This window comes from Streptomyces sp. NPDC005302 (assembly GCF_040607345.1).
Classification (GTDB): Bacteria; Actinomycetota; Actinomycetes; order Streptomycetales; family Streptomycetaceae; genus Streptomyces.
The window spans coordinates 227,028-283,056 of record NZ_JBEXGN010000006.1 but is presented as its reverse complement, the minus strand read 5'-3'; the positions used below and the strand labels follow the sequence as shown (position 1 = coordinate 283,056).

Sequence of the window (56,029 nt, the reverse complement as noted above, 5' to 3'; positions counted from 1 at the left end):
GCGATGGACTCCGCGCTCCACCACGAGGTCATCGCCGTGGACAGCCAGTACGGCATCTCCGGCTCGGGGAAGTACCAGCTCAACATCACGGGACGCGGCAAGGTCGCGCTGATGACCTCCGGGATGCCCCTGATGATGCAGGTGACCCCGGACCGCTACGTGAACTGCGACGCCGACGCGATCGTCGCGTGGTCCACGAGCCTGCGCGTCCAGATGCAGGCCCAGACCCACTCCTCCGGCGTGTGGCGGCGCCGCGGCAACACCGGTGAGGGCTGGGAGCTCAGCTTCATGGGCAACGGCTACGTACTGGTCCAGCCCAGCGAACTGCTGCCGCCGCAGAACGCGGCGATCGGCCAGGGGCTGCGCGCCCAGTACGGCATGGGCCAGCAGGGTGTCCAGGCGCAGAACCAGGGCAACGCCTGGAGCTGACCGCGGACGGTCCGGCCCGCAGCAGCGGCACGGAACGAGACGAACGGCGTAAGGGGCGACCGCCTGAGTGGTCGCCCCTTACGCCGTTCGTCGACGTCCGTCCCTCCCGCGGTACCTCCGGTCGGCCCGGCAGGCCCCGTCAGGGCGAGGGCTCACAGCCGGGCGCGGGCCGCCTCCACAAGGCGTACGACCGACGCGTCGGCCACCTCGGAGACCTCGTCGTACGAGAACCAGCGCAGGTCGAGGGACTCGTCACTGATGGCCTCGACCGCGTCGGACGGGGCGAGGGCGACGTACTGCACGTCCAGATGCCAGTGGCACGGAGCCGGGATGGCGTGCCGGTCCAGCGTCGCGGGGCCACCCGGTGCCAGGGTCAGCCCCCGGATGCCCGCCTCCTCGGTCGCCTCGCGCAGGGCGGCGGCCGCCAGCGTCGCGTCGCCCGGCTCGCAGTGGCCGCCCATCTGCAGCCACATCCGGAGCTTGCGGTGCAGCGTCAGCAGAACGCGGCCCCGCTCGGGGTCGATGACCAGGGCGCTCGCCGTGATGTGCCCGGCGTGACACGACTTCCACGTGCCGTCCGGGTGCTCGGCCAGATGGTCCAGGTAGACCTGTCGGAGCTCGTCCTGGCCCTCGTGACTCTTCAGTACGAGGACCGCGTCGTCGTGCAGGCTCACTCGGTGCCGTCGCCCTTTGCCTCGCCCTTTGCCTCGCCCTTTTCGTCGCCCTTGGAGTCGTCGTTCTCGGCGTCGGCGGTCTCCGAGGAGGAGTCCTTCGTCAGATTCGGCTTGCCGGCCGAACCGCTCGCGGCCTCGCCGAGCATCTTGTCGAGCTCGGAGAAGTCCATGTGCTCGCGGTGCACGAAGCCGTCCGGGTCGTCCAGGTCGGAGGCGGTGGGCAGCATGTCCGGGTGGGCCCACAGGCCGTCCCGGCCGTCCACACCGCGCGCGTCGGTGAGCGAGGCCCACAGGCGCGAGGCGTCCCGCAGCCGGCGCGGACGCAGCTCCAGGCCGATCAGAGTGGCGAACGTCTGCTCGGCGGGACCGCCCGTGGCGCGGCGGCGGCGCAGCGTCTCGCGCAACGCGTCGGCCGACGACAGGCGCGGCTTGGCGGCCGCGTGCACGACCGCGTCGACCCAGCCCTCGACGAGCGCGAGCGCCGTCTCCAGACGGGCGAGCGCGGCCTTCTGCTCCGGCGTGTCCTCCGGCTGGAACATGCCCTGCTGCAGCGCCTGCTGCAGCTCCTCCGGGTTCTGCGGGTCGAACTGGCCGACCACGTCCTCCAGCTTCGCGGTGTCGACCTTGATCCCGCGCGCGTAGCCCTCGACAGCGCCGAACAGGTGAGAGCGCAGCCACGGCACGTGCGCGAAGAGGCGCTGGTGGGCGGCCTCGCGCAGCGCGAGATAGAGCCGCACCTCCTCCTGGGGGACGCTCAGGTCCTTGCCGAAGGAGGCGATGTTCAGCGGGAGCAGCGCGGCCTTGCCGACCGGGCCGAGCGGCAGGCCGATGTCGGTCGAGCCGACGACCTCGCCCGCCAGGACGCCCACGGCCTGCCCGATCTGCGTGCCGAACATGGCACCGCCCATGGAGCGCATCATGCCGATGAGCGGGCCCGCCATGGCCTGCATCTCCTCGGGCAGGACATCGCCCATGGCCGCGCCGACGCGCTCGGCGACCGGGTCGACCAGCTCCTTCCACACGGGGAGGGTCGCCTCGACCCACTCGGCGCGGCTCCAGGCCAGCGCGGAGCCCGCGCCGGACGGCAGCGACGTCGCGTCGTCGAGCCACAGGTCGGCCAGACGCACCGCCTCCTCGACGGCGAGCCGCTCGGCGGGGCCGACGCTCGCGTCCTTGGTGCCGTCAGAAGTCCCCTGGGAGACCGTCTGGCGGGCGATCTGCTTCGCCATGTCCCAATTCACCGGGCCGCCCTCGTACGAGAGCATCTGGCCCAGCTGCTGGAACGCGGCGCCGAGATCATTGGGGTTCATCGAGCCGAACATGGCTGCGAGGGGATTGTCGGCTCCGGGACCACCGGCACCTGGCCCGAAACCGAAAGGTCCCTGGCCACCGCCGCCCTGCTGGTCCTTCTTCTTGCCCTCGTCGCCGTTCTCCGGCTCCTCCGGCGGAAGGCCGAATCCGAATGGGGTGTCACTCACGGGATTCCTCGGCTGGTAAGGCCGCCGGGTTCGTTCCGACGGCGGCTGCCCACAACACCACCCAGCGTAGACACCTGAACCCGATCGGGCCTCGGTGCTTCGCCGACTCGTCGCCTGCGGCAGGATGGATGCCACCTGGTAGGGGCGCGTCACGCGCGTCCGTTACTGAAGACAACCGCTGGAGACGCCCGGTGAGTTCCCCAGATCCACAGGTTCGCGCAGCGCGAAACCGCTCAACCAGCCCGGCCGCACGCGGCCCCGTCGTCGCGGTCACCGGTGCCGCGGCGGGTGTGGGCGCCATGCTCACGGAACGGCTGGCCGCCAGCGAGGAGATCAAGCAGGTCGTCGCCATCGACGAGCGGCGCGGCGAGTGCGCCGACGCCCAGTGGCACATCCTGGACGTCCGGGACCCGGCGATCGCCGAGAAGCTGCGCGGCGCGGACGTCGTGGTGCACCTGGCGCTCGACCTCGACCTGGAGACGGACGCGGCGGCCCGGACGGCCTACAACGTCCGGGGGACGCAGACCGTGCTCACCGCCGCCGCGGCGGCCGGTGTCCACCGTGTCGTCCTGTGCACGTCGGCGATGGTCTACGGGGCGCTGCCCGACAACGAACTGCCGCTCGCCGAGGACGCCGAACTGCGGGCGACCGCCGAGGCCACGGGCGTCGGAGACCTCCTGGAGATCGAGCGGCTCGCCCGTCGCGCGCCCCGGGCGCACCCCGGTCTGAACGTGACGGTCGTACGGCCCGGCGTGCTGGTCGGCGGCGGTACCGACACCGCGCTGACCAGGTACTTCGAGTCGCCGCGACTGCTGGTCGTGGCGGGGTCGCGGCCCGCCTGGCAGTTCTGCCACGTCGAGGACCTGTGCAGTGCCCTGGAGTACGCGGTCGTCGAGAAGGTGGAGGGCGAGCTGGCCGTCGGGTGCGACGGCTGGCTGGAGCAGGAGGAGGTGGAGGAGCTGAGCGGGATCCGGCGGATGGAGCTGCCGTCCGCGGTCGCGCTGGGCGCCGCCGCCCGGCTCCACCGGATCGGCCTCACCCCTTCGCCCGCGGGCGACCTGGCCTACACGATGTACCCCTGGGTGGTGAGCGGGAGCCGGCTGCACGACGCCGGGTGGCGGCCCCGGTGGACCAACGAGGAGGTCCTCGCCGAGCTGCTGGAGGAGGTCGCCGGGCGGCACACCGTGGCCGGGCGGCGACTGGGCCGCAAGGACGCCACGGCGGCGGGCGCGGCGGGCGCGACGGTGGCGCTGCTCGGCGCGGCGGCTGTCGTCCGCCGCGCGCGAAAGGCCCGACGCCGGATGTGAGCCCGGGCGTGTCGCGGCCTTCTGGCTCCCTCCGGAAGGCCTGCGCACACACTGCGTGCCGTCTGTGCGGTGCCCGTCCGGTAGGTCCGGTCTGTAGGAGGCTCCAACCCGGCACGCGCGCGTGCCGGGTGAAAGGTCTATTCCGCCCTGTCGGCGGGGTGCGGCACGATGGAGTCATGGCACCTACCAATGACCATCCCGGCGAGCAGGGCGCGCAGGATCCGATCCGGCTGCTGGCGATCCGTGACGAGCCGCTCTCCCTGGACGAGGTCTTCCGCGCCGTCGGGGACGACGCCGCCGGGGGGACCGCGCTCTTCGTGGGAACGGTGCGCAACCACGACGGCGGTGCCGACGTGGACTCCCTCGGGTACTCCGGTCACCCCAGCGCCGAGGCGGAGATGCGGCGGGTCGCCGAGAAGGTCGTCGCCGACTACCCGGTGCGGGCGCTGGCCGCCGTTCACCGGGTGGGCGATCTGCGGGTCGGGGACCTCGCGGTCGTCGTCGCCGTGGCGTGTCCGCACCGGAGCGAGGCGTTCGAGGCCTGCCGCAAGCTCATCGACGACCTCAAGCACGAGGTACCGATCTGGAAGCACCAGACGTTCTCCGACGGGTCGCAGGAATGGGTCGGCGCCTGCTGATCGACACCTCCGGTCGCATGACGGGTCCTCCGGTTGCGTAACCGGGGCCCTGCCGTGAGCGTTAACCGTGCGGATGGTTAATCTGCTGATCAGTCAGTTGCGGTCGCTCATGGGGTTGGGAGGTCGACATGGCGGCGCTCGCCTGGTTGCTGATTCCGCTTATGGCTGCGATCGGTGCCGGAGTGTGGGGCGTTTGGGCCGGCCGGAATCGCAAGGCCGCGGGAGACGGCGTCGAGCTCGCTGGATACACGCGCTTCCGTGAGGCCATGGAGCGGTCGGACGTCGAGGCGAAGGCACCCTCCGACGTGCTCTGAGAGCCCCGGTCCGCCGGGGCCTCGGCGGCTCGGTGAGCGGATCCCGGCGGCACTCCGTACGGGCGGCCCCGACGGTGCGCCGACAGGTGTGTCCCGTACTGTCGTTCCATGCCACGCCGCACCGCGACGATGCTCGCCTCCACTCTGATCCTGATCGCGCTCCTGTGCGCGGGAGTGTTCATCAAAGTGCCCTACGCGGAGATGTCACCGGGTCCCACGGTGAACACGCTGGGCGACCACGACGGCGAGCCGGTGCTGCAGATCTCCGGGCGAAAGACGTACCCGACGACCGGTCACCTGAACATGACCACGGTCCGGGTGACGAGCGCCGACTACAACATGAACCTCGTCGAGGCCGTCTACGGCTGGCTGGCCCACGACAACAAGGTCGTGCCGCACGACACCCTCTACCCGGACGGCAAGACCGAGCAGCAGTCGACGCAGGAGAACGCCGAGGAGTTCAGCCAGTCGCAGGAGAGCGCCAAGGTGGCCGCGCTCAACGAGCTGGGCATCCCGGTGAAGTCCTGGGTGATCGTCGCGACCGTCCTCAAGGGCTCCCCGGCCGAGGGCCGGCTGCACGCCGGTGACGTCATCAAGTCCGTCGACGGCACCGTGGTGAAGGCGCCCGACGACGTCGCCAAGCTGGTCACCAAGCACAAGCCCGGTGACAAGGTGGTGTTCACGATCGTGCCGGCCAAGGAGCAGGCGGCCGCCGAGAAGGAGCACACGACGGCGACCACGACCAAGAACGTGACGATCACCACGACCCACTCCGATGACAAGGGCGGTGACCGTGCCATCGTCGGGATCTCGGCCGGGACCGACCACACGTACCCCTTCACCATCGACATCAAGCTCGCCGACGTCGGGGGCCCGAGCGCCGGTCTGATGTTCGCGCTCGGCATCGTGGACAAGCTCACCCCGGGGAACCTCACCGGCGGCAAGTTCGTGGCAGGCACCGGGACCATCGAGGACGACGGCAAGGTCGGACCCATCGGCGGCATCGAGTTGAAGACCGTCGGCGCGCGCGACAAGGGCGCCAAGTACTTCCTGACGCCGAAGGACAACTGCGCCGCCGCGGCCAAGGACACCCCGAGCGGGCTCACGCTCGTCAAGGTCGGCACCATCGACGACGCGATGAACGCCCTGAAGGACATCAGCGCGGGCCGGACCTCCGACCTGCCGAAGTGCACCACCAAGGGCTGACGGACACCGCCCGCCGCACAGCAGCACTCCGACGAGAGGGGGCGCCCGGAAACTTCCGGGCGCCCCCTCTCGTCGTCGGTCCGCGGGTCAGTCGGCGAACGTCGTCGACAGCGCGTCCGCGAGGCCGGGCACGAGACCCGCGCCCGTGAGGACCTCCGTCGACGCGTCCTTCTCGCGTAGCCGCAGGGCGGAGTCGCGGGTTCCGTCACGCAGTACGCCGACCGTCATCCGGACCTCCTGGCGGTCCGGGTGCGCGGCGACCCACTGGGTGAGCTTCTTGCCGCTGAGGCCTTCCGGGACGGACGCCTCGGCGGACGGCGGCAGCATCAGCCGCTCCACGGTGAGCGCGCAGCCCACCACGGCGTCGGGCCAGGCGATGGTGCCGAGGAACTCGTCCAGCGGCTTGCCGGCAGGGATCTCGTCCTGCTCGATGGGGGTCAGACCGGCGGTCGCCTGCTCGTCCTCCAGGCCGAGCTGCCGGGCGAGGCCGGGTTCCTGGGTCCGCAGCCGTGCGGTGTCTACGAGGGCGAAGAGGCGGGCGGGCTGGTCCCAGCCGAGGCCGGAGGCGTACTCGTCGATCTCGAGTACGGCCCGGGTGAGGGGGCTCGCTGCCATGGGAGTGTTGGACATGGTCACAATCCTGCCTCGTTCGTACCCGGAAACGGGAACCGAGTAAAGCGTGAGTAAGTTGCATAGATGAGGCTCCTCGATCACGGAGCCTTACGGACGGCTCTCCAAGTCGGGGGGCCTGACGGATCAACAGCGACTTCGAGGTGCGCACCTTGGCTTTCCAGATGCCGGACCGCGGCGGAGGCCCGACGGGGCCACGGATGAGAGTGGGCCGGCCGTCCCGGCGTGTCCGGACCCTGCTCATGACACTGGGCGTACTGGCCGTTCTGGCCATGGCCTTCGTCATGTTCGCGGGGTTCTGGACGGACTGGCTCTGGTACAGATCGGTTCACTACTCGTCGGTCTTCACCACCACCCTGTGGACCAAGATCGGGCTCTTCTTCGTCTTCGGCCTGCTCATGGCGGCCGCGGTCGGCTTCAACATCTGGCTGGCGCACCGGCTGCGCCCGCCGCTGAGCGCCATGTCGATGGAGCAACAGAGCCTCGACCGCTACCGCATGGGCATCGCGCCCTACAAGCGGTGGCTGCTGGTCGGCATCGTCTCCGTGGTGGGGCTGATCGCCGGCGCGTCCGCCTCGGGCCAGTGGCGCACGTGGCTGATGTGGGTGAACGGAGTGCCCTTCCACCAGAAGGACCCCCAGTTCCACCTCGACGTGTCGTTCTACGCCTTCGACCTGCCCTGGTACCGCTTCCTGCTCGGCTTCGGCTTCGCCGCCGCCGTGCTCTCCCTGATCGCCGCCGCGCTCACGCACTACCTGTACGGCGGCCTGCGGGTCACCAGCCCGGGCGCGCGTGCCACGGCCGCGGCGACGGGGCATCTCTCGGTGCTCCTCGGCATCTTCGTGGCCCTGAAGGCGGTCGCCTACTGGCTCGACCGGTACGGCCTCGCGGTGAAGTCCAGTGACTTCAAGGCGACGGGCAACTGGACGGGCCTGCGGTACGTCGACGCCAACGCCTATCTGCCGGCCAAGACGATCCTGTTCTGCATCGCCGTCATCTGCGCGCTGCTCTTCTTCGCCACCCTGTGGCGGCGCACCTGGCAGCTGCCCGTCATCGGCTTCGGCCTGATGGTGCTGTCGGCGATCCTCATCGGCGGGCTGTACCCGGCGATCGTGCAGAAGTTCCAGGTCCAGCCGAACGAGCAGGCCAAGGAAGCGCCGTACGTCGAGAAGAACCTCAAGGCGACCCGCGAGGCGTACGGGATCGACGGCACCGACGTGAAGGACTACCCGGGGTCGAGCGACACCAAGGACAAGGCCAAGCTCCGGGACGACGCCGACACGGCGGCCAGCATCCGGCTCATGGACCCGAACGTCGTGTCGCCCACGTTCCAGCAGCTCCAGCAGGTGCGGAACTACTACGGCTTCCCGTCGAACCTGGACGTCGACCGGTACAGCAAGGACGGCAAGGACCAGGACACCGTCATCGGTCTCCGCGAGCTGAACCTCGCGGGCATCCCGAAGAACAACTGGATCAACGACCACTTCCGTTACACCCACGGATACGGTGTCGTCGCGGCCAAGGGCACTACGGCCGACAGCGAGGGCCGGCCGGTCTTCACCGAGTACAACCTGCCGTCGAGGGGTGACCTCGGCGAGTACCAGCAGCAGGTCTACTACGGCGAGAAGACCACGCAGTACTCGATCGTCGGCGGTCCCCAGAAGGAGATCGACTACTCCGACGACAGCGGTGAGAAGACCACCAGCTACAAGGGCAAGAGCGGCATCAGCCTCTCCAGCCCGGTCAACCGCGCCGCGTACGCGGTGGCGTTCGGCGAGCCGCAGATCCTCTACTCGGGCGCGATCGGCGAGGGTTCCCGGATCCTCTACAACCGCACGCCCAAGGAGCGCGTGGAGGCGGTGGCTCCCTGGCTGACCATCGACGGCGACGCCTATCCGGCCGTCGTCAACCACAAGATCCAGTGGATCGTCGACGCGTACACCACCACCAACGGCTATCCGTACGCCTCCCGCACCACCCTCGGCGACACCACGGCGGACTCGCTGACGGCGGCCAACAACCAGCGGGCGGTGGTGGCCCAGCAGAACCAGGTCAACTACATCCGCAACTCGGTGAAGGCGACCGTCGACGCGTACACCGGCGAGGTCAAGCTCTACCAGTGGGACACCAAGGATCCGGTCCTGAAGACCTGGATGAAGGCGTTCCCGGACACGGTGAAGTCGAAGCAGTCGATCTCGCCGGACCTGATGGCCCATCTGCGGTACCCGCAGGACCTGTTCAAGGTCCAGCGTGAACTGCTCACCCGCTACCACGTGAAGGACGCGCAGACGTTCCTCAGCGGCAGCGAGGTGTGGCAGGTCCCGGACGATCCGAGCAACAACTCGGGCAGCGCGGTGCCGCCGTACTACCTCAGCATGAAGCTGCCGGGGGAGTCGTCACAGGCGTTCTCGCTCACGACGACGATGACGCCGAACGGCCGGGACAACCTCGCCGCGTTCATGTCCGTCGACGCCGAGGCGGGCACACCGGACTACGGCAAGATCAACATCCTGAAACTGCCGACGGGCAAAACCGTCGACGGGCCTAAACGGGTGCAGAGCCAGTTCAACTCCGAACCGTCCATCGCCGAGTCCATCAGCCTCCTCGAACGCGGCGACTCCAAGGTGGAGTACGGCAACCTCCTGACGGTGCCCCTCGACGGCGGCCTCCTCTACGTGGAACCCGTGTACGTCCGCGGCGGCGATCTCAAGTACCCGCTGCTGCGCAAGGTGTTGGTCACCTACGGAGGCAGCACGGCCTTCGAGAGCACGCTGGACCAGGCGCTCAACAAGGTCTTCGGGGCCGAGAGTTCGACCCAGCCACCACCGGACGAGAACACCACGAAACCGCCGACGTCGAGCAACCCGACCGTGCAGGCCGCTCTGGACGACGCCCAGAAGGCCTTCGACCAGGGCCAGGAAGCCCTCAAGAAGGGCGACTGGCAGGCGTACGGGGAGGCGCAGAAGGATCTGCAGGACGCGCTGAAGAAGGCCGAGGACGCCCAGAACAAGGCGGACAAGGCCGGCAGCGGCGGCTCCGGTGCCGACAAGGGCACGGACAAGAGCGGCGACAAGAAGAGCAGTCCGAGCAGCAGCCCCAGCAGCAGTCCGAGCAGCGACAAGAGCTCCTGAAGTAGCTGGTCAGGGCCCATCCCGCGCCGTGGTACGGTTGCAACACAACGGCGCGGGGTGGAGCAGCTCGGTAGCTCGCTGGGCTCATAACCCAGAGGTCGCAGGTTCAAATCCTGTCCCCGCTACTGAAGTCGAAGGCCCGGATCCAGTTCATGGATCCGGGCCTTCGGCGTGTGTGACGCCACGCCGGGGCGCACCCGGTGACCTGCCGACTCCCAGGAAGTCCTGCGCCATACGTGGGGAGTTGAGGGATCTGTGTTTCACTTGTCTCTCTGTGGGCATGTCGACAAAACGCTGAAGTGACCTCACTGGCTGCGGTATACCAGGTGTACCCAGGTTGCAGGTGGTGCGACGATGGACGTTATGGGGGACAAGGCAACTCTGTTGGATACAGGGCGGTTTGCGCAGCCTGCCGACTTTGAGCAGCCTGCGGATCTCACGCAGCCTTCCGACCGGGACGAAACCGGCCAGGCTGCCGAGGAGGCGCGCCAGTGGTCGGCGGCCGAGGCCGGCGACGTCGAGGCGATGAGCGTCCTCGGGGCCACGCTGCTGCGCCGGGGCGATCTCGACGCGGCCGAGCCGCAGTTGCGCGCGGCCACCGCGGCGGGCGACCGGGCCGCGGCCAACAACCTGGGTGTCCTCCTCTACCAGCGCGGGTACGCCGACGAGGCCGCCGGATGGTGGCGGATCGCCGCCGTCGCGGGCAGCGCCGCCGCGGCGCACGCGCTCGGCCGCCACCACCGCGAACGCGGTGACGAGCCGGCCGCCGAGTACTGGCTGCGCCAGTCCGCGGAACAGGGTCACGCCTTGGGGGCGTACGCGCTCGCCGACCTGCTGGAGCACCGCGGCGACGTGGGCGCCGAGCATTGGCTGCGGTCCGCCGCGGAGCGCGGGCACCGCGAGGCCGCCTACCGGCTGGCACGCTCGCTCGACCGCAAGGCCCTGGAATCGGGCAAGGCCGTGGCGGACAACGGTGTCATCGGCGCCGCGGGCGAGGACGCCGAGCAGTGGTACCGGCAGGCCGCGGCGCGCGGGCACCGGCGGGCCGCTCTGCATCTCGGGGCCATCCTGGAGAAGCGGGGCCATCTCAAGGAGGCCGGGCGCTGGTACCTGACGTCCGCGAAGGACGGCGAGGCGCGGGCCGCCTGTGCCCTCGGATTCCTGCTGCGCGACGCCGGGGACACCGAGAGCGCCGCCGTGTGGTGGCTGCGGGCCGCCCAGGACGGCGACGGGAACGCCGCCAACGCGCTGGGCGCCCTGCACGCCGAGCGCGGGGAGACCCAGACCGCCGAGCGCTGGTACCGCGCCGCGATGGACGCGGGTGACGTGAACGGCGCGTACAACCTCGCGCTGCTCTGCGTGGAGCAGGGCCGGACCGCGCAGGCCGAGCAGTGGTACCGCAGGGCCGCCTACGCCGGTCACCGCGAGGCGGCGAACGCGCTGGCGATCCTGCTGCTGCAGGTCGGTGACGCGGCCGGGGCCGAGCCCTGGTTCTCCAAGGCCGCCGAGGCCGGCAGCGTGGACGCCGCCTTCAACCTCGGCATCCTGCACGCCGGACGCGCGACCGACAGCGACGACGCCGCCGCCCTGCGGTGGTACGAGCGGGCGGCCGCCGCGGGACACACGGAGGCCGCGCTCCAGGTCGCCATCGCGCGGCTGCGGGAGGGCGACGAGCGGGCGGCCGAGCGGCACCTGCGCTGCGCGGCGGGAGGGGGCAGCGCCGAGGCCGCGTACCGGCTCGCCGCCGTGCTCGACGCCCGTCGGCCGCCTGAGCCCGCACACGAACTGGGCGAGCCCGCGCAGGAGAAGAGCGAGTGCGAGGAGTGGTACGAGCGAGCGGCGTCCCAGGGTCACCGGCGCGCGCAGGTGCGGGTCGGGATGCTGGCCGCGGCGCGGGGCGACGTCGTGGAGGCGGCCCGCTGGTACCGCGAGGCCGCCGAGGCGGGCTCGCGCAACGGCGCCTTCAACCTCGGCCTGCTGCTGGCCCGTGAGGGCAGCGAGCCGGAGGCGGCACTCTGGTGGACGCGGGCGGCCGACGCCGGCCACGGACGGGCGGCGCTCCGGCTGGCCCTGGTGTACGCGCGCCGCGGGGAACTCGCGGAGGGCCAGCGCTGGGCCGACCGCGCGGTGTCCCTGGGCCCGGCGGAGGTCGCCGAGCGCGCGGCCCGGCTGCGGGACGCGCTGCGGGAGGAACTGTCCGCGTGAGCGGCGGTGCCCGAGGCGTCTCCGCAGGGTCCCGCCGCAGGCTCGGAGATCGGGTTGCCGCGGCGCCGTAGGGGTCTCTCCTGTGCCGCAGGGACCTGGTCCCGGGGGCGTGCATCCGCCCTCCGACTGGCCTCATTCCCTTGCGGCGCCCGGCCCCCGTTGTCCTCCGGACAACTGATTTGCGCTGGTCCGCAGCGGTGACGTACTGTTCAGTTCATCGACGCGGGGTGGAGCAGCTCGGTAGCTCGCTGGGCTCATAACCCAGAGGTCGCAGGTTCAAATCCTGTCCCCGCTACTGAAGGCCGAGGGCCGGAATCCGAAAGGGTTCCGGCCCTCGGTGTTTTCGCGATCCCTACCACTTTCCCCGGAGCCGGCGGTCTGGCCCGTCTGTGGCCGAAGGACAGCCGAAAGCCCCGGCGCGCCTGGCGTGCCGGGGCTTTCCTGTGGCTCTGTGTGGGCCGCGTTACGCCGCCGCGCAGTTCGGGCAGACGCCGCGGTACGTCATCTCGACGCCCGAGACCGTGAAGCCGAAGCGCTCGGTGTCCGGAAGGTCGCCGAGCGGGTCGCCGCTCGGGTGGACGTCACGGATCGCGCCGCACTGGGCGCAGACCAGGTGGTGGTGCGGCCGGTGCGCGTTCGGGTCGTACCGCTTCGCGCGCTTGTCGGTGGCGACCTCCAGCACCTCGCCCAGGGAGACCAGCTCGCCCAGCGTGTTGTAGACGGTCGCCCGGGAGATCTCGGGCAGCTTGGCCACGGCCCGGGCGTGCACCTCGTCGGCCGTCAGATGGACGTGGTCGCCGTCGAGCACCTCGGCCACGACACGCCGCTGCGATGTCATCCGCCAGCCGCGTCCGCGCAGTCGTTCCAACAGGTCACTCATACAGATCAGCGTAACAGCAGGTGAACCAGATCCCGAATGGGTGTGACTTTGGAAGAAGGTTTGACTTAGACAATGTCTATCGTAGGATCAAGTTCGAGATTGGCCAGGGAGTCGAACTGGCCTGGGTGACGCTGGAGGCGCGCATGACGCAAGGACCGCTGACGACGGAGGCCGGAGCGCCGGTCGCCGACAACCAGAACAGTGAGACCGCGGGCGTCGGCGGGCCCGTGCTCGTCCAGGACCAGCTTCTGCTGGAGAAGCTCGCGCACTTCAACCGTGAGCGGATTCCGGAGCGCGTCGTCCACGCACGCGGCGCGGGTGCGTACGGCACGTTCACGCTGACCCGTGACGTCTCGCGGTGGACGCGGGCGGCGTTCCTCTCCGAGGTGGGCAAGCGGACCGAGACGTTCCTGCGTTTCTCGACGGTGGCCGGGAACCTCGGCTCGGCGGACGCCGCGCGTGACCCCCGCGGCTTCGCGCTGAAGTTCTACACCGAGGAGGGCAACTACGACCTCGTCGGCAACAACACCCCGGTGTTCTTCATCAAGGACGCCATCAAGTTCCCGGACTTCATCCACACGCAGAAGCGGGACCCGTACACGGGCTCGCAGGAGGCCGACAACGTGTGGGACTTCTGGGGCCTGAGCCCGGAGAGCACCCACCAGGTGACCTGGCTCTTCGGCGACCGCGGCATCCCCGCCTCCTACCGCCACCTGAACGGCTACGGCTCGCACACGTACCAGTGGAACAACGCGGCCGGCGAGGTCTTCTGGGTCAAGTACCACTTCAAGACCGACCAGGGCGTCAGGAACCTCACCACCGAGGAGGCCGTCCGCCTGTCCGGCGTCGACCCCGACTCCCATCAGCGCGACCTGCGCGAGGCCATCGAGCGCGGTGACTTCCCGTCCTGGACCGTGCAGGTGCAGATCATGCCCGCGGCCGAGGCGGCGACGTACCGCTTCAACCCGTTCGACCTCACCAAGGTGTGGCCGCACGAGGACTACCCGCCCGTCGAGATCGGCAGGCTGGAGCTGAACCGCAACCCGGAGAACGTGTTCGCGGAGGTCGAGCAGAGCATCTTCTCGCCGGCCCACTTCGTGCCGGGCATCGGGCCCTCGCCCGACAAGATGCTCCAGGGACGGCTGTTCGCGTACGGGGACGCGCACCGCTACCGCGTCGGGATCAACGCCGGCCACCTGCCGGTGAACCGCCCGCACGCCACCGAGGCGCGTACCCACGCGCGCGACGGAGCAATGTACGACGGCCGTCACAACGGGGCGAAGAACTACGAGCCGAACAGCTTCGGCGGACCCGTCCAGACGGACCTGCCGCCGTGGCGGCCCGTCCCGGTCGACGGGCACACCGGGAACAGCGCGGCCCCGGTCCACGCCGAGGACGACGACTTCGTGCAGGCGGGCGACCTCTACCGGCTGATGTCCGAGGACGGGAAGGGGCGACTGATCGAGAACCTGGCGGGCTTCATCGCCAAGGTCTCCCGTGACGACATCGCCGAGCGCGCGGTGCGCAACTTCCGCCTGGCGGACGGTGACTTCGGCAAGCGGCTGGACGCCGCGGTCCAGGCCCTCCGCGGCTGACGGCCGTCCCCTGCCGAGGGTGGCGGGCCGGAGCTCGGGGTGACCCCGGGGCTCCGGCCCGCTCGTTCTCCGGAACGTACGTGCTGACGCGGTCGCACGTGCCGTAGTCGGGTCAGGCGGGGATCTGCTGACGTGCCGGAGCCCAGCAGCGGATGATGTCGCGGACCGAGACGATGCCGACCGGTCCGCCGCCGTCGAGCACGATCAGATGCCGGAAGCCGCCGTGTGCCATCGCGGAGGCGGCCTCCTCCAGCGTCCAGCCGGAAGCGGCGAAGACGACGTCGGTGGTGGTGTGGGTGCAGGCGGTCTCGGTGTCGGGATTCTGGCCCAGGGCGAGTGAGTTGAGGATGTCGCGCTCGGTGAGGATGCCGAGGCCTGAGGAGTCCTCGTCGAGGACCACCGCCGCCCCGACGCGGCGCGCCGACATCAGTCGGGCCGCCTGGCGGAGCGTGTGGGTCGGGCCGATGGTGAGGACCACCGTGCTCATGGCGTCGCGGACGAGCATGGGCTGGAGCCACCTCCTTGGTGAACCGCCGACCTCCCGGTGTGGCACTGGAGAAACGGTTCACAAGTTCACAAGTGGGGGAGCTCTCAGAGTCGCAGTTAAAGGGAGGGTCAACAAGAGGGCGCGTGCGGTGAGTTCGGGGGCGCCCGAGGAGTACTCAGCAGTCCCGGGCCGACCGGAGCTGCTCAGGAGTCGCGCCGGGTACCTCTTGCCGGGGTAAAGAGCCGCCGGGCGAGGCCGAGCCCGGTGAGTGGCCGGGGCCATCCACCGGGCGCCGTGTCGACTGCCGCTCGGCGCGGCCTCGTCGGCGACCGCCCGACCGGGGTCAGTAGCGCTGGTTGAGGTACCCGAGCATCTCGTCGTGCAGAATCCCGTTCGACGCCGCCGCGTTGCCGCTGTGCGGGCCGGGACGGCCGTCGAGTCCGGTGAACGAGCCGCCCGCCTCGGTCACCACGATCGCGTTCGCCGCCATGTCCCAGAGCGACAGCTCCGGTTCGGCGCAGATGTCCACGGCGCCCTCGGCGACCATCATGTACGGCCAGAAGTCGCCGTAGCCGCGGGTGCGCCACACGGCCTTCGTGAGGTCGAGGAAACCGTCGAGACGGCCCTGGTCCTCCCAGCCGGACAGCGAGGAGTACGCGAACGAGGCGTCGGACATCCGGGACACGTCGGAGACCCGCAGCCGGCTCGCGGAGGACAGGCTGCGGCCGGTGTAGGCGCCGTGGCCCTTCGCCGCCCACCACCGGCGGCCGAGCGCGGGCGCGGAGACAAGGCCGACGACGGGCTGGAAGCCGCCCTCGCCCGCCTCCATCAGGGAGATCAGCGTCGCCCAGACGGGGACGCCGCGGACGTAGTTCTTGGTGCCGTCGATCGGGTCCACGACCCAGCGGCGCGGGCCCGTGCCCTCGACGCCGTACTCCTCGCCGAGGACCGCGTCGCGCGGCCTGGCCCGCTGGAGATGACCGCGGATGATCTCCTCGGCGGCCTTGTCCGCCTCGCTCACCGGCGTCATGTCCGGCTTGGTCTCGACCTTCAGGTCGAGCGCCTTGAACCGGTCCATCGTCGCGGCGTCGGCGGCGTCCGCGAGGACATGGGCGAGCCGCAGGTCATCGAGATAGTCGGGCATGACCGAACCGTATCTGTCCGTGTCGGGACGGGGCTACAGGGGACCGGGGATGATCGGGACCGCGCCGACCGCTCCCGCCGTCGTGACGGCGGGGGTTCGTGCTCGGGCCCAGGCGCGCGGTCGGATGCGCGCGCCCTCCGGGTGCGCTGCGAACCCCGGGAGCCGCCGCGCACCCTTGACAGTGCCTCCTCGCGCGTCAAATCTGGCTGCAGAGCCGCTCGCCCCAGGGAGGCGATGATGCCCGCAGCGCGAGAATCCCTCTTGGACGCCGCCTATACGGCGCTGGCGCGCAGAGCGTGGTCGGCGGTGCGGATGGTCGACGTGGCCGCCGTGGCGGGGGTGTCACGCCAGACGCTCTACAACGAGTTCGGGAGCAAGGACGGCCTCGCGCGCGCTCTCGTACGCCGGGAGGCAGACGCCTACCTCGCCGGGGTCGATCGGGCACTCGCCACCCACACGGACGCCCGGGACCGGCTGGTCGCGGCCGTCGAGTGGACCGCCTCGGCGGCGCGCAGCAACGCGCTGGTGCGGGCGATGCTCACCGGCTGCTGGGGCGAACGGCTGCCCTCGCCCGGCCTGTCCGCCGTACCGTCCGCGTCCGTGGTGCCCGCGCAGCGGCGGGCGGACGGGCCGTTGCCCTCGCCCGCGGACTTCGTGGCTCTGGTGAGGGACCGGGCCGTCGCCACCCTCGGCGTCTCCCGGGCGGACGCCGCCGAGGTCACGCGGTCGTGCGAACTCGTCGTCCGGCTCGGGCTGTCGTGCGTGATCGCGCCGCCCGTCGAGGGCGGGGCCACGGACCTGGTGAAGGCCGCCCTGGCGCCGTCGCACCGTTACGGGGTCTGAAGCGCGCCCCCGGGACCGTCCGCTCCGGGCCTCACTGGGCCGAGCCCGACAGCTGGAGGCCGATGACGCCCATGATGACGAAGCTGATCGAGACGATCTTGAGGGTCGAGACGAGGTCGTCGAGGAAGATCATGCCGTAGATGGCGGTGCCCGCCGCGCCGATCCCCGTCCACACCGCGTACGCCGGCCCCACGTCGAGCTTCTTCAGGGACAGCGTCAGCAGACCGAAGCTGCCGAGGGCGAAGACGCAGAAGGCCACGGTGGGCCAGAGTCTGGTGAAGCCGTGCGAGAGCTTCAGACAGACGGCGAAGCCGGTTTCGAGCAGTCCCGCCACAACGACCAGCAGCCACGCCATCTCGTGTCCTCCCTCGTCCGCACGTCGACTGCTTCGGCTGGCCCGGATCCGGCTCGGTGCGATTATGCATTCAACGGCCGGGAGAAGCCCTTACCGACCACGGACCCACGCAAACACGCCGACGTCAGTCGCCCTCGTGGCGCTCCCGTGTGGCGAGCAGCCGGCGCAGCGAGTACAGCCGCTGCGGATCCGCGTGACCGTCCGCCACCCACTGGTCGAGCGCGCACTCCGGCTCGTCGTGGCTGCACGCGCGCGGACAGCCCTCGGTGCCGGGTTCGAGGTCGGGGAAGGCGTGGATGACCCGGGACGGGTCGACGTGGTTCAGGCCGAAGGACCGGACGCCGGGAGTGTCGACGAGCCACCCGCCCGCCTTGCCCGCCAGCGGCAGGGCCAGCGCTGAGGTGGTGGTGTGCCGGCCGCGGCCGGTGACCGCGTTGACGTGTCCGGTCGTCCGGCGCTGCTCCGGCGGCACCAGCGCGTTCACCAGGGTCGTCTTGCCGACGCCCGAATGGCCGACGAACGCCGTGATCCTGCCGACCAGTTGTTCCCGCACCAGATCGGCTGCGGCCTCGCTCCGCAGCTCCTCACGGCTGGTCACCACGTACGGGATGTCCAGCGCGCCGTACAGCTCCAGGAACTTGTCCGGCGGGGCGAGGTCCGACTTCGTCAGGACGAGGAGCGGGGTGAGGCCGCCGTCGAAGGCCGCCACCAGACAGCGGTCGATCAGCCGGGGCCGCGGCTCGGGGTCGGCGAGGGCGGTGACGATGGCGAGCTGGTCGGCGTTGGCGACGACGACGCGCTCGAACGGATCGTCGTCGTCGGCCGTGCGGCGCAGCACGGAGGTGCGCGGCTCGATGCGGACGATGCGGGCGAGCGTGTCCTTCTCGCCGGACAGGTCGCCGACGATGGCCACCCGGTCGCCGACGACGGCGGCCTTGCGGCCCAGTTCGCGCGCCTTCATCGCCATCACGACCCGGTCGTCGACCAGGCAGGTCAGCCGGCCGCGGTCGACCGTGAGGACCATGCCCTCGACGGCCTCCTCGTGCTTGGGGCGGATGTTCGTACGGGGACGGTTGCCCTTGCGGTTCGGCCGCTGGCGGATGTCGTCCTCGTCGGTGTTCTTGTTGTAACGGCGCATGATCCAGGTCCGCCCGTCAGTTCCCGAGCATTCCGGTCCACAGGTCGGGGAAGTCCGGCAGGGTCTTCGCGGTCGTCGCCACGTTCTCGATCTGGACGCCTTCCACCGCCAGCCCGAGGATCGCGCCGGCCGTCGCCATGCGGTGGTCGTCGTACGTGTGGAAGACACCGCCGTGCAGCCGGCGCGGCCGGATGTGCAGACCGTCGGCGGTCTCGGTGACGTCGCCGCCGAGTTCGTTGATCTCCTTGGTGAGCGCGGCCAGCCGGTCCGTCTCGTGCAGCCGCAGATGGGCCACGCCCCGCAGGGTGGAGGGGGAGTCGGCGAGCGCCGCGACCGCCGCGATGCCCGGGGTCAGCTCACCGACCTCGCCGAGGTCCACGTCGATGCCGTGGACGGCACCCGAACCGGTGAACTCCAGCCCGCCCTCGGTGAGTTCGCAGGAACCGCCCATCTCGGTGAAGATCTCCCGCAGCCGGTCACCGGGCTGGGTGGTGTGGGCCGGCCAGTCGGGCACGACGACCGTGCCGCCGGTCACGAGGGCCGCCGCGAGGAACGGCTGGGCGTTCGACAGGTCGGGCTCGACGATCAGGTCGCGGCCGAGCAGCGCGCCCGGGGTCACCCGCCACACGTTCGGCTCGCCGCCCGACTCCGGGGTGTCCACCTGGGCGCCGACCGCGCGCAGCATGTCCACGGTCATCCGGATGTGCGGCATGGAGGGGAGCGTCGAGCCGGTGTGCCGGACCTCGACGCCCTGGTTGAAGCGGGGCGCCGAGAGCAGCAGGGCGGACACGAACTGGGAGGACGACGAGGCGTCGATCTCCACCGGGCCGCCGTCCAGGGAACCCTGGCCGTGCACGGTCAGCGGCAGCGCGCCGCGGTCGTTGTCGTCGATCCGGGCGCCGAGCAGCCGCAGCGCGTCGATCACTCCGTGCAGCGGACGCTCGTAGGACCGCGGGTCGCCGTCGAACCGGATGGGGCCGTCCGCGAGCGCGGCGACCGGAGGCAGGAAGCGCATGACCGTGCCGGCGTTGCCGACGTCGACCGTGGCCGGGCCGCGCAGACCCGAGGGGATGATCCGCCAGGCCTCGCCGGAGGCGTCCGGGCCCGCCGCGACGGTCGAGCTGGAGGCGACCGTCTCCTCGATGCCCACGCCCATGGCGCGCAGCGCGCCCGCCATCAGCAGGGTGTCGCGGGAACGCAGCGGTCGGCGCAGCCAGCCCGGCTCGGAGGCCAGCGCGGCCAGCACCAGAGCGCGGTTGGTGACCGACTTGGACCCCGGCACGTGGACCGTCGCGTCGACGGCTCCGCTTGCGTACGGGGCGGGCCAGAGGGCGGTGTGGGCGGGGTTCGCGGTCATGCGCTCCACTTTATCGGCTGGAGGCCGGGCCGCCGTTGGTCCGTCACGGCCGGAGACGCCGCCGGACGGGTGCGGGGCACCGCCCTGTGCCCGGGCCACCGCGGACGGCCGCGCCGCAGCTCGGGACCTCTCGGCGCCCGCGGCGGGCCGAGGGGCCGGGCAGCGGGGTCACACCTCCAGCAGCCACCGCGCGCCGCCCAGCAGCGAGCACAGCGACACGGCGTGGAACAGGAACAGCCACAGGCCCGCCGGCACGTGGGTGAGCCGCGACAACTGGTCGGCGTCCGAGTCGCCCGCGTTGCCGCGCATCCGCTTCGCCTGGAGCTCGAAGGCCGGCCGGACACCGCCGAGCAGCAGGAACCACACCACCGCGTAGGCGAACGCCGCCTGTACCTGGGGTCCGGTGAGCCAGGAGACCAACACGAACGTTCCGCCGGCGACGATCACGGTCAGCGCTCCGTACGCGTTGCGGATCATCACCAGCATGGCTATCAGCAGGGCCGTGGCGAGCCACAGCAGCAGGGTGATGTGGCCCGCGGCGAGGAGGGCCGCGCCGCCGAGGCCGAGCAGCGGGGGAGCGGTGTAGCCCGCCGCGGCGGTCAGGATCATGCCGAGGCCGGTCGGCTTGCCGCGGCTCACGGTCAGCCCGCTGGTGTCGGAGTGCAGCCGGATGCCGCTCAGGCTGCGGCCGGTGAGCAGCGCGACCAGACCGTGGCCGCCCTCGTGCGCGATGGTGACGGCGTTGCGGGAGAGGCGCCACACCCCGTGCGGGACGACCGCCGCGAGGGCCGCGACCAGAGTGGCGATCACCACCCACAGATCGGGGTCGGGCTGGCTGCCGAAGACCTCGTCCCACAGCGAGCTCAGGGAGGCCAGCGAGGTGGATGCGGTGCTGTCCATGGTGGGCGGGGGCTCCCTCTCGTGACGCGGAGTCTGGCAGTCTGGCACGTATGTGCGGACGGTATGCGGCGAGTCGTCGACCCGAGGATCTCGCAGGAATCTTTGAGATCGAGAAGTGGGACGTCGAGGAGACTCTGGCTCCTGACTACAACGTGGCCCCGACGAAGGAGGTCTACGCCGTCCTCGACCGTCCTGTTAAGGACGCGGACAGCCCGAGGCCGGTTCGCCAGCTGCGCAAGCTCAAGTGGGGGCTCGTCCCGTCCTGGGCCAAGACGCCCGAGGGCGGCGCCCGGATGATCAACGCGCGCGCGGAGACGGTGCACGAGAAGCCCTCGTACCGCAGGGCCTTCACCTCGCGGCGCTGCATCATCCCGGCTGACGGCTACTACGAGTGGGTCACCGGCACCGCCGAGCGCGACCTGGAGGTCGAGGGCAAGAAGAAGCGGCCGCGCAAACAGCCGTACTTCGTGACCCCGGCGGACGGCTCGGTCTTCGCGATGGCCGGGCTCTACGAGTTCTGGCGGGACCGGACCCTGCCGGACGAGCACCCGCTGGCCTGGTGGGTGACCTGCTCGGTGATCACGACCGAGGCGGAGACCACACCGCTCGCCGTGGCCCCCGACGCGGGCCCGCGGGCGCTCGCCGACATCCACCCCCGGATGCCCCTGATGCTCACCCCCGACCTCTGGGACAGCTGGCTCGACCCGGCCGGCACGGACCCGGACGCCCTGCGTGACCTGCTCGCCCCGCCGCCCACCGGGCTGATGCGCGCGTTCCCCGTCTCCACGGCGGTCAGCAACGTCCGCAACAACGGACCGGAGCTGCTCAAGGAGCTGGAGGGGCCCGAGGAGGGCACACTCTTCTGACGTGACCGAGATCAACAGCGTGAGCGAGACGATCGAGACGGACGCCGGCCAGGCCCGCGTCACCTGGCACCCTGCGTCGGACCCGCGGCTCGTCCTCGCCGTGAGCCACGGCGCGGGCGGTGGCATCGAGGCCAGGGACCTCCGGGCGCTCGCCGAGGTGCTCCCCGGACACGGAGTGAGCGTCGCCCTCGTCGAACAGCCCTGGCGGGTGGCCGGAAAGAAGCTGGCGCCCGCGCCGAAGACGCTGGACGTCGGCTGGCGCGGGGTGTGGCCCACGCTGGCGGAACCGGGGCTGCCGGTGATCTCCGGCGGCCGCAGCGCGGGCGCCCGCGTCGCCTGCCGCACCGCGTCCGAGCTCGGAGCCGCCGCCGTCCTCGCGCTCGGATTCCCGCTGCACCCGCCGGGCAGGCCGGAGAAGTCGCGGGCGGAGGAACTGCTCGGCGCCGGGGTGCCCACGCTCGTCGTCCAGGGCGGCAACGACCCGTTCGGCAGACCCCGGGAGTTCCCGGACGGCTCGTACGAGCTGGTCGAGGTGGAGTACGCGGACCACGGCTTCGCCGTACCGAAAAGGGCGGCGCTCGGTCAGGAGGAGGCGCTGAAGATCGTCACTGACGGTGTCGTGCGGTGGTCCGCGTCACTCGGGTGAGGCCCGGGAATGTTGCGTGACAGGCCACTGTTGTGCGGATCAGACAGCACGGAGCGCGTGCTGGACCGTTCGTACGAGAGGAAGTCCGCCGCATGGGTTCGACCTTCTGCCCGAGCCGCAGCAGCCGCGCTGACCTGGACTGGACGGTGCTGCGCGCGGGTAAGAACACTCCGGTTCGGACACCGGGCGGCCAGGATGTACGTCCCTCCCCGGCGGCTGGGCAAGCCGCCCCGACCGAAGGTCGTCTATTCTCCGATTCCAGTGGGACCGGTCTCGGTCCCGCTACATCGCTGGAGGAGGTGGGTCCGGTCACTGGGACCGACGCAGGGACCGAAAACGGCCAGGCGGAGCAGCCCGAGGGCCAGGGCACGAGCGACGCGACGGCGGAATCGTCCGCCGAGCGCACCGCGCGCTTCGAGCGGGACGCGCTCGAATTCCTCGACCAGATGTACTCGGCCGCCCTGCGCATGACGCGCAACCCGGCCGACGCCGAGGACCTGGTGCAGGAGACGTACGCCAAGGCGTACGCGTCCTTCCACCAGTTCCGTGAGGGCACCAACCTCAAGGCGTGGCTGTACCGCATTCTCACGAACACCTTCATCAACTCGTACCGCAAGAAGCAGCGCGAACCCCAGCGCAGTGCGGCCGAGGAGATCGAGGACTGGCAGCTGGCGCGTGCCGAGTCGCACATGTCGACGGGACTGCGCTCCGCGGAGTCGCAGGCGCTCGACCACCTGCCCGACTCGGACGTCAAGGAAGCGCTGCAGGCGATTCCCGAGGAATTCCGCATCGCCGTGTATCTCGCGGACGTAGAGGGCTTTGCGTACAAGGAGATCGCGGACATCATGGGGACACCCATCGGAACGGTGATGTCCCGGCTGCACCGGGGCCGTCGCCAACTGCGCGGCATGCTGGAGGACTACGCCCGTGACCGCGGGCTGGTCCCCGCGGGCGCCGGAGAGTCGAACGAAGCGAAAGGCTCGGGCTCATGAGCTGCGGAGAGCCGCACGAGACGGATTGCAGTGAGGTACTCGATCATCTCTACGAGTTCCTCGATCATGAGATGCCGGACGCGGACTGCACCAAGTTCGAGGTCCACTTCGAGGAGTGCTCCCCGTGCCTCGAGAAGTACGGCCTCGAACAAGCCGTCAAGAAGCTGGTGAAGCGGTGCTGCGGTCATGACGACGTGCCCACCGATCTGCGGGCCAAGGTCATGGGACGCATCGACCTCATCCGCTCGGGGCAGGCCGTGCCCGACCACGACGTGACCGCGAGCGCCACGGAGTCCTGACCTCCGCGCGACCGGCTCGGACACCGAAAGACCGTCCGTCCGTCACCCGAACGTGCTAATCCGCGGGCTCCCGGCCCGCGGATTCGTGCATACCCGTCCACGTGCCGCTTTCCCCGTCCTAGGCTCCGGAGCCTGAGACCGGGGGAGGGACGAGGAGATGGGTTCGGTTCCGGCGGGAGCCCGGGTGTACGTGGCCTGTGTCGTTCTCGCGGCACTCGCCTGCCTCGCCCCCGTGCCGGACCTCCGCGTCCACTGGTGGATCGTCGCCCTGCTCGCCGTGCTCTACGCCGGCTGCGACCACGTCCCGCCGCCACGCGGACCCCGCGCCGCCGGATCACCCGGCGGCGAGACCCCCCAGGGCATGGGCACCTTCCTCCCCGTCCTGCTGGCCGGTGCCTTCCTGCTGCCCCCGGCCGCCGCCGCCCTCGTCGCGCTGCCCGGAGCCCTGCTCGCCCGGGTCGACCAGCGACCGCGCGCCCCGCGCCGCGTCTGGCGCGCCGCCCAGCTCGCCGTCGCCGTCTGGGCGGCCTCCCGGGCGTACGGCGCGCTCGGCGGGCCGGACGCGGTGGCTACCCCCCGCTTCCCCTACGCGCTGGTGCCCGCGGGCGCCGCCGTCCTCACCTTCTGCGCCGTGCTCGCCGTCCTCGACGGCGGCATCCTCGCGCTCGCCGAACGGGCGCCGCTGCGCACCGCCTGGCGCGGCCTCTTCGCGCGCTCGCTGGCCCCCGTCGCCGCGCACGGACTGGCCGGACTGATGATGGCGGTGCTCTGGCGCAGCCCGTACGGCCCCGTCGCCGCCCTGCTCGTGCTGCTCCCGATGTACGTCTCCTGCTGGGTCTTCGCCCAGTACCACCGGGAACGCGCCGCCCACCAGGCCACCATCCGTGCCCTCGTGCAGGCCGTCGACATCAAGGACGGCTACACCCGCGGCCACAGCGAGCGGGTCGGCCAGGCGTCCATGATGATCGCCCGCGAACTCGGCATGGACGACGACCGCGTCGAGGGACTCCGCTTCGCCGGGATCCTGCATGACGTCGGCAAGCTCGGCGTGCCCACCCGGCTGCTGCGCAAGGACGGCCCGCTGACCCCCGAGGAACGCCGGATCATCGAACTGCACCCGGAGTACGGGCACGAGATGGTCCGCGGGATCGCCTTCCTCGGCGAGGCCCGCTCGGCGATCCTGCACCACCACGAACGTCTGGACGGCAGCGGATATCCGTACGGCCTGACCGGCGCGCAGATCCCCGAGTTCGCCCGGGTGGTGGCCGTCGCCGACGCCTTCGACGCGATGACCTCCACCCGCTCCTACCGCAGGGCCCGGCCGGTGCCGACGGCCCTGGAGGAACTGGAGCGCTGCGCGGGCACGCAGTTCGACCCCGGAATGGTCGCTGCGCTGGTGCGGTCGCTCGGCCGGCACGGCTGGCATCCCGCGGTGACCGCGGACGACGGCCCGCCCGTCCTTCCCGACGGCCGGACGTCCGCCCCGCACGCCTCCGACGCCCTCGGCCGGGGGGCGCCGTGAGCACCGCGGCACCCCGGCACGGACTGTCCGCGCGTCCCGCACGCTTCCCCTCGGCCGTGGCACCGCCCGCCACGGTCACCGCCGTACGCGCCCTCGCCCTCCTCCTCGCCGTCCTGGCCCTCGGCGTCACCCTCTGGGACGGGCTCGACGACCGCGGTACGGCGCTGGCCTTCGGCGTGCTCGTCGTCGTCGGCGAGCTGGCCCGCTGGAGCGGAGCCGAGGAGCGCGAGTCGGCGCCCCTCGGAGCCGCCGGGGCCCTCGCGTACGCGCTGCTCGGCGAGAACGCGGGGCAGCGCACCGGACACGGCGTCCTCCAGGTCGTCGCCGTGGTCGTCGCCGCGGCCCTGATCGGCTGTGTCCCGCACGTCGCCCGGGGACGCGGACCCACCCTCGACCACCTCGCCCGGCGCGTCCTCACCGTCGCCTTCGCCGCCGTCTGCTTCCAACCCCTCTACAACCAGGGCAGGTTGCCGGCGTGGGGAGGTCCGGCGGTCGCCCTGCTGCTCGTCGCGCTGCTCGTGCTCACCACGCTGTGGGACGCCGTGCTCGCGGCGGCGACGGCGCACGCGAGGACCCGGTGGCCGTTCGGGCCGCTGCTGCGCGACGAGCTGCGGGCCACGCTCGGGATCGGTTCGGCGGTGTGCGCGACCGGGGTCGTCATGGCGCTCGCGGTCGCGGTGGTCGGGCTGTGGGCGCTGCCCGTCTTCTCGCTCCCGCTGCTGCTCACCCAGCTGTCCTTCCGGCGGTACGCGGCGGTGCGGGTCACCTACCGGCAGACGATCGCCTCGCTCGCCCGGGCGACCGAGGTCGCCGGGTACACCCCGGCCGGGCACGCCCGGCGGGTGGCAGCCCTCAGCCGGGCCGTCGGCCGAGAGCTGGGCCTGTCCGAGCCCGACCTCACCGTCCTGGAGTACGCGGCGCTGATGCACGACATCGGGCAGCTCAGCCTGGTCGACCCCGTGCCGGCCGGAGCGACCGCGGGTCTCCCGCCGGACGAGCAGCGGCGGATCGCGCTGCTCGGGGGTGCCGTCGTCCGCCAGACCGGGGTGGACGCGGAGGTCGCCGTGGTGGTGGAGCGGCAGGCGGATCCGTACCGCGAGCAGCCCGTCACCGCGCGCATCGTCCGCGCCGTGAACGCATACGAGGAGATGGCCCGGGAAGCAGGGCCCGGAGGGCCGCTGACGGCCCTGGAGAAGCTGCGGCTCGCGACCGCCCGCGACTACCAGCCCGAGGTCGTGGAGTCGCTGGCCCGGGTCCTGTCACGACCCGGTCTGACCTTGCCCTGGGCTGGGTAACCCATGGGTAATGAGCGGCCGTCCGACGGTACGTGGTTGGATGCGAGGAAGAGGGTGTTCGGGGGTACGGGCCTGCCCGGGCCCGCACTGTCTTCAAGAAACTCTTCAAAGAACCGGCAGGCGGGAAACGCAAGGAACTGGCAGGCGGGAATCGTGAGGATCTTCGGCAAGGGACGACACCGGCCCTCCGCCTCATGGCGGCAGGCCACCGATCGTGCGTTCACGCTCATCGGCGACGGCCGGTACGAGGACGCGGGAGCGCTGCTGACGCGGGCCGCGGACCTGGAGCCCTGGCTGTCCGAGTCCTGGTTCAACCTGGCGCTGCTGCACAAGTTCCGGCACGACTGGGAGCAGGCGAGGGCGGCGGGCCTGCGGGCCGTGGCGCTGCTCGACCGCGAGACCGGCGCACCCGACTGGTGGAACGTCGGGATCGCGGCCACCGCTCTGCAGGACTGGCCGCTGGCCCGCCGTGCCTGGCAGGCGTACGGGCTGCGGGTGCCCGGCGGTGCCGCCGTCTCGGGCGAGCCGGTGGGCATGGACCTCGGCAGCGCGGCCGTACGGCTGTCGCCCGAGGGCGAGGCCGAGGTCGTGTGGGGGCGGAGGCTGGACCCCGCCCGTATCGAGGTGCTGTCGATCCCGCTGCCGTCCTCCGGGCGCCGCTGGGGCGAGGTCGTGCTGCACGACGGCGTCCCGCACGGCGAGCGGACCACGGCGGCCGGGCACTCCTATCCGGTCTTCGACGAGATCGAGCTGTGGGCCCCCTCACCGGTGCCCACCTGGGTCGTCCTGCTGGAGGCGGCGAGCGAGGACGACCGGGACGCGCTGGAGCAGCTCGCGGCCGACGCGGGTTTCGCCGCAGAGGACTGGTCCTCGTCCGTGCGGCTGCTGTGCCGGATGTGCTCCGAATCGCGGATGCCGTCCGATGAGGGCGACGGGGAGCACCTGGACCCGCACGACCACAGCGAGCCGGGACACCCCGGCCCGCTGGGGCACCGCACCGACGGGCAGCTGTGGGTGCCCGAGCGGGAGTGCGGGCTCGCGGCGCCCGCCTCGCTGGTGCGCGGGCTGCTGGACGGCTGGGTGGCGGACAGCCCGGATTCCCGGGACTGGCGGGACCTGGAAGAGGTCTGCTGAGGTCCCCTTTAGGCTGTACCCGCAGAATTCTCCGAAGGTTTGAGGAAGGCGTACGTCGTCATGGCCCAGCAGGACACCGATCAGCAGCACGTGGGCGTGCTTCCCGTGGACGACGACGGCTACGTCATCGACACCGAGGAGGCCGAGGAGCGTGAGTCGGCCTACCGCGAGCGCGGCACCTCGCGGCCGATCACGGTGGTCGGCAACCCGGTGCTGCACAAGGAGTGCAGGGACGTCACCGACTTCGGTGACGAGCTGGACCGGCTGATCGCCGACATGTTCGCGAGCCAGCGCGCCGCCGAGGGCGTGGGCCTGGCCGCCAACCAGATCGGCGTCGACCTGAAGGTCTTCGTCTACGACTGCCAGGACGACCAGGGCACCCGGCACGTCGGTGTGGTCTGCAACCCGAAGCTCGTCGACCTGCCGGCCGAGCAGCGTCAGCTCGACGAGAGCAACGAGGGCTGCCTGTCGGTGCCCACGGCGTACGCGCCGCTGGCCCGCCCCGACTACGCCGAGGTCACCGGGCAGGACGAGAAGGGCAACCCGGTCCGGGTGCGCGGTACGGGCTACTTCGCGCGCTGCCTCCAGCACGAGACGGACCACCTGTACGGCTACCTGTACATCGACCGACTCTCCAAGCGTGAACGCAAGGACGCCCTGCGGCAGATGGCCGAGAACGAACCGCGCTACGAGGTCGTCGCGAACGACTGACATAGCACGTCTCCGGCCGTCCCGTACGGCTGTGACAGAAATTGACAGGCGGGACGCGCGGCCCCTCGTGGGCCGGCTCGAACGGTGCCTGGTCAGGGGAACCTCCTGACCAGGCACCGTTCGTATGTACGTCGCACGTTCGCTCCCTTGTGCACTCCTGGTGATCCAGATTCAGTCACACAAGGGGGGATTCTCGGCACCTTGAGGTAGTGAATGGAGCAAATCCGTTCCCAGAACGGTCAGTTGTGGTGCTGAATGGGAAGTGCGGGGATACGCAACGGCGCACGCCCGGCACAGCGGGAGGGGCGTGGCGCCAACAGGCGGCTGAGAGGGGTTTGTTCGTGCATGCTTTCTCACACGGCTCTTCACCGACAGCGATCGCGGTCCCACCGGCGCTCTCTCTCCCGGTGATCGAGTCCGAGTTTCCCCGTCAACTGCACCCGTATTGGCCCAGGCTCCAGGAGAGGACCCGGACCTGGCTCCTCGAAAAGCGGCTGATGCCCGCGGACAAGGTCGAGGAATATGCCGACGGTCTGTGCTACACGGACCTGATGGCGGGCTACTACCTAGGCGCTCCCGACGAGGTCATGCAGGCGATAGCCGACTACAGCGCGTGGTTCTTCGTCTGGGACGACCGGCACGACCGGGACGTCATCCACGGCCGCGCGGACGCCTGGCGGACGCTCAGGTTCCAGCTCCACGCGGCCCTCGACGCACCGGGGGACCACCTGCACCACCAGGATCCCCTGGTCGCGGGGTTCGCCGACAGCGTGGGCCGGCTGTACTCGTTCCTCGGGGAGGACTGGAACGAGCGGTTCGCGCTCCACTTCCACGCGGTGATCGAGGCGTACGACCGGGAATTCCGGAACCGTACGTCCGGCACCGTACCCACCGTCGATGAATACCTCGAACTGCGTCGGCTCACCTTCGCGCACTGGATCTGGACCGACCTTCTCGAACCGAGCGCGGGACAGGAACTCCCCGACACGGTGCGACTGCATCCCGCATTTCACCGGGCGGCACTGCTCAGTCAGGAATTCGCCGCCTGGTACAACGACCTCTGCTCACTGCCGAAGGAAATAGCGGGCGACGAGGTCCACAATCTCGGCATCAGTCTCATTCACCATCAGGGGCTGACGCTCGAAGAAGCCGTCACCGAAGTCCGGCGCCGGGTCGAGGAATGCATCAGTGAATTCCTTGCCGCCGAGAAGGACGTCTTAAGGCTCGCCGAAACCCTCACGGACGGCACCGTGCAGGGAAAGGCGACGAGTGCCGCGGTGAGGGCGTGCGTCGGAAACATGCGGAACTGGTTCAGCTCCGTGTACTGGTTCCACCACGAGTCGGGCCGGTACATGGTCGACAGCTGGGACGACCGCTCGACACCCCCGTACGTCAACAATGAAGCGGCAGGTGAGAAATGACCGTCGAGTCCGTACGACCCGAGGTGCCCGAGGTGCTGGAGCTGTCCGCTCCGCCCCTCGCCGGAGGCGGGGTGCCCGTGCTCGGGCACGGCTGGAAACTGGCTCGCGACCCGCTCGCCTTCTTCACCCAACTACGCGACCACGGCGACGTCGTGCGCCTGAAGCTCGGCCCCAAGACGGTGTACGCCGTCACCGCCCCCGCGCTCACCGGTGCGCTGGCGCTCAACCCGGACTACGAGATCGGCGGCCCCCTGTGGGAGTCGCTGGAAGGGCTGCTGGGCAACAAGGGCGTCGCGACGGCCAACGGGCCCATGCACCGGCGCCAGCGGCGGACCATCCAGCCCGCGTTCCGCGCCGACATCATCCCCGAGTACGGGCCGATCATGGAGGAGGAGTCCCGCGCGTTCGCCGACCGCTGGGAGGGCGGGGCGACCGTCGACTGCACCTCCGAGTCCTTCCGCGTCGCCGTCCGCATGGCCGCCCGCTGCCTGCTGCGCGGCCGCTTCATGGACGAGCGCGCCGAGCGGCTCAGCCTTGCCCTCGCGACGGTGTTCCGCGGTATGTACCAGCGCATGGTCATACCCGCGGGGCCGCTCTATCGGCTCCCGCTCCCGTCCATGCGCAAATTCGACCGGGCATTGGCCGATTTGCACGCTCTCGTCGACGAGATCATCGCCGAGCGCCGCGCATCTGGTCAAAAGCCGGACGATTTGCTGACGGCATTGCTGGAAGCGAAGAACGACGACGGCGACCCCATCGACGAACAGGAGATCCACGACCAGGTCGTCGCGATACTCACTCCCGGAAGTGAAACCATCGCGTCCACGATCATGTGGCTCCTCCAAGTCCTCGCCGAACACCCGGAAGAGGCGGACAAGGTGGCCGCCGAGGTCCAATCCGTCGTCGGGGACCGGCCCGTCGGATTCGAGGACGTCCGGAAGCTGTCGCACACGAACAATGTCGTCGTCGAGGCCATGCGTTTGCGCCCCGCCGTATGGATATTGACGCGGCGCGCGGTGACCGAAACCGAACTGGGCGGCTATCGCATTCCGGCCGGTGCCGACATCGTCTACAGCCCGTACGCGATCCAGCGCGATCCCCGGTCGTACCAGGAGCACCTGGATTTCGACCCCGACCGCTGGCTTCCGGAACGCTCCAAGGACACCCCGAAGTACGCGATGCGTCCCTTCAGCGTCGGCAACCGCAAGTGCCCCAGTGACCACTTCTCGATGGCGCAGCTCACGCTCGTCACCGCGACCGTGGCCTCCCGCTGGCGCTTCGAGCAGGTGTCCGGCTCCAACGACGCGACCCGCGTCGGCATCACCCTCCGGCCGCACGAGCTGCGGCTGAAGGCCGAGCCGCGCTAGCCGGGTCCCCCGTCCGGCCACGGCCGGACCGTACCCACCCGCACGTCCACCTGGCGCACGTTCAGGCCGCCTCCGGGCCCCTGAACGTGCGCCGGTACGCGTTCGGGGTCGTTCCCAGGCTCCGGACGAACTGATGGCGCAGGGCGGCGGCGGTGCCGAATCCCGTACGGCTCGCGATCGCGTCCATCGTCTCGTCCGACGCCTCCAGCAACCGCTGGGCCAGCAGCACCCGTTGGCTCAGGATCCAGCGGTAGGGCGTGGTGCCGGTCTCCTGCTGGAAGCGGCGCGCGAACGTGCGGGGCGCCATGTGGGCGCGGGCGGCGAGCTGTTCGACGGTCGTCTCCAGGTCGAGGTGCCGCTGCATCCACACCAGCACGTCACCGATCGTGTCGCACCGCGAGCGGGGCAGGGGCCGCTCGATGTACTGGGCCTGGCCGCCGTCCCGGTGCGGCGGGACCACCATGCGGCGGGCGATGGTGTTGGCCACCTCGGTGCCCTGCTCCTTGCGGACGATGTGCAGACAGGCGTCGATCCCAGCGGCGGTGCCGGCCGAGGTGATCACCGGGTCCGCGTCCACGTACAGCACGTCCGGTTCGACGACCGCCCGCGGATACTGCCGGGCCAGTTCGTCGGCGTGCTGCCAGTGCACCGCGCAGCGGCGGCCGTCGAGCAGCCCGGCCGCGCCGAGCGCGAAGACGCCCGAGCACACGCTGAGCACCCGGGACCCGCGGTCCACCGCCCGGCGCAGCGACGCGAGCAGCTCGGGCGGGTAGCCGCGGACGGCGAAGGTGTCCCCGGCGGGGACGACGACGAGGTCGGCCTCCTCCAGCCGGTCCAGGCCGTACGGCGTGGAGACCGTGAACCCGGGGACGTGGGTGCCGAGGGTCGGGCCCTCGGCGGAGACGACCGCGAACTCGTAGACGGGCAGGCCCTCGTCGCTGCGGTCGAGGCCGAACACCTCGCACACGACGCCGAGTTCGAAGGGATGCACGCCGTCGAGCAGGACGGCGGCCACGTTGTTCAGCATGGTCCCCAGTGTGCACCGGAAGTGGCAGTAATCGAGGGTGTGCGGCAGTTCTGCCACTGACGGTAAGGAGTCACCGACGGGACACTGATGTCCATGAACGCACTGATGGACAACCTCGTCGGAATCCTCGTCGTCCTCGGGATCTTCGCGCTCGTGGCGCTCCCGTCCCTGATCGGGCTGGCCCGCGAGCGGCGCGTGGACCGTCAGCTCAGGGCGGCCGCCGGCGCCCTGAGGGACGCCGGGCGGCCACCGCGGCCTCACGCCTTCGTCACGACCACCGTGACCGTCCACTCCTGAAGTCCCTTGCAGGAGATCCGGCCCGGATCGCTCGGGCACATCGGCCGGGACGAGGTCAGCCGGACCGTCCCGGCCGAGACCGCCCGGTACGCGGCGGACGCGTCACCGGCCTGGAGGACGATGCCGCTGTTGGTCGGTTCGAGACCGCTGCCGTCGCTCTTCACGGGCTTCCACGGCCGGGGTGTGGTGCCGTCCAGGGTGACGCGGAGCGTGTCCCCGGCCGTCAGGCAGTAGGTGTGGCCGGTGTCGGCCGCACCGAGTTCTCCCGTCGCCGCCGCACAGTCCTGACGGGACGAGGACGAAGGCGATGGCGAGGACGACGATGAGGACGGGGACGGGGACGGCGGCACGGACGCGGGCGAGGACGGGGACGACGGGGACGGGGACGACGGAGCGGGTGACGGCGACACGCTGCCGCTTCCGCCCGCCTCGCTTCCGCCCTTCGTTCCGCAGCCCGCCGCGACGAGCAGGGTCAGTGCGGTGAGGGCGATGGTCCTGGTGGGGGTCGTTCGACGCATGGGGTGGCCTCCTTGCGGGTTGGACGTGCCACCGGCGGATCAGGATCCATCGGGCCCCCGGGGCGCGCGACGAGGCCCCGGCCGCCGCGGCGACCGGGGCCTCGCCCGTGCTCAGCCGGTCGTCAGGGCGGTGTCGTCCACGACGAAGCTGGTCTGCTGGGAGGAGTCCTCGGCGCCGCTGAACTTCAGCGTGACGGTGGAGCCGGCGAAGGAGGACAGGTCGAAGGTCTTCTGGGCGTAGCCGGTGGCCTTGTTGAGGTTGGAGTAGGTCGCCAGCGTGGTGGAGCCGGCGGTGACGGTGAGCTTGTCGTAGGCCGTGCTCGTGCTGGTCTCGGCCGTGTCGATGTGCAGGTAGAAGGTGAGCGTGGCCTTGCAGCCGGCGGGGACGGTCACCGACTGGGACAGCGAGTCGGTGTGGGTGGAGCCGTAGCCGTCCAGCCAGGCCTTGTACGAGCCGCCGTGCGCGGCCTCACCGGTGTCGGTCGTGATGACCCCGCTCGACGCGGTCCACGAGGTGCTGCCCGACTCGAAGCCCGGGTTGGCGAGCAGCTGCGCCGAGGTGCAGGTGCCGCCGCCGGAGGTGCTCACGGTCCAGGTGAAGGAGGCCGAACCGGAGGCGCCCGTGCCGTCCTTCGCGGTGACCGTGACCGCGTAGGTGCCGGCGGTGCTCGCGGTGCCGGAGACCAGCCCGGTGGAGGCGTTGATCGACAGCCCGGTCGGCAGGCCGGTCGCGCTGTACGTGAGGGCGGCGCCCGCACTGTCGGTGGCCGCGATCTGCAGGCTCACCGAACTGCCCGTGGCCGTCGACCGGTTGCCCGGGCTGGTGACGGTGACCGTGTTGCCCGTGGTGGTGCCCGCGGTGAAGGCGGCCGTGCCGTTGGGGGTGCCCCAGCCGGTCGGTCCGTCGTAGCCGGTGCCCGCGGTGCAGAAGTACGAGGGCGAGCACGAGCCGTTGTTGCCGCTGGTCACGTCGTAGAGGCTCGACGTGTGGGAGTAGGGGTACTTCGCGGGGTAATCGGCGGAGCCGGGGGTGCCGGCCAGCGCGTAGACGCCCGCGATGATCGGGGACGAGGCGCTGGTGCCGCCGTAGACCGCCCAGCCGGAGCCGCCGTAGGTGTCGTAGACGGCCACGCCGGTCGCGGGGTCGGCGACCGCGGAGACGTCGGACTCCATGCGCCGCGAGCAGCCGGTGTCGGTCTGCCAGCTCGGCTTGGTGTCGTACGCGGAGCAGCCGGAGCCGGTGCCCTCGGTGCTGTTGGTCTTCCAGACCGACTCGCTCCAGCCGCGGGTGGCGGAGGAGGTGGTCAGCGCGGTTCCGCCGACGGCGGTCACGTACTGGGAGGTCGCCGGGTACTCGGCGCCGTAGGCCTCGTCGCCCGAGGAGACGGTGATCGCGACGCCCGGGTGCTTGAAGTACGCGGTGTCCTCGCTCGTCTGCGAGGAGGCCTCGGCGCCGCCCCAGCTGTTGGAGACGAACTTCGCGCCGAGCGCGACCGCTTCGTTCTCCGCCGTGCCGAGGTCGGTGTCGTTCGCCGAGTTCGCCTCGACCAGGACGATGTTGCAGTTCGGGCAGACGGCGCTGACCATGTCGATGTCGAGCGCCTCCTCGCCCGCCCAGCCGGTGTCGTTCGTGGGCAGCGAGGTGGTCGAGCCGGTCTGACTGACCTGCTTGAAGCAGCCGTTGGCCTTCGTGCAGGCGGACAGGCCGAACTGCGTGCGGTAGGTGGCCAGGTCGGCGGCGGCGTTGGGGTCGTTGTACGCGTCGACGACGGCGACGGTCAGACCCGAGCCGCCGGTCGAGGGCAGGTTGTAGGCGCTGTGCAGGTTGGCCGGGCTCAGGCCGGACACCGCGGCGGCCGCGTCCGGGGAGACGGCGTCGGCGAGCTTCTGGGCGATGTCGGTCCTGCGCTGCGCGAAGCAGGACATCGTGCCGGGCCGGGCGGCCTCGGCGCACAGGTGCTTCGTCGCGACCTTCTGGCCGGCCTTTCCGGTGGCGTGGACGGCCTGCCGGGCGGGGTCGGTGAGGGCCCTGGAGTTCTGGGTGGCGTGCGAGGTCAGGGGGGCCGGCGCGGGCTGCGCGTCCGCCGGCGGGGCCGCCGCGAACCCGGCGAGGCCGAGGGCGAGGGCGGGGAGTGCCGTGGTGAGGAGTCTTCGCAGGCTCCGGGCGGGTCTGCCAGAGGGTATCGGGGCTTGGGAACGCATGGGGGTGTCGCCTCCATCGGTTCGAGGCCGGTGCCGCGTGGGCCCGGGTGGGGTCCTGCGCGGTGCCACAGCCGGAAGTGGGGGTTCTCGGCGCTCTGAAGGGCGGCTCATGACGCGCGTAGCGCGGTTCACGGAGAGGTGCTCCGATGTGATCCGCGCTACGGCGGGTTACGTCATGGGCATGCCAATCAAGTCGTCCCGTCGTGCCGCTGCCTGGCGACACGGAGGGACGGCCAGAACGTAGCCGGGCCCGACGACCTGCGAACAGCCGTGCCCGCAGAACTTTGCCGCTCCATGGACGGGGATTGGAAAGGGGATTGGCGGCCCGGGGGCAGCACGTGACGAAAGCCGGGCCGCACAGGCGGCCCGGCTCTCACAGGTCACGCACAGGCGACCCGGCTCCCCAGCGTCAAGGACGTTCCGGCGTCCGGATGGTGACGAACGCTCAGAAGTCCTCGTCGAGGTCGACCGAACCCTCCACCGCGACCTGGTACGCCGACGGACGGCGCTCGAAGAAGTTCGTCAGCTCCTGGACACCCTGGAGTTCCATGAAGGAGAACGGGTTCTCGGAGCCGTACACCGGCGCGAAGCCCAGCCGCTGCAGGCGCTGGTCGGCGACGCACTCCAGGTACTGGCGCATCGAGTCGGTGTTCATGCCCGGCAGGCCCTCACCGCACAGGTCGCGCCCGAACTGCAGCTCGGCCTCGACGGCCTCGCGCAGCATGTCGGTCACCTGCTCCTGGAGCCTGTCGTCGAAGAGCTCCGGCTCCTCCTTGCGGACGGTGTCGACGACCTCGAAGGCGAAGCTCATGTGCATCGTCTCGTCGCGGAACACCCAGTTGGTTCCGGTCGCCAGGCCGTGCAGCAGACCACGGCTGCGGAACCAGTAGACGTACGCGAAGGCACCGTAGAAGAAGAGGCCCTCGATGCACGCGGCGAAGCAGATCAGGTTCAGCAGGAAACGGCGGCGGTCGGCCTGCGTCTCCAGCCGGTCCATCTTCTCGACCGAGTCCATCCACTTGAAGCAGAACTGCGCCTTCTCGCGGATGGACGGGATGTTCTCGACCGCGTCGAAGGCCGCCGCGCGGTCCGCGGGGTCGGGCAGGTACGTGTCGAGCAGCGTCAGATAGAACTGGACGTGCACGGCCTCCTCGAACAGCTGACGGCTCAGATAGAGCCGCGCCTCGGGGGAGTTGATGTGCTTGTACAGCGTCAGCACGAGGTTGTTCGACACGATCGAGTCGCCCGTCGCGAAGAACGCGACCAGCCGGCCGATCATGTGCTGCTCACCCGGCGTCAGCTTCGCGAGGTCGGCGACGTCCGAGTGGAGGTCGACCTCCTCGACGGTCCAGGTGTTCTTGATCGCGTCCCGGTAGCGCTCGTAGAAGTCCGGGTAGCGCATGGGACGGAGGGTGAGTTCGAAGCCCGGGTCGAGCAGGTTCTTCTGGTCGTTCGTGTCGGTCATTACTGGCAGGCCTCGCAGGACTCGGGGTTTTCCAGGGAGCAGGCGACGGCGTCGGGGTCGGCGACCTGCTGGACGGGGATGGTCTTCTCGGGCCGCGCCTGGGCCTGGGCCGCGCGGGCGATGCGCGTGGCGGGACGGGACCGCAGGTAGTACGTGGTCTTCAGACCCGACTTCCAGGCGTAGGAGTACATCGAGGAGAGCTTGCCGATGGTCGGTGTCTCCAGGAACAGGTTCAGCGACTGCGCCTGGTCCAGGAACGGGGTCCGCGCGGCGGCCATGTCGATCAGTCCGCGCTGCGGGATCTCCCACGCCGTGCGGTACAGGTCGCGCACGTCCTGCGGCACCCAGGTGAAGCCCTGCACCGAGCCGCTGGACTCGCGCAGCGCCTCACGGGTCTGCGCGTCCCACACGCCGAGCTTCTTCAGCTCGGCCACCAGGTAGGAGTTGACCTGGAGGAACTCGCCGGAGAGCGTCTCGCGCTTGAACAGGTTCGACACCTGCGGCTCGATGCACTCGTAGACGCCCGCGATGGACGCGATGGTGGCGGTCGGCGCGATGGCGAGGAGCAGCGAGTTGCGCATGCCGACCTCGGCGATCCGCTGCCGCAGGGCCGCCCAGCGCTCCGGCCAGTTCAGCTCGACGTCGAAGTGGTCCGGGTGCAGCACGCCGCGGGCGGTACGGGTCTTGTCCCACGCAGGGAGCGGGCCGCTGCGCTCGGCGAGGTCCGCGGAGGCCTCGTAGGCGGCGAGCATGATGCGCTCGGCGATCCGGGTGGACAGGGCGCGCGCCTGCGGCGAGTCGAAGGGCAGCCGCAGCTTGAAGAAGACGTCCTGCAGGCCCATCGCGCCCAGACCGACCGGGCGCCAGCGGGAGTTGGAGCGCCCCGCCTGTTCGGTCGGGTAGAAGTTGATGTCGACGACACGGTCGAGGAAGGTGACCGCCGTGCGGACGGTCTCGTCGAGCCGCTCCCAGTCGATGTCGTCACCGACGACGAACGCGCCGAGGTTGACCGAGCCCAGGTTGCAGACCGCGGTCTCCCCGTCGTCCGTGACCTCCAGGATCTCGGTGCACAGGTTGGAGGAGTGGACGGTGTGCCCGGGCTCCGCCGTCTGGTTGGCGGTGCGGTTGGCGGCGTCCTTGAACGTCATCCAGCCGTTGCCGGTCTGCGCGAGGGTGCGCATCATCCGGCCGTACAGGTCGCGGGCCGGGATGGTCTTCCTCGCGAGACCCGCCTCCTCGGCCTTGCGGTAGGCGGCGTCGAACGCGTCGCCCCACAGGTCGACCAGCTCGGGCACGTCCGCGGGGGAGAAGAGCGACCAGACGCCGTCCTCGTTCACCCGGCGCATGAACTCGTCCGGGATCCAGTGCGCGAGGTTCAGGTTGTGCGTACGCCGGGCGTCCTCACCGGTGTTGTCGCGCAGCTCCAGGAACTCCTCGATGTCGGAGTGCCAGGTCTCCAGGTACACCGCGGCCGCGCCCTTGCGCCGGCCGCCCTGGTTCACCGCGGCGACCGAGGCGTCGAGGGTCTTGAGGAACGGGACGATGCCGTTGGAGTGCCCGTTGGTGCCGCGGATCAGCGAACCGCGCGACCGGATGCGGGAGTACGACAGGCCGATGCCGCCGGCGTGCTTCGACAGCCGTGCCACCTGGTGGTAGCGGTCGTAGATGGAGTCCAGCTCGTCCAGCGGGGAGTCGAGGAGGTAGCAGGACGACATCTGGGGGTGCCGCGTACCGGAGTTGAAGAGCGTGGGGGAGGACGGGAGGTAGTCGAGCCGGCTCATGAGCCCGTAGAGCGCGGAGACCTCGTCGACGGCCTGGGCCGTGTCGTCCTCGGCGAGACCGGAGGCGACCCGCAGCATGAAGTGCTGGGGCGTCTCGACGACCTTGCGGGTGATGGGGTGACGGAGCAGGTAGCGGCTGTGCAGCGTCCGCAGGCCGAAGTAGCCGAAGCGGTCGTCGCCTTCCGTGTCGATCAGCGCGTCGAGCCGCGCGGTGTGCAGCCGGACGAACTCGGCGGTGCGGTCGGCGACCAGGCCCTCACGGTGTCCGACGGCGACCGACTCGGAGAAGGTCGTGACGCCCTGGGACGCGGCCTCCGCGGCGATGCTGATGGTGAGCAGACGCGCGGCGAGCCGGGAGTAGACCGGGTCCTCGGAGATGAGACCGGCGGCCGCCTCGGTGGCCAGCTCGCGCAGCTCGGCCTCGTCGGCACGGGCGGACCGGCCGCGCAGTGCCGCGGCGGCGACCCGGCCGGGGTCGGCGTCGGTCAGGTCGGCGGTGAGGTCGGTCAGGGTCCGCAGCAGCGCGGCTCCCGGACCGTCGGTCTCCACCGGGGCCTGGTGCGCGGTCACTGAAGCCGGATCTGCTGGCGCGATGGTCACGTGGGGCTCTCCCTCGCTCGGCACGGGGCCTTTCGGGGAGCACGGGGGCACACGGAAGCGCTTCTGGGCAGCCAGCGCACCGCGTCCACCGGCCCATTCCGCGAGGCCCGGACGTCGTCGGCACCCGGGCCGGGTGGCCGGGGCGCGCTGTCGGCAGGTCCTCGGACTGAGACGCGTGCGGGCACGTCCAATACACGAACACGCACAAGTACACCGTTGCGGGACAGTTCCGGATTCGCACCGGATTCCCCTGCGACGACAGCGAGCATGAGCATACATCTTGTGCCGACCCCAGGGAGCGCCCCCACATGTTGTGTCGCGCTGGTGTCGGAGAGCGCTACGGAGTGTGGCGGAGCGTCAACTCGTAGGTGAGCGGCCGGATGCCGCCGGGCGCCGGATCGCGCCTCCCGCGCCGTCGTCCTCGGCGGTCGCGCGTCCGGCGGGTCATGTCCACCCGGCTGCCCGCGCCCCTCCGGGCGGGCCCGCCCGGGCACGGCGACGGGCCGCCGGATGTCGTCTCCGGCGGCCCGTGCCCGTGCGTCGCGTGCCGCCCCGTTCCCGGGGCGTGTCCTAGTGGCTCGCGCCCGCCGTGGCCGGCGGAAGCTCCGTCTCCACCCCGCGGTCGCCCGCGTCGACGGTGTAGTCCTCGGGAGAGGTCTCGTCGATGCCGTCCGGCGCCTTGAGCGCCCGCAGGACGAAGGTGAGGACGACGGAGACGACCACGTTCATCACGAACGCCGTGAGGCCGATGTAGCCGATCTCCCCGATGCCGGGGATCTCCTTGGAGCTGCCGCCGAAGTGCTTCTGGGTCGGCGAGGCCACCCCGTAGGCGGCGAGCGTCCCGTAGACCATGCCGACCGCCCAGCCGCCCAGCAGCGCCCAGCGGTGGAACCAGCGGGTGAACAGGCCGCCGACCAGCGCGGGGAAGGTCTGGAGGATCCAGATGCCGCCCAGCAGCTGGAAGTTGATCGCGACGGTCTTGTCCATCGTCAGGACGAAGACCAGCGCGCCCACCTTCACGAGGAGCGAGACGATCTTGGAGACCCGGGTCTCCTCCTTCGGTGTCGCGTCCGGCTTGATGAAGTCCTTGTAGATGTTGCGGGTGAAGAGGTTCGCCGCCGCGATCGACATGATGGCCGCCGGGACCAGCGCCCCGATGCCGATGGCGGCGAAGGCCACGCCCGCGAACCAGTCCGGGAACATGGTCTCGAAGAGCTGGGGGATGGCGAGCTGGCCGTTCTGCACCTTCACGCCGGCCGCGATGGCCATGAACCCGAGCAGGGCGAGCAGGCCCAGCATCAGCGAGTAGAGGGGGAGGATGGTCGTGTTGCGGCGGATCACCTCGCGGCTGCGGCTGGACAGCGTCGCGGTGATGGAGTGCGGATACATGAACAGCGCCAGCGCCGAGCCCAGCGCGAGCGTGGCGTAGGTCCACTGGCCCGCCGCGGGCGGGACGACCCCGCCGGCCCCGGCCGCCGTGTACTTCTCGCCCGCCGCCTTGAAGATCTCGTCGAAGCCGCCGAGCTTGATCGGGATGTAGATGATGGCCACCGCGATCACGATGTAGATCAGGGTGTCCTTCACGAACGCGATCAGCGCGGGGGCCCGCAGACCCGAGGAGTAGGTGTACGCGGCCAGCACGCCGAAGGCGATGAGCAGCGGCAGGTCCTTGACGAACCAGTTGGTGTTCTCGCCGCCGCCCACGCCCATCACGTCGAGGACGGCCTGGATGCCGACCAGTTGGAGCGCGATGTACGGCATGGTCGCGAGGATGCCGGTGACGGCCACGGCCAGCGACAGGCTCTTGGAGCCGAACCGGCCCCGCACGAAGTCCGAGGTGGTCACATAGCCGTGCTTGTGGGAGACCGACCACAGGCGCGGCAGGAACGTGAAGATCAGCGGGTACACGAGGATCGTGTAGGGCACGGCGAAGAAGCCGGCCGCGCCCGCCGCGTAGATCGCCGCGGGGACGGCGACGAAGGTGTACGCCGTGTAGAGGTCGCCGCCGAGCAGGAACCAGGTGACCCAGGTGCCGAACGACCGTCCGCCCAGGCCCCATTCGTCGAGGCTGTGTTCGTTGTCGGCCTTGCGCCAGCGCGCGGCCAGGAAGCCCATGGCCGTGACGGCCAGGAAGAAGAAGATGAAGACGCCGAGGGCGACGCCGTTCACACCGTCGTTCATGCTCCACCTCCCTTGGCCGCGCGGGCCCGCTGGTCACGCCGCCAGAGCTGGTGCGCGGTCACCGTCAGCACCGTCGAGAGGAGCACCCACAGCATCTGGTACCAGTAGAAGAACGGGATGCCGATGAAGGTCGGATCGGTCTTGGCATAGGAACCGACCCACAGCATCGCCACGAAGGGCGCGACGAGGCAGAGCGCGATCACCACGCGGACCGGTGTCACCACCGGTGGTTTCACTTCGGGCAGGTCTGACATACGGCGGCTCCGTCCCCTCGCGATCACCTGTGTAACGCGCAGGCAATCTAGGCGACGGTTCAGCTTTAGGGAACCCCTGCTCGGAGCGCTGGTGTGGAGGCTTGGTGTGCGTGCCGGACGACGCCCTCAGGAGAGGCGGGACCGCGGGGAGCGGTCGCCCCGCGGACCGGGCGGGCGGCGGCGCGCCGTCCCGACTCGCTCAGTCCGTCGGGCGCTTGAGGCGGGCGACGAACTTGTACCGGTCGCCGCGGTACACCGACCGCACCCATTCCACCGGCTCGCCCACCTTGTCGAGCGAGTGGCGGGAGAGCATCAGCATCGGCAGCCCGACATCGGTGCCGAGCAGTCCGGCCTCGCGCGGAGTGGCCAGCGAGGTCTCGATGGTCTCCTCGGCCTCGGCGAGATGGACGTCGTAGACCTCGGCGAGCGCGGTGTAGAGAGAGGTGTACTTGACGAGCGAGCGGCGCAGCGCGGGGAAGCGCTTGGCGGAGAGATGGGTCGTCTCGATCGCCATCGGTTCGCCGCTCGCGAGGCGCAGCCGCTCGATGCGCAGCACCCGGCCGCCGGCCGAGATGTCGAGCAGACCGGCGAGCGTCTCGTCCGCGGTGATGTAGCCGATGTCCAGGAGCTGCGAAGTGGGTTCGAGTCCCTGGGCGCGCATGTCCTCGGTGTACGAGGTGAGTTGGAGCGCCTGGGAGACCTTGGGCTTGGCGACGAAGGTGCCCTTGCCCTGGATGCGTTCGAGGCGGCCCTCGACGACCAGCTCCTGAAGCGCCTGCCGCACGGTGGTGCGCGAGGTGTCGAACTCCGCGGCGAGCGTGCGCTCGGGCGGTACCGGTGTCCCGGGCGGAAGGGTCTCCGTCATGTCCAGCAGGTGTTTCTTGAGCCGGTAGTACTTGGGCACGCGCGCGGTACGGATGGGCGCCCCACCCTCGTTCTCCGCACTGCTGACGTCGGTGCTCATGCTCCGCCTTCCCGGCTCCGGATGCCGAAGCGACCGACGTTCCGTCGGTCACGGCTCACATCGTGGCACGGCTTGTCGTGCGAGTGTCCCCCCGCACGCTCCGTGATCCCCTCTATATACCGTCGGCGTTCCTGTTGGTCTAGTCCATCGCGCGGACGTGATCGTGTACGCGACGGTGCGCATGGGGCCCGTGGTGCGGCTTCCGGGGGACATAGGGGCGGGTCACCCGGGGTGTGCCGGTGGTTCGGCGGCCGTCTTCCGGGGGTTCCCGAACACCCCCGCCATTTATGCCGCTTACCTACTTAAAGGTCCTTGCATATGTAGGTCCCATAACGGCCGACTGGACGGGCTTACACACCCTTGACACCCCCCTAGGTCTAGGCCAAGCTCCCCGTACTGGTCTACACCATTGGTCCAGTCCCGGCCCCACGGGCGGTCACGACGTCGTATGTCACCGCGGGGAGCAGGGGGGTTTGTGGCATCCCTGAGGAGGGTGGCGTGAAGCGCAAGCTGATAGCCGCGATCGGTATCGCGGGCATGATGTTCTCCATCGCGGCGTGCGGGGACAGTGACGACAAGTCCGGGGGGTCGGACAACGCCGGCGACACCAAGGCCCTGACGGTCTGGCTCACGGTCGACGCGCAGAACAACTGGCCCGAGCTGGTCAAGGCCGCCGACGCGGCGATCAAGGCGAAGCACCCCGGCATCAAGATCAACCACGAGTACTACGGCTGGCCGGACAAGAACACCAAGCTCGACGCGGTCCTCGCCACCGACAAGGCGCCGGACGTGGTCGAGATGGGCAACACCGAGATGCTCGGCTACATGGTCAAGGGCGCCTTCGCTCCCCTCGACGCGTCGAAGTTCGAGAACTCGGCCACCTGGCTGGACGGCCTCAAGGCCTCCGTCACCTACGACGGCAAGACCTACGGCGTGCCGTACTACGCCGGTGGCCGTGTCGGCAACTGGCGCAAGGACATCGCCGCTTCGGCCGGTGTGAAGACCCCGCCGAAGACGTACGCCGAACTCACCTCCGACCTGGACAAGATCCAGAAGAAGGAGGGCAAGAAGTTCAGCGCCTGGTACCAGCCCACCCGTGACTGGTACGCGGCCATGTCCTTCGTCTACGACGCCGGCGGCTCCATCGCGAAGGACGAGGGCGGCCAGTGGAAGGCCAACCTCTCCTCTCCCGAGTCCCAGAAGGGCCTCACCGAGTTCAAGAACGTCATCGACAAGTACATGCACGGTGACAAGACCAAGGACGAGTCCGACCGCTACACGGTCTACGGCCAGGCCAAGTCCGGCATGATCTTCGGTGCCGCCTGGGAGGGCGCGACCGCCGAGGACCCGAAGACCGACACCACCGGCAAGCTCAAGGGCAACCTCGAGAACTTCGTGATGCCCGGCCCGTCCGGCAAGAACCTCCCGGTCTTCCTGGGCGGCTCCGACCTCGCCGTCCCGGTGAAGTCGAAGGCGCAGGCCGTCGCCGCCGAGTGGATCAACGCGTTCACCGGCGCCAAGGGCCAGAAGGGTCTGATGGGCAAGGGCAACCTGCCCAACAACAAGACCGACCTCGCCACCCTGAAGAACGACCCGGCGACGGTCGTCCCGGCCACCGCGGCCGAGTCCAGCTGGTTCGTCCCGATGGCGCCGGGCTGGGGCCAGGTCGAGAAGGCCCAGGTCCTGCAGACCATGCTGCAGAGCATCGGTACCGGCAAGAAGTCGGTCGCGGACGCCGCGAAGGAAGCGGACGCCAAGATCGACAAGGTCATCAACACCAAGTGACCTGAGTGCAGGGCCCCGTCGGTCCTCCGTCACGGAGGGGCGGGGCCCTGCCTGCCGTACGGCCCGGCCCGGGGGCACGCCCCGTGGGCCCGGCCGTGCGGGCCTTCGCTTTCGTACGACCTGAGGGACCGCTGAGGAGCGCGCGATGAGTGCCGCAGACACGACCACCCCCGCCAAGCTGCCGCCACCGCGGCAGGCGCCGCCGCCACCGGCCGCCCCCACGGCACCGCGCAAGCGGCGCACCTCGGGCGGGCCGGCGACACCCTGGGCCCTGCTCGCCCCCTGCCTGCTGATCCTCGCGCTGGTCCTCGGCTACCCGCTGGTCCGCCTGGTCACCCTCTCGTTCCAGAAGTTCGGACAGTCCCAGCTCTGGGGCTTCCAGCCGGCCGAGTCCGTCGGCTTCGACAACTTCAGCAACGTGCTCGGCGACAGCGAGTTCTGGGCGGTCGTCGTCCGGACGATCATCTTCGCGGGCGGCTCCGTCATCTTCACGATGGTCGCCGGCATGCTGATCGCCCTCCTCCTCCAGCGGGTCTCCGGCTGGGTGAAGACGCTCATCAACATCGTGCTGGTGGCGAGCTGGGGCATGCCCATCATCGTCGCCACCACGGTCTTCAAGTGGCTCTTCGACTCCGACTACGGCATCTTCAACGCGCTGCTCAGCAAGCTCCCCGGCATCGACATGATCGGCCACAACTGGTTCGCCAGCGGACCGCAGGGCCTGGCCGTGATCATGCTCCTGGTCGTCTGGGGCGCCGTGCCGTTCGTCGTCATCACGCTCAGCGCCGGACTCACCCAGGTGCCCGCGGAACTGGAGGAGGCCGCACGGCTCGACGGAGCCGGCGCCTGGGGTGTCTTCCGCTACGTCACGCTGCCGATCCTCAAGCCGATCATCGTGATGCTCACGACCCTCTCCGTCATCTGGGACATGGGCGTCTTCCCGCAGGTCTTCGTGATGCGCGGCGGCCACCCCGAGGCCGAGTTCCAACTCCTCACCACGTACTCGTACGACCGCGCCTTCGTCGTCAACGACTACGCGCAGGGATCGGCGATCGCCCTGCTGACCGTGCTGCTCCTGCTGGGAGTGGTCGCCGTGTACATGCGTCAGATGCTGAAGATCGGAGAGGTCGAATGAGCGCCGTCGCCACGCCCGGGCGTCCGTCCGCCGCGGGGCGGAAGTCCTCCGGACCCCGCAAGTCCAAGCTCGGCTGGAACCTGCTCGGCCTGCTCGTCTTCCTCACCGCGGGCTTCCCGGTCTACTGGATGTTCAACACGGCCTTCAAGCCGGCCAAGGACGCCATCGACGCCGATCCGAGCCTGTTCCCCACGGGCCTCACGCTCGACAACTTCCGCCGCGCGCTGGACATCGCCGACTTCTGGGGCCCGGTCGGCCGCAGCCTCATCGTGTCCGTCTCGGTGGTCGTGGTCGGGATCATCGTGGGCATGCTGGCCGCCCTGGCCATCTCCCGCTTCGCCTTCCGCGGCCGCAAGGTCGTGATCGTCGGCATCCTCGCGGTCCAGATGGTCCCGCTGGTCGCCATGATCATCCCGGTCTTCCTGCTGCTGAACGACCTCGATCAGTACGACAAGCTGTCCGGCCTGATCATCACCTACCTGACCTTCATCCTCCCCTTCACGGTGTGGACGCTGCGCGGCTTCATCGTCAACATCCCGAAGGAGCTGGAGGAGGCCGCGATGGTCGACGGGTGCAGCCGCACCGGCGCCTTCATGCGCGTGGTCTTCCCGCTGCTGGCCCCGGGCATGGTGGCCACGTCCGTCTACGCGTTCATCCAGGCATGGAACGAATACCTCTACGCCCTGATGCTGATGAGCCAGAAGAACCAGACCGCCACCGTCTGGCTCGGTAACTTCACCACCAAGCACGGCACCGAGTACGCCCCGATGATGGCCGGATCCACCATGATGGCCGTGCCGATCGTCGTCCTGTTCCTCCTCGTCCAGCGCAAGATGGCCGCGGGTCTGACCGCTGGCGCCGTGAAGGGATAACGCCCCCCGATGACGACATTCGCCAGTGGGACCACCGAGTCCCATCCCAAGGACGGCCTGACGCGCGACGCCCTCACCGTCCTCCAGCCCGGCTTCACCGGAACCACGGCTCCGGACTGGCTGCTCCGCCGCCTCGGTGAAGGTCTCGCCTCCGTCGGCCTGTTCGGCCGCAACATCGCCACCCCCGATCAACTGGCCGCCCTGACGGCCCAGTTGCGCGCGGAGCGCGACGACGTCCTGGTCGCCATCGACGAAGAGGGCGGCGACGTCACCCGCCTGGAGGTGCGCACCGGTTCGTCGTTCCCCGGCAACCACGCGCTGGGCGCCGTCGACGACGTGGCGCTCACCGAGGCTGTCGCCCTCGAACTCGGCCGCCGGCTGGCCGCGTGCGGGGTGAACCTCAACTGGGCGCCCTCCGCCGACGTGAACTCCAACCCCTCCAACCCGGTCATCGGCGTACGGTCCTTCGGTGCCGACACCGACCTGGTGGCCCGGCACACGGCCGCCTACGTCACCGGCCTCCAGGCCGCCGGCGTCGCCGCCTGCACCAAGCACTTCCCGGGCCACGGCGACACCGCCGTCGACTCCCACCACGCGCTGCCCCGCATCGACGCGGACCTCGCGGTCCTCCAGTCGCGCGAACTCGCCCCGTTCCGGGCCGCGATCGCCGCGGGCAGCCGTGCCGTGATGAGCGCCCACATCCTGGTCCCGGCCCTGGACCCGGACCGCCCGGCCACCCTCTCCGGCCGCATCCTCACCGGCCTGCTGCGCGAGGAACTCGGCTACCAGGGCCTCATCGTCACCGACGGCATGGAGATGCAGGCCATCGCCGGGACGTACGGCATCGAGCGGGGCAGCGTGCTGGCCATCGCGGCCGGCGCCGACGCCATCTGCGTCGGCGGCGGGCTCGCCGACGACGACACCGTGCGCCGCCTCCGGGACGCCCTGGTCTCCGCGGTCCGCGCCGGCGAGCTGGCCGAGGAACGACTCGCGGACGCGGCGAACCGGGTACGGGCGCTCGCCGAGTGGACGGCCGCGGCCGCCGCGGTCTCCCGGTCCCACACGAATGGCTCAAACGGTTCGAACGCGTCGAACGGCTCGGGCACCCCGGCCGTCACGCTCGGTACGAGCTCCGCGGGTGGCCCGGCGGGCTCCGGCAGCGCCGTGGACGTCGGTCTGGTCGCCGCCCGCCGCGCGCTCACCGTGACCCACTCCGGGGCGTTCACGCCGCTCACCGAGGCGCCCTACGTCGCCTCCCTCACCCCGGTCGCGAACATCGCCGTCGGTGACGAGACGCCCTGGGGCGTCGCCGCCGAACTGGCCCGGCTGCTCCCCGGCACCGAGACCGGCAGCTTCACCGGCGAGGACGCCGGCTCCTCGGCGCTCGCCGCTGCCGGGAGCCGCCCGGTCGTCGCCGTGGTCCGGGACGAGCACCGGCACCCCTGGATGACGGCCGCCCTCGACACGCTCCTCGCTGCCCGCCCGGACAGCGTTGTCGTCGAGATGGGCGTTCCCCAGTCGACGCCCCGTGGCGCCCTGTACATCGCCACCCACGGCGCCGCACGGGTCTGCGGCCGGGCGGCGGCCGAGGTCATCGCGGGGGAGTAGCCGCGCGGGCCCTCGGGCCACACGTGCCGGTGCCCGGCCTCCCCAGGGGAGGCCGGGCACCGGCACGTGTACGTCCGCGGACCGTCAGGCTCTAGATGCCCTGCCAGTCCGGCTTCGCGGCGAAGGTGGCGCGGAAGTAGTCCGCGAGCTTCAGCTTGGACGCGGCGGCCTCGTCGACCACGACCGTCGCGTGCGGGTGCAGCTGCAGCGCGGAGGCCGGGCAGATCGCCGCGACCGGCCCCTCGACCGTCGCCGCCACGGCGTCCGCCTTGCCCTCACCGGTGGCGAGCAGCACGAGGTGGCGCGCCTCCAGGATCGTGCCGATGCCCTGGGTGATCACGTGGTGCGGGACCTGCTCGATGTCGCCCTCGAAGAACCGCGCGTTGTCCACCCGGGTCTGCTCGGTCAGCGTCTTGATACGGGTGCGCGAGGCGAGCGAGGAGCACGGTTCGTTGAACCCGATGTGCCCGTCCGTGCCGATGCCCAGGATCTGCAGATCGACCCCGCCGTCGGCGGCGAGCGCCGCGTCGTACGCCTCGCAGGCCGCCTGGACGTCCGCCGCGGTGCCGTCCGGACCCATGAACGCGTCCATGCCGAGACCCAGCGGTTCCAGCACCTCACGGCGCAGGACGGAACGGTAGGACTCGGGGTGCTCGGCCGGCAGCCCCACGTACTCGTCGAGCTGCGCGACGCGCGCGCCCGAGGCGTCCACGGCACCGGACCGCACGGTGGCCGCCAGCGCCTCGTAGATGGGCAGCGGCGTCGAGCCGGTGGCCACGCCGAGCAGGGCGTCGGGCTTGCGCCTGAGCAGCTCCGCCATGGCCTCGGCGATCAGCTCGCCGCCCGCCTTGGCGTCCGGGACGATGACAACTTCCACGCTGGGCCTGCCGATCTGGAGAGGGGACTCAACTGGAACCCGAAGGGGGACACGTGTGGTATAGACCAATCTAGCAGAGCGCCACCCGGCCGTCGCCCTCCATGTTCGTCGCGGCGACCGCGCCGTCGACCGGGCGCCGCCGCCCCGTCCGGTCGCGGCATCCGCCGATCCCGCCCGTTCACGAACCGAAGCGGGCTAGTCTGATGGATGCTCGCGGGTGTTTGAGAATCGGACGACAACAAACATCCGCGGACGCATGGACAGCGAACACATGGACGCAGGACCATGGTCTAGTCCACAATGCTTTGAGAAACTGAACAAGCCTCCGCCTTCCCCGCACAGGAAGGCGGACCGAGGAACCGGCGCTCTCTGCCCTGACTGCTCCGGCTCCTCTCTTCGGCCGATCGGGACCGCACACCCCGTGGCCGTTGTTGCTCCGGGCTGCGGTGCCGGGAGGGTTGAGGGTCCCTCCCAGGCGCCGCGGCCCGCGGGTGTCTCCAGGGCCCCGCACGATCCGCCGAGGCCCCCCCGCGGGCGGCTGACCGGGGTCCGGACGGTTCCGCCGGGTACGCTCGCACTCGTGCCCTCCATGAACGACCTCGTACGCCAGCACACCGCCCTCGGTGACTCCGATCTCGAGTGGCTGCACCTGCTGGTCTCGGAGTGGCAGTTGCTCTCCGACCTCTCCTTCGCCGACCTCGTGCTGTGGGTCCCCACGCGCGACGGCACCCGCTATGTCTCGGTCGCCCAGATGCGGCCCAACACGGGCCCGACCTCGTACCAGGACGACATGGTCGGCCACCTGGTCCCGCGCGGTCGCCGGCCCCTGCTGGACGCGGCGCTCGACGAGGGCCGGATCGTGCGCGAGGGCGACCCCGAATGGCGCGAGGAGGTCCCGGTCCGCGTCGAGTCCATTCCGGTGCGACGCGAGGGCCGCGTCCTCGGAGTCATCGCCCGCAACACCAACCTGCTCACCGTGCGCACCCCGAGCCGCCTCGAACTGACGTATCTGCAGAGCGCCTCCGACCTCGCCCAGATGATCGCGGCGGGCACCTTCCCGTTCCCCGACCAGCAGGTCGACATGGACGCCTCACCGCGCGTCGGCGACGGACTGATCCGCGTCGACGCGGACGGAGTCGTCCAGTACGCCTCTCCGAACGCGCTGTCCGCCTATCACCGGCTGGGCCTCGCCGCGGACCTGGTCGGCCACAACCTCGGCTCCACCACCGCCGAACTCGCCCCGTCCCGGGGTCCGGTGGACGAGGCGCTGGCCAAGGTCGCCAGCGGCTGGGCACCCCGCGAGTTCGAGATCGAGAGCGCCGAGGGCGTGATCCAGCTGCGGGCGATCCCGCTCAAGCCCAAGGGCACCCGCGTCGGTTCCCTGGTGCTGCTCCGGGACGTCACCGAACTGCGCCGCCGCGAGCGTGAGTTGATCACCAAGGACGCCACCATCCGGGAGATCCACCACCGGGTGAAGAACAACCTCCAGACGGTCGCCGCCCTGTTGCGGCTCCAGGCCCGGCGTATCGACTCGGAGAGCGGCCGGGAGGCGCTCGAGGAGGCCGTGCGCAGGGTCGGTTCCATCGCGATCGTGCACGAGACGCTCTCCCAGAACCTGGACGAGCGGGTCGAGTTCGACGAGATCGCGGACCGGGTGCTCGCCATGGTCGCCGAGATCTCCCCCGGCAAGGTCACCGGCCGGCGCACCGGACGCTTCGGCATTCTGGACGCCGAGGTCGCCACCCCGCTGTCCATGGTGCTCACCGAGATCCTCCAGAACGCGCTGGAGCACGGCTTCCGCGAGGGCGACCGGGGCACCGTGGAGGTCTCGGCGGTCCGTGGCGGCACCGCCAAGGAGGCCCGCCTGCTGGTCACCGTCCAGGACGACGGGGTCGGCCTGCCCGAGGGCTTCGACCCGCACCGCTCGGGCAACCTCGGCCTGCAGATCGTACGAACGCTGGTGGAGGGCGAGTTGGGCGGCACTTTCGACATGGTCGCCGCCCCGGAGCGCGGCACCCAGGTGATCCTGGATCTCCCGGTGCGCGTACCCAAGTAGCCGATCGGCACACGATCCGCACAACTGGCCCCCGGATGGCGGCAGTCGACGACCGCTCGGTCGGTCACTCACCGTGACCCCCACCGGATGGGAGCGGCCGGCGGACAGCAATGAGCCCCGGACCACCAGGTGGTCCGGGGCTGAAAGCTCGTTGCAATCAAGCGCATCGGGGTACTGCGCGCTGCGGCTCGGGGGCGGGAGATGCGTACACGCTGTACGCGCCGCCAAGCTCAGGCTCGTGCGGGGTGGAACGTCAGGCGGTGGCCTGACGAGCTCGGTTGCGGGCGGCACGGCGCTTCATTGCGCGGCGCTCGTCCTCGCTGAGGCCACCCCAGACGCCGGAGTCCTGGCCGGACTCGAGCGCCCACTGCAGGCACTGCTCCATGACGGGGCAGCGGCGGCAGACGGCCTTGGCTTCCTCGATCTGCAGCAGCGCAGGACCGGTGTTGCCGATGGGGAAGAAGAGCTCGGGGTCTTCCTCGCGGCAAACGGCGTTGTGACGCCAGTCCATGGCTGCTACCTCTCCTTGGTATTACATGCACGTTGCTTGTGAATGTGAACGCTTTCACGAATCCCTCAACAAGTGAAGGGCCGACGACCAGACGGACTGGTGTGGTCCTGTGATTTGAGGAGGGGTTCCGGTGCTCTGGGGGCCGATGTTGCGGGCCGTCCCGAGCGCCAGATAGAGACTCGCAAACCTCGGCGGCGGATACAACCCCTTCTGGAAAGTTTTTTTTGATTCCTCGGTGTCGACTAGGTCACAGCCGTACTTCCATGGGGTGGACCCTGGTCTAAACGTTCGAGTGAAAGGACTTTGGGCCCTTCCGCTCACACAATCACACGCAGTGCACGGCGTACGCCTGTGAACGTCACGCTGGTTCGCAGTCCGAGGTGGTCGCCGTCCATCTGGAGGGGTAGCGGGGCCTTCGAATGCAAGGTGAAGTCCGTCAGGTCGTGCAGGGAGACGGCGTGCTTCCCGCGGGGTCCCCGCTCGGGGGACGAAGTGAGCAACTGGGTGGCATACCGGGCAACCGAGGCCGTCGACATGCGACTGAGGCCGAGTACGTCGAGCCCCGTATCGAACGAGGCCTTAGGCGACGCGTACACCGGACGATTGCCGAGAAACGTCCAGGGCGCGGTGTTGCAGATGATGGACAGCACCAGATCGGTCACCGGATCCGCGCCGGGGCGCTCCAGTGTGATCGTCCCGTGCCGGCGATGCGGTTCGTCCAGAAACTGCCGCATCACCTGGCGGACATACAGCGCGTGCGTCGACCGCCGGCCGCGCTCGCGCTGCTGCTCGACCCGGCCCACCACCCCCGCGTCGAAGCCGAGCCCGGCGCAGAACGTGAACCAGCGCGACGGCACGGCCTCGTCCTCCGTGCCGGGAGTCCCCGCGGCGAGGCCGAGGCCCACGGTGCGTTCCCGCTCCTCGCGCAGGGCGTCCAGCAGGGCGCCGGTCGCCTCCACGGCGTCGTTCGGCAGACCGAGCGCGCGGGCGAAGACATTGGTGGAGCCGCCGGGGACCACGGCGAGGCGGGGCAGTGAGTCCGGGTCGGGGCCCCGGTGCAGCAGACCGTTCACGACCTCGTTGACCGTGCCGTCCCCGCCGAGGGCCACGACCAGGTCTATCTCGTCGCTGTCGGCGGCCTGCCGGCCGAGGTCCCGGGCGTGCCCGCGGTACTCGGTGGTGACGGCCTCCAGCTTCATCTCGCTGGCCAACGCATGGATCAGGACATCGCGCGTGCGCGCACTTGTGGTGGTTGCTGCCGGATTGACCACGAGAAGTGCACGCATGCGATGCAGCGTACCTACTGGGTGGTACTCGGCCCAGACCGAGGTAGGGGTCCGGTAAGAGACCCGGGCGTGAGCCGGGCCACAGCGCACCGCCCGCAGGGCCTCCCGGCAAAGGGGAGTGCCCGCCCCGGGGCACTCGGCGGTCCGGGACCGACGGCTACTCTTCAGGAGTGAGCCGAGAGCAGAACCCCACCTCCGACGTCCCCCTCGCCGAACCGCGCCCCGGGCGGCTGACCGCCGCGGCGGCACTGGCCGCGCTGGAGGGGCTCGCCCTCGCGGCGGGCGGTGTCTACGTCCTCGTCCTCGGCCTGACGGGCGACCCCGACGACCGGCAGCAGGCCGTCACCGGCGGCGTCACCCTCATCGTGCTGGCGCTGCTGCCGCTCCTGGCCGCGCGCGGACTGCTGCTGCGCCGCGGCTGGAGCCGCGGCCCGGCCGTCATCACCCAGGTCATGGCGCTGCCCGTCGCCTACAACCTGCTCCAGGCCGACAGCGTCGCGATCCCCGCAGGCATCGCCCTCGCGGCCGTGGCGGTGACCGCCCTGGTGCTGCTGGTGAACCCGGCAACGACGAGGGCCCTCGGTATCCGAGGGCCCGGCGGCGACGTGCGGGAAGAGAAGTAGCGGGTCTCACTCCTCGACGAGGAGCTTCTCCCGCAGCTGGGCCAGGGTGCGGGCCAGCAGCCGGGAGACGTGCATCTGCGAGATGCCGACCTCCTGCGCGATCTGCGACTGCGTCATGTTGCCGAAGAAGCGAAGCAGCAGGATCCGCTTCTCCCGCGGCGGAAGATCCTCCAGCAGCGGCTTGAGCGACTCCCGGTACTCGACGCCCTCCAGCGCCTCGTCCTCCGAGCCGAGGGTGTCCGCGACGGCGGGCGACTCGTCGTCCGTGTCGGGGACGTCCAGGGACAGCGTGGAGTACGCGTTCGCGGACTCCAGGCCCTCCAGGACCTCCTCCTCCGAGATGGCCAGTTTCTCGGCCAGTTCGTGGACGGTGGGGGAGCGGCCGTGCAGCTGGGAGAGCTCCGCCGTGGCCGTGGTCAGGGCGAGGCGCAGCTCCTGGAGACGGCGCGGGACACGAACCGCCCACCCCTTGTCCCGGAAGTGACGCTTGATCTCGCCGACCACCGTCGGCGTCGCGTACGTCGAGAACTCGACGCCCCGCTCGGGGTCGAAGCGGTCGACCGACTTGATCAGGCCGATCGTCGCGACCTGGGTCAGGTCGTCCAGCGGCTCACCGCGATTGCGGAAGCGGCGCGCGAGGTGCTCCACGAGCGGCAGATGCATGCGGACCAGTTGGTTGCGCAGCTCCGCGTACTCGGCGCTGCCGTCCTGCATCTTGCGCAGTTCGACGAACATCGCCCGGGCCGCGCTGCGGTCCTGCGGGTCGTGCCGGATGTGCTGGGCGCTCGGCCCGTGCTGCGTGCCCTGCACGCTCTGCTCCGCGTCTCGCTCGTGCTCGCTCATAGTCCCGCCCGTCACCATTCCCCGAGCCCGCGGCTCTTCCCCCATGACCTCGGCAGCACGCGGACCGGGAGAACCTCCCCGGACGGGGGAGACCCCGGACTGCGCGGCGCCGGCTCCGCTGGTCACCTCGCCGGCACCGCCCTCCGGATGCTGCCGGGCCTGCTCGGGGATGCCGTCGACGCCGTCCCCCGTGTGCCGCGACCCGGCGGGGCCGCCGGCGCGTTCCGCGGGGGGCTCCCGTGTGCCGCGCTCTTCGTCCCGCACCGGCCCGTCCCCGTCCTTCACGCCGGCCCGGGTCCCGCGCCGCGCTGTTTGTAGAGGCTGATCGAAACGGTCTTGTCCTCGGCGACGGTGGATTCGACCTTGCCGGCGAGAGCCGACAGCACGGTCCACGCGAACGTGTCCCGTGACGGAGCGTGACCGTCGGTCGTCGGAGCGGAGACCGTGACCTCCAGTGAGTCCTCGATGAGCCGGAAGACACAACTGAGGACGGAACCGGGCACGGCCTGCTGCAGCAGGATCGCGCAGGCCTCGTCCACCGCGATGCGCAGATCCTCGATCTCGTCGAGGGTGAAGTCCAACCGGGCCGCGAGCCCGGCCGTGGCCGTACGCAGTACCGACAGGTAGGCACCCGCGGCCGGCAGCCGGACTTCCACGAAGTCCTTCGTCGCGGGCTCGCCTGCGATCTGGGACACCCTCACCTCCATGGTGGTACAAGCTCATTCGAGCTCTCTCGGGGGCCGAGGGTCGCCCCCCGGGCTAACGCGCTACGTCGTGCAGCGGTGACGCTACCGCGCTCCCGTCTTTCCTGTCCTGGGGACCCCGTCCCTTGCTGTCACTCATAGTAAGCCCACGAGCACGGACAGTGGCTAGGGGTCTGCGGGGCCCAAATCGGAAGAGCGCGCGCCGGGTTGACGTACCCAGGCGTCAGACCGTCGAACCGTCCCGGCTTTCGGCCACGGTCCTCCTCCGCGCACGGCTCAGACGAGGACGTGGTCCACGAAGCACCAACGCCAGCTCTCCCCCGACTCGAAGGTGCGCATGATCGGATGTCCCGTGTCCTTGTGGTGCTCGGTCGCGTGCCGCAGGGGTGAGGAGTCGCAACAGGAGAGGTGCCCGCACTCCAGGCACAGCCGAAGCTGTACCGGATGCGTGCCCGCGGCCACGCACTCCAGGCACGTGTCGCTCTTGGGCTCGGGCTCCTGCTGCGGCAGCGCGTCGGTGTGCGTGCACTGTTTCATGATTGCCAGGTTACGTCGGGTGTGCGGGATGCCGCGCGAAAACGAGGGCGGGCGGAAGACGATGCACGTATTGCCACTGCTGTTGCTGGTCGGCGGGAGCGCGGCGGTCGCCGGGGCCGCCCGCCGGACCCCGGTCCCGGCGCCCCTGCTGCTCGTCGCGGTGGCCCTGGCCGTGTCGTACATCCCCGGTGTGCCGGCGTACGAACTCGACCCCGACATCGTGCTTCCGCTGCTGCTGCCCCCGCTGCTGTACACGGCGGCGACCGACAGCTCGTACCTCGACCTGAGGGCCCAGATGCGGCCCGTGGCGCTGTTGTCGGTGGGGTACGTGCTGTTCGCGACGCTCGTCGTCGGCTGGGCCGCGTATCTCCTCGTGCCGAGCCTGCCGCTGACCGCGGCGCTCGTGCTGGGCGCGGTCGTCGCGCCGCCGGACGCGGTGGCCGCGACCGCGGTGGCACGCCGGGTGGGGCTGCCCTCCCGGATCACCACGATCCTGCAGGGCGAGTCCCTGGTGAACGACGCGACCGCGATCACCGCGTACAAGGTGGCGCTCGCCGCCGCCGTCGGTGAGGGCGCGACCTGGGCGGGCGGCATCCGCGAGTTCCTGCTCGCGGCCGTCGGCGGCGTGGTCGTCGGGCTCGTCCTGATGATCCCCATCCACTGGCTGCGCACCCACATCAACGAGGCGCTGCTGCAGAACACCCTCTCCCTGCTGATCCCCTTCGTCGCCTACGGAGTCGCCGAGTGGGTGGACGCCTCCGGCGTGCTCGCCGTCGTCGTCGTCGCCCTCTACCTCGGTCACCGCGCCTGGGAGGTCGACTTCGCGACCCGGCTCCAGGAGGAGGCGGTGTGGAAGATGGTCGCGTTCGTCCTGGAGTCCGCGGTGTTCGCGCTCATCGGCCTGCAACTGCCGGTCGTCCTCAAGGGCCTCGGATCGTA

Annotated in this window: 51 protein-coding genes, 2 tRNA genes and 1 riboswitch (2 of these 54 only partly in view); of the genes, 29 read left to right on the top strand and 24 right to left on the bottom strand. The window is 70.5% G+C overall.

Annotated elements, in window-relative coordinates; all coding sequences use genetic code 11:
* Window positions 1-429, top strand: the 3' portion of a protein-coding gene (locus ABZT74_RS11965) for an AIM24 family protein (RefSeq protein WP_355864808.1). Its footprint begins 327 nt before the window's first position; only the last 429 of its 756 coding nucleotides appear in the window; its start codon lies off the left edge, out of view; the stop codon is at window positions 427-429.
* A 152-nt stretch (window positions 430-581) separates the two neighbouring features.
* Here the strand turns inward: ABZT74_RS11965 and ABZT74_RS11960 are convergent, their stop codons facing one another.
* Together ABZT74_RS11960 and ABZT74_RS11955 are read right to left on the bottom strand one after the other, a co-directional pair.
* The gene (locus ABZT74_RS11960) at window positions 582-1,103 is read right to left on the bottom strand and encodes an NUDIX hydrolase (RefSeq protein ID WP_356434336.1); all 522 of its coding nucleotides are present in this window, start codon (window positions 1,101-1,103) and stop codon (window positions 582-584) included.
* Window positions 1,100-2,581 (bottom strand): zinc-dependent metalloprotease, encoded by a 1,482-nt coding sequence (locus ABZT74_RS11955; RefSeq protein WP_356434333.1) that lies wholly within the window; start codon window positions 2,579-2,581, stop codon window positions 1,100-1,102. The genes ABZT74_RS11960 and ABZT74_RS11955 overlap by 4 nt, the downstream gene beginning before the upstream one ends.
* Before the next feature lie 191 nt (window positions 2,582-2,772).
* Between ABZT74_RS11955 and ABZT74_RS11950 the strand changes: the two genes are divergently transcribed.
* The 4 genes from ABZT74_RS11950 to ABZT74_RS11935 all read left to right on the top strand — a co-directional run bounded on the left by ABZT74_RS11950 (window position 2,773) and on the right by ABZT74_RS11935 (window position 6,046).
* The gene (locus ABZT74_RS11950) at window positions 2,773-3,888 is read left to right on the top strand and encodes an SDR family oxidoreductase (RefSeq protein ID WP_355864799.1); all 1,116 of its coding nucleotides are present in this window, start codon (window positions 2,773-2,775) and stop codon (window positions 3,886-3,888) included.
* A gap of 176 nt (window positions 3,889-4,064) precedes the next feature.
* Window positions 4,065-4,526, top strand: coding sequence for a molybdenum cofactor biosynthesis protein MoaE (locus ABZT74_RS11945; protein ID WP_355864796.1), 462 nt, complete (start codon window positions 4,065-4,067; stop codon window positions 4,524-4,526).
* Window positions 4,527-4,654: 128 nt separating this feature from the next.
* Window positions 4,655-4,840, top strand: coding sequence for a hypothetical protein (locus ABZT74_RS11940; RefSeq protein WP_355864793.1), 186 nt, complete (start codon window positions 4,655-4,657; stop codon window positions 4,838-4,840).
* Between the two features lie 108 nt (window positions 4,841-4,948).
* On the top strand, window positions 4,949-6,046 hold the full coding sequence (locus ABZT74_RS11935; RefSeq protein WP_356166516.1) for a PDZ domain-containing protein: 1,098 nt from the start codon (window positions 4,949-4,951) through the stop codon (window positions 6,044-6,046).
* Between the two features lie 87 nt (window positions 6,047-6,133).
* Here ABZT74_RS11935 and ABZT74_RS11930 read toward each other — a convergent pair whose 3' ends face one another.
* A complete protein-coding gene (locus ABZT74_RS11930) occupies window positions 6,134-6,676 on the bottom strand; it encodes a PPA1309 family protein (RefSeq protein ID WP_355864787.1) in 543 nt (180 codons plus the stop codon).
* Between the two features lie 164 nt (window positions 6,677-6,840).
* Here ABZT74_RS11930 and ABZT74_RS11925 point away from each other — a divergent pair, with 164 nt between their 5' ends.
* From ABZT74_RS11925 to ABZT74_RS11910, 4 genes are all read left to right on the top strand, one after another.
* Window positions 6,841-9,807, top strand: a complete 2,967-nt coding sequence (locus tag ABZT74_RS11925; protein WP_356166875.1) for a UPF0182 family protein — start codon at window positions 6,841-6,843, stop codon at window positions 9,805-9,807.
* A gap of 51 nt (window positions 9,808-9,858) precedes the next feature.
* Window positions 9,859-9,932: transfer RNA gene (locus ABZT74_RS11920), tRNA-Met, on the top strand.
* A gap of 229 nt (window positions 9,933-10,161) precedes the next feature.
* Complete coding sequence (locus ABZT74_RS11915; protein ID WP_355864784.1) at window positions 10,162-12,012, top strand: tetratricopeptide repeat protein; 1,851 nt, start codon at window positions 10,162-10,164, stop codon at window positions 12,010-12,012.
* 221 nt (window positions 12,013-12,233) lie between these two features.
* Window positions 12,234-12,307, top strand: a tRNA-Met gene (locus ABZT74_RS11910).
* Between the two features lie 168 nt (window positions 12,308-12,475).
* Here the strand turns inward: ABZT74_RS11910 and ABZT74_RS11905 are convergent.
* The gene (locus tag ABZT74_RS11905; protein WP_081219317.1) at window positions 12,476-12,892 is read right to left on the bottom strand and encodes a Fur family transcriptional regulator; all 417 of its coding nucleotides are present in this window, start codon (window positions 12,890-12,892) and stop codon (window positions 12,476-12,478) included.
* Window positions 12,893-13,035: 143 nt separating this feature from the next.
* On the opposite strand from ABZT74_RS11905, the gene ABZT74_RS11900 reads away from it, so the two are divergent.
* Complete coding sequence (locus ABZT74_RS11900; RefSeq protein WP_356434329.1) at window positions 13,036-14,487, top strand: catalase; 1,452 nt, start codon at window positions 13,036-13,038, stop codon at window positions 14,485-14,487.
* 112 nt (window positions 14,488-14,599) lie between these two features.
* On the opposite strand, the gene ABZT74_RS11895 is transcribed toward ABZT74_RS11900, so the two are convergent.
* Window positions 14,600-14,992, bottom strand: coding sequence for a CBS domain-containing protein (locus tag ABZT74_RS11895; protein WP_355864779.1), 393 nt, complete (start codon window positions 14,990-14,992; stop codon window positions 14,600-14,602).
* A gap of 325 nt (window positions 14,993-15,317) precedes the next feature.
* On the bottom strand, window positions 15,318-16,118 hold the full coding sequence (gene hisN, locus ABZT74_RS11890; protein WP_355864776.1) for a histidinol-phosphatase: 801 nt from the start codon (window positions 16,116-16,118) through the stop codon (window positions 15,318-15,320).
* A gap of 234 nt (window positions 16,119-16,352) precedes the next feature.
* On the opposite strand from hisN, the gene ABZT74_RS11885 reads away from it, so the two are divergent.
* On the top strand, window positions 16,353-16,961 hold the full coding sequence (locus ABZT74_RS11885; protein WP_355864773.1) for a TetR/AcrR family transcriptional regulator: 609 nt from the start codon (window positions 16,353-16,355) through the stop codon (window positions 16,959-16,961).
* A gap of 31 nt (window positions 16,962-16,992) precedes the next feature.
* Here ABZT74_RS11885 and ABZT74_RS11880 read toward each other — a convergent pair whose 3' ends face one another.
* The 4 genes from ABZT74_RS11880 to ABZT74_RS11865 form a co-directional block, all read right to left on the bottom strand.
* Complete coding sequence (locus ABZT74_RS11880) at window positions 16,993-17,316, bottom strand: multidrug efflux SMR transporter (RefSeq protein ID WP_355864770.1); 324 nt, start codon at window positions 17,314-17,316, stop codon at window positions 16,993-16,995.
* A 124-nt stretch (window positions 17,317-17,440) separates the two neighbouring features.
* Window positions 17,441-18,454: a ribosome small subunit-dependent GTPase A gene (gene rsgA / locus ABZT74_RS11875; protein WP_355864767.1), complete on the bottom strand. Its 1,014-nt coding sequence runs from the start codon at window positions 18,452-18,454 to the stop codon at window positions 17,441-17,443.
* Between the two features lie 16 nt (window positions 18,455-18,470).
* A complete protein-coding gene (gene aroA / locus ABZT74_RS11870; protein WP_356434325.1) occupies window positions 18,471-19,811 on the bottom strand; it encodes a 3-phosphoshikimate 1-carboxyvinyltransferase in 1,341 nt (446 codons plus the stop codon).
* A 168-nt stretch (window positions 19,812-19,979) separates the two neighbouring features.
* Window positions 19,980-20,711 (bottom strand): M50 family metallopeptidase, encoded by a 732-nt coding sequence (locus ABZT74_RS11865; RefSeq protein WP_356166524.1) that lies wholly within the window; start codon window positions 20,709-20,711, stop codon window positions 19,980-19,982.
* A 50-nt stretch (window positions 20,712-20,761) separates the two neighbouring features.
* Here ABZT74_RS11865 and ABZT74_RS11860 point away from each other — a divergent pair, with 50 nt between their 5' ends.
* From ABZT74_RS11860 to ABZT74_RS11815, 10 genes are all read left to right on the top strand, one after another.
* Entirely contained in the window at window positions 20,762-21,577 is an 816-nt protein-coding gene (locus ABZT74_RS11860; RefSeq protein ID WP_356166526.1) for an SOS response-associated peptidase, read from the top strand.
* A gap of 1 nt (window position 21,578) precedes the next feature.
* Window positions 21,579-22,223, top strand: a complete 645-nt coding sequence (locus ABZT74_RS11855) for an alpha/beta family hydrolase (RefSeq protein WP_356434322.1) — start codon at window positions 21,579-21,581, stop codon at window positions 22,221-22,223.
* A gap of 299 nt (window positions 22,224-22,522) precedes the next feature.
* A complete protein-coding gene (sigR, locus tag ABZT74_RS11850) occupies window positions 22,523-23,215 on the top strand; it encodes an RNA polymerase sigma factor SigR (protein ID WP_355864752.1) in 693 nt (230 codons plus the stop codon).
* Window positions 23,212-23,514, top strand: coding sequence for a mycothiol system anti-sigma-R factor (gene rsrA / locus ABZT74_RS11845; RefSeq protein WP_355864749.1), 303 nt, complete (start codon window positions 23,212-23,214; stop codon window positions 23,512-23,514). Before sigR ends, rsrA begins: the two co-directional genes overlap by 4 nt.
* A gap of 157 nt (window positions 23,515-23,671) precedes the next feature.
* Window positions 23,672-25,036, top strand: a complete 1,365-nt coding sequence (locus ABZT74_RS11840) for an HD-GYP domain-containing protein (RefSeq protein ID WP_356434319.1) — start codon at window positions 23,672-23,674, stop codon at window positions 25,034-25,036.
* A 113-nt stretch (window positions 25,037-25,149) separates the two neighbouring features.
* Window positions 25,150-26,331, top strand: coding sequence for an HD domain-containing protein (locus ABZT74_RS11835; protein WP_356434460.1), 1,182 nt, complete (start codon window positions 25,150-25,152; stop codon window positions 26,329-26,331).
* Between the two features lie 153 nt (window positions 26,332-26,484).
* Window positions 26,485-27,465: a hypothetical protein gene (locus ABZT74_RS11830; protein WP_355864743.1), complete on the top strand. Its 981-nt coding sequence runs from the start codon at window positions 26,485-26,487 to the stop codon at window positions 27,463-27,465.
* 60 nt (window positions 27,466-27,525) lie between these two features.
* Window positions 27,526-28,176, top strand: coding sequence for a peptide deformylase (gene def, locus ABZT74_RS11825; protein ID WP_355864740.1), 651 nt, complete (start codon window positions 27,526-27,528; stop codon window positions 28,174-28,176).
* A gap of 341 nt (window positions 28,177-28,517) precedes the next feature.
* Window positions 28,518-29,597, top strand: coding sequence for an epi-isozizaene synthase (gene cyc1 / locus ABZT74_RS11820; protein ID WP_356166533.1), 1,080 nt, complete (start codon window positions 28,518-28,520; stop codon window positions 29,595-29,597).
* Window positions 29,594-30,964: a cytochrome P450 gene (locus tag ABZT74_RS11815; RefSeq protein ID WP_356434314.1), complete on the top strand. Its 1,371-nt coding sequence runs from the start codon at window positions 29,594-29,596 to the stop codon at window positions 30,962-30,964. Before cyc1 ends, ABZT74_RS11815 begins: the two co-directional genes overlap by 4 nt.
* 61 nt (window positions 30,965-31,025) lie before the next feature.
* Here the strand turns inward: ABZT74_RS11815 and ABZT74_RS11810 are convergent, their stop codons facing one another.
* Entirely contained in the window at window positions 31,026-31,991 is a 966-nt protein-coding gene (locus tag ABZT74_RS11810; RefSeq protein WP_356434311.1) for a helix-turn-helix domain-containing protein, read from the bottom strand.
* A 93-nt stretch (window positions 31,992-32,084) separates the two neighbouring features.
* Here ABZT74_RS11810 and ABZT74_RS11805 point away from each other — a divergent pair, with 93 nt between their 5' ends.
* Window positions 32,085-32,288 (top strand): hypothetical protein, encoded by a 204-nt coding sequence (locus ABZT74_RS11805; protein ID WP_355864728.1) that lies wholly within the window; start codon window positions 32,085-32,087, stop codon window positions 32,286-32,288.
* Here the strand turns inward: ABZT74_RS11805 and ABZT74_RS11800 are convergent.
* The 7 genes from ABZT74_RS11800 to ABZT74_RS11770 form a co-directional block, all read right to left on the bottom strand.
* Window positions 32,249-32,806, bottom strand: coding sequence for a hypothetical protein (locus ABZT74_RS11800; RefSeq protein WP_356434308.1), 558 nt, complete (start codon window positions 32,804-32,806; stop codon window positions 32,249-32,251). The genes ABZT74_RS11805 and ABZT74_RS11800 overlap by 40 nt on opposite strands.
* A 111-nt stretch (window positions 32,807-32,917) precedes the next feature.
* Window positions 32,918-35,008 (bottom strand): putative Ig domain-containing protein, encoded by a 2,091-nt coding sequence (locus ABZT74_RS11795; protein ID WP_356434305.1) that lies wholly within the window; start codon window positions 35,006-35,008, stop codon window positions 32,918-32,920.
* Between the two features lie 445 nt (window positions 35,009-35,453).
* Window positions 35,454-36,473 (bottom strand): ribonucleotide-diphosphate reductase subunit beta, encoded by a 1,020-nt coding sequence (locus ABZT74_RS11790; protein ID WP_355864719.1) that lies wholly within the window; start codon window positions 36,471-36,473, stop codon window positions 35,454-35,456.
* A complete protein-coding gene (locus tag ABZT74_RS11785; protein ID WP_356166546.1) occupies window positions 36,473-38,854 on the bottom strand; it encodes a ribonucleoside-diphosphate reductase subunit alpha in 2,382 nt (793 codons plus the stop codon). Before ABZT74_RS11785 ends, ABZT74_RS11790 begins: the two co-directional genes overlap by 1 nt.
* Window positions 38,855-38,988: 134 nt before the next feature.
* Window positions 38,989-39,159: riboswitch (cobalamin riboswitch) on the bottom strand.
* Window positions 39,160-39,424: 265 nt separating this feature from the next.
* Window positions 39,425-41,035 (bottom strand): monocarboxylate uptake permease MctP, encoded by a 1,611-nt coding sequence (mctP, locus tag ABZT74_RS11780; RefSeq protein ID WP_355864713.1) that lies wholly within the window; start codon window positions 41,033-41,035, stop codon window positions 39,425-39,427.
* Window positions 41,032-41,289 carry a DUF3311 domain-containing protein gene (locus ABZT74_RS11775; RefSeq protein WP_356434301.1) on the bottom strand — a complete coding sequence of 86 codons (258 nt, stop codon included), beginning with the start codon at window positions 41,287-41,289 and terminating at the stop codon, window positions 41,032-41,034. The genes mctP and ABZT74_RS11775 overlap by 4 nt, the downstream gene beginning before the upstream one ends.
* Window positions 41,290-41,488: 199 nt before the next feature.
* A complete protein-coding gene (locus ABZT74_RS11770) occupies window positions 41,489-42,253 on the bottom strand; it encodes a GntR family transcriptional regulator (protein ID WP_355864709.1) in 765 nt (254 codons plus the stop codon).
* Window positions 42,254-42,751: 498 nt separating this feature from the next.
* Between ABZT74_RS11770 and ABZT74_RS11765 the strand changes: the two genes are divergently transcribed.
* From ABZT74_RS11765 to ABZT74_RS11750, 4 genes are all read left to right on the top strand, one after another.
* Window positions 42,752-44,038 carry an extracellular solute-binding protein gene (locus ABZT74_RS11765; protein ID WP_355864706.1) on the top strand — a complete coding sequence of 429 codons (1,287 nt, stop codon included), beginning with the start codon at window positions 42,752-42,754 and terminating at the stop codon, window positions 44,036-44,038.
* 145 nt (window positions 44,039-44,183) lie between these two features.
* The gene (locus tag ABZT74_RS11760; protein ID WP_356434298.1) at window positions 44,184-45,173 is read left to right on the top strand and encodes a sugar ABC transporter permease; all 990 of its coding nucleotides are present in this window, start codon (window positions 44,184-44,186) and stop codon (window positions 45,171-45,173) included.
* Entirely contained in the window at window positions 45,170-46,045 is an 876-nt protein-coding gene (locus ABZT74_RS11755; protein ID WP_355864700.1) for a carbohydrate ABC transporter permease, read from the top strand. The genes ABZT74_RS11760 and ABZT74_RS11755 overlap by 4 nt, the downstream gene beginning before the upstream one ends.
* 9 nt (window positions 46,046-46,054) lie before the next feature.
* Complete coding sequence (locus ABZT74_RS11750) at window positions 46,055-47,653, top strand: glycoside hydrolase family 3 N-terminal domain-containing protein (RefSeq protein ID WP_356434295.1); 1,599 nt, start codon at window positions 46,055-46,057, stop codon at window positions 47,651-47,653.
* Window positions 47,654-47,744: 91 nt separating this feature from the next.
* On the opposite strand, the gene nagB is transcribed toward ABZT74_RS11750, so the two are convergent.
* The gene (gene nagB / locus ABZT74_RS11745; RefSeq protein ID WP_356434292.1) at window positions 47,745-48,530 is read right to left on the bottom strand and encodes a glucosamine-6-phosphate deaminase; all 786 of its coding nucleotides are present in this window, start codon (window positions 48,528-48,530) and stop codon (window positions 47,745-47,747) included.
* A 589-nt stretch (window positions 48,531-49,119) separates the two neighbouring features.
* Between nagB and ABZT74_RS11740 the strand changes: the two genes are divergently transcribed.
* The gene (locus ABZT74_RS11740; protein WP_355882812.1) at window positions 49,120-50,586 is read left to right on the top strand and encodes a PAS domain-containing sensor histidine kinase; all 1,467 of its coding nucleotides are present in this window, start codon (window positions 49,120-49,122) and stop codon (window positions 50,584-50,586) included.
* Between the two features lie 253 nt (window positions 50,587-50,839).
* Here the strand turns inward: ABZT74_RS11740 and ABZT74_RS11735 are convergent, their stop codons facing one another.
* On the bottom strand, window positions 50,840-51,097 hold the full coding sequence (locus tag ABZT74_RS11735) for a WhiB family transcriptional regulator (protein WP_006380970.1): 258 nt from the start codon (window positions 51,095-51,097) through the stop codon (window positions 50,840-50,842).
* A gap of 317 nt (window positions 51,098-51,414) precedes the next feature.
* Entirely contained in the window at window positions 51,415-52,383 is a 969-nt protein-coding gene (locus ABZT74_RS11730) for a diacylglycerol kinase family protein (RefSeq protein ID WP_355882798.1), read from the bottom strand.
* A 170-nt stretch (window positions 52,384-52,553) separates the two neighbouring features.
* Here ABZT74_RS11730 and ABZT74_RS11725 point away from each other — a divergent pair, with 170 nt between their 5' ends.
* Entirely contained in the window at window positions 52,554-53,006 is a 453-nt protein-coding gene (locus ABZT74_RS11725; protein WP_356166555.1) for a hypothetical protein, read from the top strand.
* A gap of 6 nt (window positions 53,007-53,012) precedes the next feature.
* Here the strand turns inward: ABZT74_RS11725 and ABZT74_RS11720 are convergent, their stop codons facing one another.
* From ABZT74_RS11720 to ABZT74_RS11710, 3 genes are all read right to left on the bottom strand, one after another.
* Complete coding sequence (locus ABZT74_RS11720) at window positions 53,013-54,134, bottom strand: RNA polymerase sigma factor SigF (RefSeq protein ID WP_356166558.1); 1,122 nt, start codon at window positions 54,132-54,134, stop codon at window positions 53,013-53,015.
* Complete coding sequence (locus ABZT74_RS11715) at window positions 54,131-54,544, bottom strand: anti-sigma regulatory factor (protein WP_081221804.1); 414 nt, start codon at window positions 54,542-54,544, stop codon at window positions 54,131-54,133. The genes ABZT74_RS11720 and ABZT74_RS11715 overlap by 4 nt, the downstream gene beginning before the upstream one ends.
* A gap of 285 nt (window positions 54,545-54,829) precedes the next feature.
* The gene (locus ABZT74_RS11710; RefSeq protein ID WP_356434289.1) at window positions 54,830-55,090 is read right to left on the bottom strand and encodes a UBP-type zinc finger domain-containing protein; all 261 of its coding nucleotides are present in this window, start codon (window positions 55,088-55,090) and stop codon (window positions 54,830-54,832) included.
* A gap of 61 nt (window positions 55,091-55,151) precedes the next feature.
* Here ABZT74_RS11710 and ABZT74_RS11705 point away from each other — a divergent pair, with 61 nt between their 5' ends.
* Window positions 55,152-56,029, top strand: partial view of a Na+/H+ antiporter gene (locus ABZT74_RS11705; protein ID WP_356166559.1) — the 5' portion only. 718 nt of this gene lie beyond the right edge of the window; only the first 878 of its 1,596 coding nucleotides appear in the window; the start codon lies at window positions 55,152-55,154; its stop codon lies off the right edge, out of view.

Coding starts and splice junctions, on each gene's coding strand:
- ABZT74_RS11945 (WP_355864796.1), top strand. CDS start 4,065: ATGGCACCTACCAATGACCATCCCGGCGAGCAGGGCGCGCAGGATCCG.
- ABZT74_RS11940 (WP_355864793.1), top strand. CDS start 4,655: ATGGCGGCGCTCGCCTGGTTGCTGATTCCGCTTATGGCTGCGATCGGT.
- ABZT74_RS11935 (WP_356166516.1), top strand. CDS start 4,949: ATGCCACGCCGCACCGCGACGATGCTCGCCTCCACTCTGATCCTGATC.
- ABZT74_RS11930 (WP_355864787.1), bottom strand. CDS start 6,676: ATGTCCAACACTCCCATGGCAGCGAGCCCCCTCACCCGGGCCGTACTC.
- ABZT74_RS11925 (WP_356166875.1), top strand. CDS start 6,841: ATGCCGGACCGCGGCGGAGGCCCGACGGGGCCACGGATGAGAGTGGGC.
- ABZT74_RS11915 (WP_355864784.1), top strand. CDS start 10,162: ATGGACGTTATGGGGGACAAGGCAACTCTGTTGGATACAGGGCGGTTT.
- ABZT74_RS11905 (WP_081219317.1), bottom strand. CDS start 12,892: ATGAGTGACCTGTTGGAACGACTGCGCGGACGCGGCTGGCGGATGACA.
- ABZT74_RS11900 (WP_356434329.1), top strand. CDS start 13,036: ATGACGCAAGGACCGCTGACGACGGAGGCCGGAGCGCCGGTCGCCGAC.
- ABZT74_RS11895 (WP_355864779.1), bottom strand. CDS start 14,992: ATGCTCGTCCGCGACGCCATGAGCACGGTGGTCCTCACCATCGGCCCG.
- hisN (WP_355864776.1), bottom strand. CDS start 16,118: ATGCCCGACTATCTCGATGACCTGCGGCTCGCCCATGTCCTCGCGGAC.
- ABZT74_RS11885 (WP_355864773.1), top strand. CDS start 16,353: ATGATGCCCGCAGCGCGAGAATCCCTCTTGGACGCCGCCTATACGGCG.
- ABZT74_RS11880 (WP_355864770.1), bottom strand. CDS start 17,316: ATGGCGTGGCTGCTGGTCGTTGTGGCGGGACTGCTCGAAACCGGCTTC.
- rsgA (WP_355864767.1), bottom strand. CDS start 18,454: ATGCGCCGTTACAACAAGAACACCGACGAGGACGACATCCGCCAGCGG.
- aroA (WP_356434325.1), bottom strand. CDS start 19,811: ATGACCGCGAACCCCGCCCACACCGCCCTCTGGCCCGCCCCGTACGCA.
- ABZT74_RS11865 (WP_356166524.1), bottom strand. CDS start 20,711: ATGGACAGCACCGCATCCACCTCGCTGGCCTCCCTGAGCTCGCTGTGG.
- ABZT74_RS11860 (WP_356166526.1), top strand. CDS start 20,762: ATGTGCGGACGGTATGCGGCGAGTCGTCGACCCGAGGATCTCGCAGGA.
- rsrA (WP_355864749.1), top strand. CDS start 23,212: ATGAGCTGCGGAGAGCCGCACGAGACGGATTGCAGTGAGGTACTCGAT.
- ABZT74_RS11840 (WP_356434319.1), top strand. CDS start 23,672: ATGGGTTCGGTTCCGGCGGGAGCCCGGGTGTACGTGGCCTGTGTCGTT.
- def (WP_355864740.1), top strand. CDS start 27,526: ATGGCCCAGCAGGACACCGATCAGCAGCACGTGGGCGTGCTTCCCGTG.
- ABZT74_RS11815 (WP_356434314.1), top strand. CDS start 29,594: ATGACCGTCGAGTCCGTACGACCCGAGGTGCCCGAGGTGCTGGAGCTG.
- ABZT74_RS11810 (WP_356434311.1), bottom strand. CDS start 31,991: ATGCTGAACAACGTGGCCGCCGTCCTGCTCGACGGCGTGCATCCCTTC.
- ABZT74_RS11805 (WP_355864728.1), top strand. CDS start 32,085: ATGAACGCACTGATGGACAACCTCGTCGGAATCCTCGTCGTCCTCGGG.
- ABZT74_RS11800 (WP_356434308.1), bottom strand. CDS start 32,806: ATGCGTCGAACGACCCCCACCAGGACCATCGCCCTCACCGCACTGACC.
- ABZT74_RS11795 (WP_356434305.1), bottom strand. CDS start 35,008: ATGCGTTCCCAAGCCCCGATACCCTCTGGCAGACCCGCCCGGAGCCTG.
- ABZT74_RS11790 (WP_355864719.1), bottom strand. CDS start 36,473: ATGACCGACACGAACGACCAGAAGAACCTGCTCGACCCGGGCTTCGAA.
- mctP (WP_355864713.1), bottom strand. CDS start 41,035: ATGAACGACGGTGTGAACGGCGTCGCCCTCGGCGTCTTCATCTTCTTC.
- ABZT74_RS11775 (WP_356434301.1), bottom strand. CDS start 41,289: ATGTCAGACCTGCCCGAAGTGAAACCACCGGTGGTGACACCGGTCCGC.
- ABZT74_RS11770 (WP_355864709.1), bottom strand. CDS start 42,253: ATGAGCACCGACGTCAGCAGTGCGGAGAACGAGGGTGGGGCGCCCATC.
- ABZT74_RS11760 (WP_356434298.1), top strand. CDS start 44,184: ATGAGTGCCGCAGACACGACCACCCCCGCCAAGCTGCCGCCACCGCGG.
- ABZT74_RS11755 (WP_355864700.1), top strand. CDS start 45,170: ATGAGCGCCGTCGCCACGCCCGGGCGTCCGTCCGCCGCGGGGCGGAAG.
- ABZT74_RS11750 (WP_356434295.1), top strand. CDS start 46,055: ATGACGACATTCGCCAGTGGGACCACCGAGTCCCATCCCAAGGACGGC.
- ABZT74_RS11740 (WP_355882812.1), top strand. CDS start 49,120: ATGAACGACCTCGTACGCCAGCACACCGCCCTCGGTGACTCCGATCTC.
- ABZT74_RS11735 (WP_006380970.1), bottom strand. CDS start 51,097: ATGGACTGGCGTCACAACGCCGTTTGCCGCGAGGAAGACCCCGAGCTC.
- ABZT74_RS11730 (WP_355882798.1), bottom strand. CDS start 52,383: ATGCGTGCACTTCTCGTGGTCAATCCGGCAGCAACCACCACAAGTGCG.
- ABZT74_RS11710 (WP_356434289.1), bottom strand. CDS start 55,090: ATGAAACAGTGCACGCACACCGACGCGCTGCCGCAGCAGGAGCCCGAG.